Genomic DNA, 55,449 nt, shown 5'->3' on the forward strand with positions numbered 1-55,449 from the left:
CTTGCTGCGTCTGCTTTGCAGCGCTGCGTTGTGTTGCGAGGGGGCGAATATTAAGTGACCGCAGCGGGGTTGGCAAGGGGTTTTTGAAAACTTCTTCGTGCCGCCGTCAGCGCGCCCTTAAAATCGGCAGATGCCTGACATGCCTACCTACCTGCCGTCGCGCCTGCCAGCGGACGGTGCGCGCCTGCTCGACGCCCAGTCTCTCGCCGCAGCGCTGTCGCGCCCTATTGTCTTTGTCGATCTGGAGACTACCGGCGCGGACGCCCAGCGCGACCGCATCACCGAGATCGGCGTGGTCGAAGTCGGCCCGGACGGCATCATTGAATGGGACACCCTGCTCGACCCCGGCATGTCGATCCCGCCGTTCATCCAGCGCATGACCGGCATTACCGAAGAGATGGTGCACGGTCAGCCGACCTTCGAGTCACTGGCGGAATCGCTTGCCGAGCGCCTGCAAGGCCGCTTGTTCGTGGCGCACAACGCGCGCTTCGACTATGGCTTCCTGAAGAACGCCTTCCGGCGTGCCGGCGTGACCTTCCGGGCCGACGTGTTGTGCACGGTAAGGCTGTCGCGCTCGCTGTTCCCTTCCGTGGAACGCCACGGCCTGGACGCGCTGATCGCACGCTTCGGCCTGACGCCCAAGGGCCGCCACCGCGCGCTGGCCGATGCCGAGCTGCTGTGGCAGTTCTGGCAGAAGATCCATGCCACGTATTCCGTCGAACTGGTGGAATCGGCCGTGCGCACGCTCGTGCGGCGGGCCAGCCTGCCGGCCGGCCTGGACGAAACCGCGCTGGAAGACGTGCCGGCGGCGCCCGGCGTCTATATCTTCTATGGCGACCAGGACGTGCCACTCTATGTCGGCAAGAGCGTGCACCTGCGGCAACGGATCGGCGCCCATTTCTCAGGCGACTACCGGTACGGTAAGGACATGCGGCTGGCCCGGCTGGTACGCCGCGTGGAATGGCGCGAGACTGGCGGCGAGACCGGCGCTCTGCTGCTGGAGGCCCGGCTGGTCAAGGCGATGCAGCCAGTGCACAACCAGCTGTTGCGCCGCAATGCCCGGCTCTTTGCCTGGGAACTGCCGCAGCAGTTGCCGGTGCCACGGCTGCGCTCGGATCGCGATACGGATTTCTGCCGGCATCGCGACCTGTTCGGCGTGTTCGGCAACCGCGGCGCGGCCGAGGCTCGCTTGCGCGCACTGGCGCAGGAGCACGGCCTGTGCCTGGCCACGCTGTCGCTGGAGAAAACCACCCGCCGTGGCAGCCCCTGCTTTGCGCGCCAGGTCCATCGCTGCGCCGGGGCCTGCGTCGGCGCCGAGCCGTCGAGCGCGCACCGCGCCCGGCTAGCCGCCGCCCTGGCGCCGATCGCGCTGATGCCCTGGCCCTTCGATGGCCCGGCCGCCTGGCGCGAGCAGCACGACGGACGCGCCTGGTGGCATGTCGCCGACGACTGGTGCTACCTGGGCTGCGCTGCCACGCTGGAAGAAGCGCAGGCGCTGGCGGCGGCACCAGCGCATTTCGACCTCGATACGTACCAGATCCTCGCGCCGCGGCTGGCGCAATGGATGCCACAGGCGATGCCGCTGTCCGTGCACAGACCGTTCACGCTGACCGCCCCCGAGGCCCCCGCCGAGGCACCACGCCCGGCACGCATCCCGGCCGGGCAGACTGCCCGCAAGGCGCCGCCGGCTGCCGCGCAGCAACCCCTGGGCTTGTTCGCCGACTGAAGCCGGCCACGCTCTGTGCGTCATCGCGCAGAGTGCGCTTGCAGCGAGACGCGCGGCTCCGTTAGCCTGCACAGGCCGGCCCTTGCAGCCGGCCGCGCCGACGCGGAGCCTACATGCCAGCCAACCCAGTCCCTCCTGCCGAAACGGCCCACGGCGCCGCCAGCCTGCGTGCAAGCCTGGCCGTCTTGTGGGCGGCAGCCATCACCGGTGCCTGCGCCGGCCTGGAGGCCAGCGCCATGCAGGACGTCTTCGATTCCTGGAAAAACGTCCCCATCGATGAGGCGAAACGCCAGTGGGGTCCACCGCAAGCGGTGCAGGCGCTGCCCTCCGGCACGGCTTATGTCTGGAACGATTCGGTTGCGCCCGCGCGCGCGCCGGGCAGCGGCCCGCGCGATGCCGGCATGGAGCGCACGCCGGTGCCGGGCCAATGCCAGCGCAAGCTGGTGACCGGCCAGGACGGCATCGTGATCGGCGGCGAGTGGCGCGGCGATGCCTGCTGCATCACCACGCTCATCGGCCACTGCGCCAGCCTGAAATATCGGGGGCACAGCTGAGCCACGGCGCCCGCGGGTGCCAGCCCGGCTCAGTCGATACTGGCGCCCGACGCCTTCACCGCCTGCCCCCAGCGCTTCTGCTCGACAGTGATCGTGGCGGCAAAGGCCTCCGGCGACTGCCATGCGGGCTCGGCACCCTGCTGCTCGAGCTTCGCCTTGGTGTCGGGGTCGGCCAGCACCGTGCGCAAGGCACCGGACAGGCGCGCGACCACGTCCTTGGGCGTGCCCGCCGGCGCCAACATGCCGTAGAAGCCCACCACTTCGAAGCCCTTCAGCCCGGCCTCCTGCATCGTCGGCACATCCGGCAGCGCGGGCGAGCGCTGCGGCGACGTCACCGCCAGCGCACGCACCTTGCCCGCCTTGATGTACTGCGTGAACAGCGGGATCGAGTCGGCCATCATCTGCGCCTGGCCGCCCATCACGTCGGTCAGCGCCGGCGAGCTGCCCTTGTACGGGATATGGACGATGAACGTGCCCGAAGCCTGCTTGAACATTTCCGGCATCAGGTGCGAGATGCCGCCATTGCCGCCTGACGCAAAATTCAGCTTGCCCGGGTTGGCCTTGGCATAGCTGATGAACGTCTTCAGGTCGCGCGCCGGCACGTTGTTGTTGACCACCATCACCAGCGGGATCAGCGCGGTACGTGCCACCGGCGCGAAGTCCTTCGGCATGCTGTAGGGCAGCTTGGGATAGAGCGAATTGTTGATGGCCATCTGCCCGGTGTTGGCCAGCAGCAGCGTGTAACCGTCCGGCGCGGACTTGGCGACGTTGTCCGAGCCGATATTGCCGGCCGCGCCGGCCTTATAGTCGATCACGATCGTCTGGCCAAGGATCGGCTGCAGCTTTTCGGCCAGCAGGCGCGCGTGCGTGTCGACCGGACCGCCGGGCGGAAATGCCACCACCAGCCGGATCGGCTTTTCCGGCCAGGCTGCTTGCGCGGTCCCCGCCGCCAGCGCCAGCGGCGCGGCGGCCAGGGCCAGCAGTGCGTGTTTCAGGATGTCCCGGCGGGCTTGCAGCTTATTCTTCGTCTTGTCCACGGTTGATTTCTCCTTGATACAGGGCTGCCCGCCAGCGCCCTGGTCGGCGTGCTACGGACAGTCGCCAACCGCCATTGTGACTCTTTTGTGACTTTTTGATGTCATTTTCATGACAACACGAAAGACTCGAGCCGCCGGCTCAGCGCGCCGGCCACGCGCCCGTGTCCGCCAGCACGGGCGAATACTCCCGAAATCCGAAGCGCAGCGGCAGCACCGCCGGCCGCCGTATCACGCGCTCGACATGCAACCGCACCAGCCGTTCGGCGCCGGTGAACGAGGCCAGATCCTCGCCCTCCCAGATCACCTCGGCGCGCCCGCCCACATGCAGCAGCGAGCCATCGGCAAAATCCGGCACCAGAATCCCGGCACGCGGATTGGCCAGCAGGTTGCCGACCGTATTGAAGAAGTTGTTGCCGTTGAAGTCCGGGAACGTCAGCGTGCCGGCCTCGTCCACGCGGATAAAGCCAGGCTTGCCGCCGCGGTGCGAGACATCGGTGCCGCCCGTGTGCTCGCCCTCGTCCTGCGGCGACGCGGCGTGGCTGGTGGCGATGAACAGGGTATCGGCGCCGCGCAGCCAGGCCACCGCCTGCTCGTCCAGCGCTTCACCGTGCCAGGCGGGCGGCGCGGGCGCCGGCTCGGCAAGGCTCACGTCGCGCAACTGGATATAGCGCGGGCAGTTGCCAAAGCTCTGCTCGACCTCGACCGTCATCCCGCCCTCGTCGCGCGCCGCGATGATCCCGTTCATGCGGTTGCGCCGGCGCGTAGGCAGCTCGATCCCGAGCAGGCCGATACGCGCGCCCTGCGCCAGTGCCGGGGCCGCCGGATCGCCGGGCAGCGGCACGGCGTCGATGCGCAGGTGCGTGGCGTCAGGCGTATGCGCAAACCCCGGCGTCCCGGCCAGCATCGTGGCCCAGGGCTGTCCGTCGGCATCGACGGCGCCAACCAGCAGGAACGGCAGCTGCGCAAAGAACGTGCGGTGCTGCTCCGGCATCTCGCCACGGATCACCCGCGGGCCGGACGCGGCCATGCGTTCGCGCTTGCCGGCGCGCTCCTGAGCGGCCAGTTCGCCGGCGTGGAATGGCAGGCCGGCGTGCGGCCATGTGGGCAGATCCATGACGGGCTCCTTATCCTTGTCCGATAGATTGTCGATACGCGGGACCGGCAGGCGCTACGCGGCCAGGCCGACTTTCGACACCAGCATCGGCACGAAGCCGGGCAAGGCTTCGATGCGGCGCAGCCAGGCGTTCAGCGCGGGGTACGGCGCCAGCGGCACGTTGCCTTCCTCGGCGCGGGCGATATAGCTGTAGGCCGCCACGTCGGCGATGGTGGCATGGTCGGCCGCCAGGAACGGCTGCCCGGCCAGCAGGGTTTCCATCAGCGTGAACAGCCGCTGCGCGCGGGCGATGGCATCGTCCATCGCCACCGGCCTGCCGAACAGCACGCCCAGACGCGCCGCCGCCGGCCCGAAGGCAATGTCGCCGGCGGCCACCGACAGCCAGCGCTGCACGCGCGCCGCGCCTACCGGGTCGCGCGGCAGCCAGCGGCCGTCGTCATAGCGCGTGGCCAGGTAGACCAGGATGGCGTTGGAATCGCCGACGACCACGCCGTCGTCGTCCAGCACCGGCACCTGGCCGAACGGGTTCAGGCGCAGGAAGGCCTCGCTGCGCTGCTCGCCGCCGCGCAGGTCAACGTCCACCAGACGGTAAGGCAAGCCCAGCAGCCCCAGGAACAGTTCTGCGCGATGGGCGTGGCCGGACACCGGCGAGCGGTACAGCACCAGCGGCTTGGCGGGGCGGTTGGACTCTTGCATGGCACTCTCCTCAACGGTTGGGATAGCCGGATTCTGGACGCCGAACCCGTTGCAATAAATAGGGCAATTGATATTTGACTACTCCAAAAAATGGAGTAATGTGTGGCGCCATGGACAAGCTACGCGCGATGCAGACCTTTGTGCGGATCGTCGACGAAGGCAGCCTGACGGCAGCCGCCACGACGCTGCATACCTCGTTGCCGGCGGTGGTGCGCACGCTGGCGGCACTGGAATCCGAATTGCAGGTCCGGCTGCTCAACCGCACCACGCGGCGGCTGTCGCTGACCGGCGAGGGGCGCAGCTACCTGGACAGCTGCCGGCGCATCCTGGCCACCATCGACGAGGTCGAGGCCGGCCTGACCGCCAGCCATGTCGAACCCAGCGGCCAGCTCACGCTGACCGCCTCGGTGCTGTTCGGGCAGATGTATGTGGCGCCGGCGGTCACACGTTTCGTGCAGCGCTATCCGCGCGTGCGCTGCCGCATGGAATTCACCGACCGCGTGGTGAACCTGCTTGAAGAAGACCTGGACGTGGGCGTGCGCATCGGCCCGCTGGCCGATTCCACGCTGGTGGCACAGACCGTCGGCCGCATCCGCCGCGTGGTGGTGGCCACGCCCGCCTACCTGCGCAAGCACGGCGTGCCGCGCCATCCCGAGGAACTGGCCAGCGCCAACTGCGTGCGCTTCACCGGCAACCACGCGCACTGGTGGACCTTCCAGGCAGACGGCCGGGAGTTCCACGTGCAGGTGTCCGGCAACCTGGAATTCAACCAGACCGCGCCCGCCGTGGCTGCCTGTGCCGAAGGCGCGGGCTTCGGCCACTTCCTGTCTTACCAGGTCGCGCAACTGGTCGAGGCGCGCAAACTGCGCATCGTGCTGGAGGATTTCGAGCAACCGGCATGGCCGCTGTCGCTGATCTATCCCCATGCACGGCTGTTGCCGGCACGCACGCGCGCCTTTATCGAATGGATGCGGGATGACCTGAGCCCGCGCTTCAACTGACAACGTTCCATCGCAAAAAGACCATGCCCCTGTCGAGCGCCCCCACTCCAACCGGCTTCGGCACCCGCGTGCGGCGCCTGCTCCATCGACCGAGCGGCAACGCCTTGCGCGCAGCCGTGCTGGGCGTCAACGACGGGCTGGTGTCAAGCTTCTGCCTGGTGATGGGCCTGGAGGGCGCGGCGGCCTCGCGCGAGGCCGTCATCCTGGCCGGGCTGGCGGGCCTGACCGCGGGCGCTTGCTCGATGGCGCTGGGCGAATGGCTGTCGGTGACCAACAGCCGCGAGATGAACAACAAGCGCCTGCGCGACATGGCGCACGAGCTCGCGCATGATGCCGCCCGGGCCCGGCAGCGGCTGGTCGCGGTGATCGAGGGCAAGGGCGTGCTCCCGGCCGACGCCGGGCGCGCCGCCGACGAGATCATGCGCAACCCGCGCGCGGCCCTGGACACCTTTGCGCGCGAAGTGCTGGGCATCAACCCGCAGGAGCGCGGCGGCAACCCGGTGCAGGCGGCGGTAATTTCCTTCGTGCTGTACAGCAGCGGTGCGCTGGTGCCCGTTGCTGCCGTTCTTCGTGACCGCAGGGCCATCGGCGCAGCTCGGCAGCATCGTCGCGTGCCTGGCCGGCCTTGGCCTGGTGGGCTGGGGCACCTCGTCGTTCAATGGCCGCCCGGGATGGTTCTCGGCGCTGTGGCAGGTGCTGATCGGGGGCATGGCGGCAGCCTTCACCTACGGACTGGGCACCGTGTTCGGCTCGCTCTGACCCACGCTGAGGCAAGCGGCGCAGCGTGCGCGCCGCACCGCCACCTCCGGCGCAGCCCACCCACCCGCCACGCCGGGCCACCACCCGACAAAACCCTTGACGCGTCGCGGCGCGCACCGGTATTTTCAAATTCGAATCAGAATTCGAATACGGAGTGCCTATGTCAGCGACCCAATCCGGCTTCACCGCCAACGCCTCCTTTCCCCGTATCGATACCCCCTCGATCCTGCAGCCGCCGCGCCAGCGCCGTGCGCGCGAGACCGAACAGGCCTTGCTGGGCGCGGGCCGCGAACTGCTTGCCTCGCGTGACTTTGCTGCCGTTTCCGTGGCGCAGATCGCCGCGGCGTGCCAGGTATCGGTGGGCGCCTTCTATGGGCGCTTCCGCGACAAGATGGCCTATTTCGAGGCCTTGCGCGCGCTGGTCATGGAAGAAACCGCCGCGTCGACCGAGCGCTACCTGGCGCAGGAGCGCTGGGAGGACGTGCCGACACCGGTGCTGCTGGAAAAGGCCGCGCGCTTCATGGTGCTCGGCACCCTGGCCAACCGCGGCGTGATCCGGGCATCGCTGCGGCATGCGTCCACGCGGCCCGAGGAATGGGTGCCCCACCGCCAGAGCGGTGAAGCCATCGTGGAGCGCATGGTGCAGTTGCTAGTGCCACGGCTGGCGATGCCTGCCGAGACCGCCGAGCTGCGCGTGCGCTTTGCCATGCAGGCGGTGTTCAGCGTGCTGGTCAATGCCGTGCTCAATGATTCCGGCCCACTGCACCTCGACGACGAACAGATGATCCCGGAACTCAACCGCCTGATGGCCGGCTATCTCGGCATCACCTGCGCAGAGCCGGCCTGAGCACACCACCGGCCCACGCCACCCGCGGTAATGCAGCCAGGCCATGGCTGCCATGAATTGCGCAGCGCTTGCTTGGCTGGCGCGCCGGACCTCCCTAGAATGTGCCCACGCCGGGCCCCGTGCCCGGCGCCCCCGGCCTGCCGCAAAACGGCGCGCCGGGCGCAGCCCTATCCGCATCAACGTTCACCGGGACCGCTCATGGCCACGCTTTTCCTCGTCCGGCACGGACAAGCCTCGTTTGGCGCCGCCAACTACGATTGCCTGTCGCCGACCGGCCGCCAGCAGGCGCGCTGGCTGGGCGAGTATTTCCAGGAGCGCGGCGTCAGCTTCAGCCGCGTGGTAGCCGGCACGCTAGTGCGGCAGCAGGACACCGCCAGCGAGATCCTGGCCGGCATGGGTCAGCCGCAGGCAGCGATCGTCTCGCACCCGGGCCTGAACGAATACGACGGCGAGGCGCTGTACCGTTGCCACACCGGCGGCGCCGACCACCGCGCGCACCAGAACGGCGACTACAACGATTACTGGCGCACCTTCCGCGCGGCCTACGCCGCATGGACCCAGGACGGGCTGGCCGACATGCCCGAGAGCTGGGCCGATTTCGGCGCCCGCATTGCCGGCGCCCTGGCGCACGCGAGCGAAGGCACGACGCGCGAGGATGCCATCCTGGTGGTGAGCTCCGGTGGCGCCATCGGTCGCGCCACGGCCGACCTGCTTGGCGCACCGGCCCAGGCCGCCATCGAGATGAACCTGCAATTCCGCAACACGGCGTTCTGCGAGATCATCGTCGGCCGCGGCGTGCAGCGGCTGCTGAGCTTCAACAACGTGCCGCACCTGGAACGCGCCGACCGGCGCAGCGCAGTGACGTTCGCCTGACGCGCGACACACCGCAAACAAGAAAGGCCGCAATATCGCGGTGCAATATCGCGGCCCTTTTTGTTCCAGCTGCTGGCGCGGGCACTCTGACATGCCCGCGCCGCCGGTCCTTCTCCCTTTACTACCTCTTGCTGCAGCAATCCTCGCGCGGCATCCCTGCGCGGCACGCCCCGGCTGCTACAGCTTTACAGACGCTCGACGATGGTCACGTTGGCGAGCCCGCCGCCTTCGCACATCGTCTGCAGGCCGTAGCGCTTGCCGTGCGTATGCAGCGCATGCACCAGCGTGGTCATCAGCTTGGCGCCCGAGCCGCCCAGCGGATGGCCCAGCGCGATCGCGCCGCCATGCACGTTCAGGCGCTCCGGATCGGCTCCGGTGGCCTTCAGCCAGGCCAGCGGCACCGGGGCGAAGGCTTCGTTGACTTCGAACAGGTCGATATCGCCGATGCGCAGGCCCGCCTTCTTCAGCGCGACTTCCGTGGCCGGCAGCGGCGCTTCCAGCATCACGACCGGATCATGGCCGATCACCGTCATGGTGTGCACGCGCGCCAGCGGCTTGACGCCGAGCTTCTTCAGTCCGGCCTCGTTGACCACCATCAGGCCGGCGGCGCCGTCGCAGATCTGGCTGGCGGAGGCAGCCGTCACGCGGCCGCCTTCGGCGATCAGCTTGACGCTGCCGATGCTTTCTAGCGTGGCGTCATAGCGGATGCCTTCGTCAGTGGTGTGCATTTCGCCGTTGGCACCGTCAGCCGTGCGCACTTCCACCGGCAGGATTTCGGCAGTGAAGCGGCCCGCCTTGGTGGCGGCGATGGCGCGCTGGTGGCTCTGCAGTGCGTAGGCATCCAGCTGCTCGCGCGACAGGTCATACTTGCGCGCGATCATTTCGGCGCCGGTGAACTGGCTGAACTGCACGCCGGGGTAGCGCGCCTCGACACCGGGGCTCTTGGGCACGCCGAAACCGTTCTTGGCCGGCAGCTGAGACGACAGGCCCATCGGCACGCGCGTCATGCTTTCCACGCCGGCGGCGATGACGATGTCCATCGCGCCCGACATCACTGCCTGCGCGGCAAAGTGCAGTGCCTGCTGCGACGAACCGCACTGGCGGTCCACCGAGGTGCCGGGCACGCTTTCAGGCAGGCGCGAGGCCAGGATGGCATTGCGCGCCACGTTGCCGGCCTGCTCGCCGACCTGGCTCACGCAGCCCATGATGACGTCTTCGACCAGCGCCGGGTCGGCGCCGGTGCGTTCCACCAGTGCGTCCAGCACCTGCGCGGCCAGGTCGGCCGGATGCCAGCCCGACAGCTTGCCGCCCTTGCGGCCGCCGGCAGTACGGACCGCCGCAACGATATATGCCTCTGCCATGTGATCTCCTTGGTTCGGTGCAGGCTGCCGGGGCAGCCATGGTGTTGTCCGGAGTGCCGGCATCTGGCGCCGGCAGTGTCGCTTTGCATTGTTGCGCCGCGGGTGGCGGCAAGCGTCGTCGGAAGCGACGAAGTTTGCCGCAGGCCTCAGGTGCGCGGCGCCAGCACTGCAAAGATGGCGGTCGCGCGCAGCAGGCAGCGCTCGCCGCTGACCAGCCGGCAGGTGCCGTAGCGCAGGCGCGAGCCGAGCTTGTCGAACTCCACGCGGGCCTCGACCCAGTCGCCCTGGCGCGCGGAATCCAGGTAGTCCAGGCTCAGGTTGACGGTCACCGCGCTTTTGGAGCGCCCGGTTTCCAGCGACATCATCATGCCGATGGCGGTATCGGCCAGCGTCGCCAGCATGCCGCCGTGCGGGATGCCCAGGTTGTTCAGGTGACTCTCGTCGATCCGCACCGCCAGCGTGCGGCGCCCGGCATGCAGGTAGAGCTGGCCGAAGCCCGCCATGTAGCCGCTCAGGCGGCGCAGCGGGGCGAAGCCCTCCGGCACGTCCCCGCCGGCAGCTTCGCCCGGCTCGGCGATGGCCTGGGTCATCGCCGCCTCGATCTCGGCCTCGGCCATGGCGTCAGGCAAAGAAGCGCGAGGCCACGCTGAGGTGCTCGCGGCAATCGGCCACCATGCGCGTGATCAGCTCTTCGCAGCTGGGTACGTCGTCGATCAGGCCCACGCACTGGCCGGCGCTGATGATGCCGCCGTCGGTCTCGCCCGCCTTGAGCGCCGCCTTGCCGCGCACGCCGGCAACCAGGTGCTTGACGTCCTCGAACTGCGCGCCACCCGGGCGGCGTTCAATGCTCACCACCTCGTCCGACACGGCGTTCTTGAGCACGCGCGCGGTGTTGTGCAGCGTGCGGAAGATCAGGTTGGTATCGCGCTCGCTGGCCTGCACCAGCGCCTTCTTGACGTTGTCGTGGATCGGCGCCTCGCGCGTGGCGCAGAAGCGCGTGCCCATGTTGACGCCCTCGGCGCCCAGCACCAGTGCCGCTGCCATGCCCCGTCCGTCGGCGATGCCGCCGGAGGCGATCACCGGGATCGACAGCTTGCGCACCGCCTGCGGGATCAGCACCATGCCGGGCACGTCGTCCTCGCCGGGGTGGCCGGCGCACTCGAAGCCGTCGATCGACACCGCGTCCACGCCCAGGCGCTCGGCCGACAGCGCATGGCGCACCGCCACGCACTTGTGGATCACCTTGATGCCGGCGGCCTTGGCGCGCGCGATATGTTCCTTGGGATTGTTGCCGGCGGTTTCCAGCACCTTGACGCCGCTCTCGATGATGACGTCGAGGTAGCGCGCGTACGGCGGCGGATTGATCGACGGCAGCAGGGTCAGGTTCACGCCGAACGGCTTGTCGGTCATCTCGCGGCAGCGGCGGATCTCGTTGGCCAGGTCCTCGGGCGTGGGTTGCGTCAGCGCCGTGAGGATGCCCAGCCCGCCGGCGTTGGAAACGGCGGAGGCCATCTCGGCGTAGCCAACCCATTGCATGCCACCCTGGATGATCGGGTAGCGGATGCCAAGCAGTTCGGTGATTCGTGTCTTCATGGATGTCCCTTTGCTGTCTGCGCCGGCAGGGCGCGCACGGTGTTACGGTATGGTCGTGGGTGTGCCGGTCCTGCCGCTTGATCCCCGTCAGTCTACGACCGAGCACCGATTTCCGGCCTCGTCGGAAGCGACGATTGCGGGCGGCGCATTCTGCACTAGTGTTGGGCGATCTCCCGTGCCGTCTTCCCCACCCCGGCACCCCTCCCCCTTTTCCCGGCAGGAGCCCTCATGACGCAAGCCACGCCTTCGTTCGAAACCCTGCGCTACGCCGTTGAAGACGGTGTCGCCACCATCACCCTGCACCGCCCGGACCAGCTCAATGCGTTCACCGCGCAGATGATGCATGAGCTGATCGCCGCGTTCGACGCCACCGATGCCGACGACAACGTGCGCGCCGTCATCGTCACCGGCTCGGGCCGCGCCTTCTGCGCCGGCGCCGACCTGTCCGGCGGCAGCGCCACCTTCGACTTCGAGAAGCGCTATGGCGCCAGCCCCGATACCGCGCACCGCGACGGCGGCGGGCGCGTGTCGCTGCGCATCTTCCGCAGCCTCAAGCCGGTGATCGCCGCGGTCAACGGCGCCGCGGTAGGCGTGGGCGTGACCATGCAGCTGCCGATGGATATCCGGCTGGCATCGACCGACGCCAAGTTCGGCTTTGTCTTTGCGCGCCGGGGTATCACGCCGGAAGCGGCGTCGTCGTGGTTCCTGTCGCGCGTGGTCGGCATCTCGACCGCGCTGGAATGGTGCTATACCGGCCGCGTGTTCTCCGCCCAGGAAGCGCATGAACGTGGCCTGGTGCGCTCACTGCACGCGCCCGAGGACCTGCTGCCTGCCGCCCAGGCCATTGCCCGCGAGATCGCCGCCAATGCCGCGCCAGTCTCGGTGGCGATCTCGCGCCAGCTGATCTGGCGCATGGCCGGCGCCAGCCACCCGATGGAAGCGCACAAGCTCGACAGCCGCGCGATCCAATCGCGCGGGCGCTCCGCCGACGTGAAGGAAGGCGTCAGCGCCTTCCTGGAGAAGCGTCCCGCCGCCTTCCCGGAAACCGTGTCGCACGACATGCCGGACTTCTTCGACTGGACCAGCGAGCCGCCCTTCATCTGAAGCGCGCCCGTCGATCAACCTTTCCGGAATTCGCATGAACGTCAGCCAAGCCGTCGCCAGCCGCAAGTCCGTCCGCGGCTTCCTGCCCCGGGCCGTTGCGCCCGACACCATCCGCCGCGTGCTCGACGCCGCCGCGCGCGCCCCCTCCGGGGGCAACCTGCAGCCCTGGCATATCCATGTCGTCGGCGGCGAGGCCCTGGAGGGGCTGCGCGCCATCATGCGCGAGCGCATCGCCCAGGCGCCCGCGGGTGACGAGCGCGAATACGACATCTACCCGCGCGAGCTGGTCTCGCCCTATCGCGACCGCCGCTTCCAGGTGGGCGAGGCGCTCTACCACTACCTCGGCATCCCGCGCGAGGACAAGGCGCGGCGGCTGGCGCAGTTTGCCAACAACTTCACCTTCTTCGGCGCGCCGCTGGCGCTGTTCTGCACCGTGGACCGCCGCATGGGTCCGCCGCAATGGTCGGACCTGGGCATGTACCTGCAGACGGTGATGCTGCTGCTGCGTGAAGAAGGGCTGGACAGCTGCGCGCAGGAATGCTGGGCGATGTACCCGCAGACCATCGGCAAGTTCCTGTCGCTGCCGGCCGAACGGATGCTGTTCACCGGCATGGCGATCGGCTACGAAGACCCCGAGGCGCCCGCCAACCAGCTGCGCGCCGTGCGCGCGCCGCTGGACGAATTCACGGAGTTCATGGGCATCTGAGCCGCAACCGCGCGCGCAGCCTTCGGCTGCGGCGCGGCCTCAGAGCAGCCCGAGCTGGCGCGCGATGGCCACTGCCTGGGTGCGGTTGCTGGCGTGCAGCTTGGCGCTGATATTGCGCAGGTGCGTGCGCACCGTGGTTTCGGACACGAACAGCCGCTCGGCCATGGCCACATTGGAATAGCCCTCGGCCAGCAGCTGCAGCACCTTCTGCTCCTTGGGCGTCAGCGGCTCAACCAGTGCGGCCGGTGCCGGCCGGCCCGCACCGGCGGCCTGCTCGCCCCCGGCCTGGCCGCAAGCCTGCAGCAGCTTTTCCACGTAGGGAGCAGGCAGGCTGGCCGACTGGCGCGAGCAGGCATCGGCCACCAGCCTGCGCACATCGTCGCCCTCGTCGGCAAAGATGCGGACAAAGCCTTCGGCAGCGCCGAAACGCAGCGCCTCGCCCATCACCACCAGCGCGTGCGCGCCGTCACCAGTGCGCTGGCACGCCTGCGCCAGCAGGATGCGCAGCTTGAGCGCGCGGCGCATCAGCTGGTTGCCCGCGGCAGCCGCCAGCTCGCGCTCGATGGCCTCGCGCACCGGCGTGCCCGGGCGCGCATACAGGTCCAGCCGCAGCCGGCCAAGGGTGATGTCCTCGACATCACTGGCAAAGGAGCTGACCCCGGGCCGCGTGCGCCACAGCGCCGGATCGGCGGCACGTTCGATCGCCTCCTGCGCCGCGTGGACATTGCCCTGGCGCAGTGCCAGCCGTGCGCGCTCCAGCATTGCCGCCATCACCAGCCGCGTCAGCCCGCGGTGGTGCCCCAGCGCCTCCAGTTGCGCCAGCCATTCATGCGCCTGGTCGGCTTCGCCGCGCTCGAAGGCAATGCGGGCCAGCACCGTGTGCCCGGTGATGATCTGGTCAGGCAGCCCGAGGTCGCGCGACAGCGGCAGGTAGACGTTGAGCAGGCGGCTGGCGCGCTCGGAATCACCGCTTTCGTACAGGCCTTCCGCCAGCAGGATGCCGGCCATGGCGTTGCCGTTGGTGGGCCCGAAGCGGTTCGGCAGCATCGTGCTGGCGGCGATGCGAAACCGTGCCAGCGCCTGCTGCAGCCGCCCCTGGCGCAGGTCGATCAGCCCTTCGACCGACTCCGAGAAGATCTTGTTGAAATTGCTGTCCGAGCCGCGCACCGCGTGCCGCGCCACCTGCAGCAGCCGGCGCGCCTCCGGGTAGTCGCCGGCGACTGCAGCCAGGCGCGCCATCGACGTGCCCAGGATCGCATCGGGGAAGGCATAGCCCATCGGCAACGGCGGCAGCTCATTGCGGGCGAAGGCGCGCGCATCGTCGAAGCGGTCCATCATGTTCAGCAGCATGTGGCGCAGCGCGCGGATATGCGCCAGCAGGTCGCCGGCCGCGCCCTCGGTGGGGATCTGCTGCAGCAGGGCAATGGCTTCGGCCGGGCCGCGCGTGAACGACACCGCCCAGACGCGTGCGATCTGCAGCTTGGGCCAGCGCGCCAGTTCTTCCGCCGGCACCGCCTCCAGCCAGCGCGTCAGCAGGCGCATGCGGCCCTGCGCCAGCAGGTCGTCCGCGGCGCCGTCCAGCAACGGCAGCGCGCGCGCCAGCGCACCGGCCGCGAAGGCATGCTCGATGGCGGGCACCGGGCGCCCCTGCGACTCATACCAGCGCGATGCCGACAGGTGCAGCTGCGGCACGGCGTCAGGCATGGCCTGCGCCAGCTGGCCGCGCAGGAAGCCGGAAAAGAGGCTGTGATAGCGGTACCACTGTTCCGATGCCGAACCGGAGCCACGTTCGCCATAGCGCTCGCTCTCCAGCGGCAGCAGGAACAGGTTGGCGCGCTCCAGCCACGCCAGGATCTCGTCGCTGCTGCCAGCGGTCGCGGGCTCGCACACGGCGTCGCACAGCGGCCCGCACAACTGGTCCAGGATCGACGTGCGCAGCAGGAAGTCACGCACCGGCTCGGGCAGGTGCAGGAATACGTCTTCGACCAGGTAGTCGGCGATCGCCGCGTTGGAGCCGGAGAAGCCGGCGATAAAGCCCTCTGGCTGGCTGCGCCGCTCCAGCGCCACCGACGCCAGCCACAATGCCGTGGCCCAGCCCTCGGTACGCCGGTGCAGCACGCTGATGGCCGCCTGCTCCAGCTTCAATCCGCGCGCATGGCGCAGGAAGGACGCGGTTTCGCCAGCGGAAAAGCGCAGTTGCGCGGGCTCGATCTCAAGCAGCTCGCCGCGTGCGCGCAAGCGGCCCAGGCCGGATTCCGGCACCCAGCGCGTGCCGATCACCACGCGGCAGCCGGGCGGCAGGCTTTCCACCAGTTGCCAGACCAGTCCGGTCACGGCGGCATTCTGGATCGCTTCGAAATCATCGAGGAACAGCGTGAAGGCGCCATTGTGGCTGGCCAGGCGGTCGATCAGCGCGAGCGCCTGCTCGCCGGGATCCTGGGCCAGCGCCCCGTGCGCGGACCGGCCGGGCCCGCCGCCGCCAAGGCCCTGCGCGATGGCAGCCTCGACCGAACCCAGGAAGCGCGAGGCATCATTGTCCGAACGGTCCAGCGTCAGCCAGGCGGTGCGCCCGCCCGCGGCCTCCAGCCGCGCGCGGCACTGGAGCATGGCCGTGGTCTTGCCGAAGCCCGCTGGTGCGCGCACCAGCACAAGCTTGACAAAGCCCGCCGCGCACACGGCCTCGCAGATCGCCGCGCGCTCGACCTGGAACGGGGTCAGCAGCGGCGGACGCAGTTTGGCCGCCAGCGATGCGGCGCCGGCGGGCGGCGGCGGGCGCCGGCCGGTCTCCTCGATACTTGCCATTGGCTGTTGTCGTCTCCCGCACATCGCTGCCGTTGCAGGCCGCGCGATGCGCCGCCCGCGCTGCGGATGCAGCCGGGCGGCCGTGGCTGTGATGTAACGGAGGATTATGACGTAAACCGCCGCACTGGCGAAAATGCGGGCGGCGGCAAGCGGCCTACACCAGTTTGTTGGCGTGGCCGGCCCAGTAGCGGTCGCGCAGTAGCCGCTTGAGCAGCTTGCCGGTCGGCAGGCGCGGCAGCTCGGACTCGAAGTCGACCGAGCGCGGGCACTTGATGGCCGACAGGCTGGCGCGGCAGAACGCGATCAGTTCCGCGGCCAGCTCGGGCCCGGCCTGGCCCATGTCGGCCGGCTGCACCACGGCCTTGACCTCTTCGCCGAAGTCCTCGTTGGGCACGCCGATCACGGCCACGTCCATCACCTTGGGATGCGTCATCAGCAGATTCTCGGCCTCCTGCGGGTAGATGTTGACGCCGCCGGAGATGATCATGTTGGCCTTGCGGTCGGTCAGGTACAGGTAGCCGTCCGCATCCGCGTAGCCGACATCGCCGATGGTGCTCCAGTCCGGCTGCTGCGGGTGGCGCGACTCCGCGGTCTTGGCCTCGTCATTGTGGTACGCAAAGGCGCGGCCTTCGGCAAAGTAGATCGTGCCCGATTCGCCCGGCGGCAGCAGCGCGCCGTCCGGTCCGCAGATGCGCAGCTTGCCGACCATGGCCCGGCCCACCGTGCCCTTGCGCTCCAGCCACTCCGGCGTGCTGACCACGGTCACGCCATTGCCTTCCGTCCCTGCGTAGTACTCCCAGATCACCGGTCCCCACCACGCGATCATGGCTTCCTTGACCTGCACCGGGCACGGCGCGGCCGCGTGGATCGCCACGCGCAGCGACGACACGTCATAGGCCTGCCGCTGCGCCTCGGGCAGCTTGAGCATGCGCGAGAACATCGTCGGCACCAGCTGCGTATGCGTGATGCGGTGCTGCTGCACCAGCTGCAGGTAGTGCTCGGCATCGAAATGCTCCATCACCACCGCGGTCCCGCCCAGCGCCTGCACGGTCATGTTGTAGCGCAGCGGCGCCGCGTGGTACAGCGGCGCGGGCGACAGGTAGCGCGTCTCGGCATCGAAGCCATAGAGCCGCTGGCACAGGCTGGTCAGGGTCGTGGGATCTTCGATATTCGCGCTCGACGGCGGCGCATACACCCCCTTCGGCCGGCCCGTGGTGCCGGACGAATACAGCATGTCGCCGCCGGTCACTTCGTCATCGATGCGCGTTGCCGGGCAGCGCGCCAGCGCGGTCTCGTACGCGTCATAGCCCGGCACGGTGCCATCCAGCATCAACCTGCCACGCAATGCCGGCGTCTGCCCGGCCAGGGCTGCCGCGACCTCGGCCTGCGCGTGCGTGGTGACCAGCAGCTTCGCGCCGCTGTCATTGATGATGTAGGCGGCATCGGCCACGTTCAGCCGCGTGCTCAGGCAGATATAGACAATGCCGCTGCGCTGCGCGCCCCAGCACAGTTCGAACAGGCGCGGATGATTCTCGATCATGAACGCCACGCGGTCACCGGGCTGCAGTCCCTGGCTGCGGAACAGATGGGCGACCTGGTTCGAGCGTTCGTCCAGTTCGCGGTAGGTGACGACTGCGCCGCTGCTGCCCATGATGACGGCTGGTTTGTCGGGCGTGCGCTGCGCGTGGATGTGCGGATGCATGGCGTTGAACTCCTCGACGGGTGTCGGTGTGTTGGCGGATGCCGATCCCGCATTCTCGGAACGTCGGCCGGTTCAACAATCGTCGGAAGCGACGAAGCGACACCGCCGCCGCTTTGCCGCAGTGCCGCAAAACAGGGCCGCGGGCGCGTCGGGACAGCTTCGTCCGATGCGACGATGCGCCACCGGGCGGCCTGGCACGATGATGCCCGCCAGACTACCGCAATCACGCCTCACCCCCATTCCAAAGGAGCCAAGGTGGATTTCCAGTTCAGCGAAGAACAGTCGATGCTGCGCGACACGCTCGCGCGTTACCTGGCCGACCACTATGATTTCGAAGCCCGCCGCGCTGCCGTGCAGTCCGCCGCGGGCTGGCGCCCGGATTGCTGGCGCGCATTCGCGCGCGAGCTCGGCATTCTCGGCGCGGCCTACCCCGAGACGCTGGGTGGCCTGGGCGGCGGCGCGGCCGAGCACATGATCGTGATGGAGCAGCTGGGCCGCCATCTGGTGCTGGAGCCCTACCTGGGCACCGTGGTGCTGGGCGGCGGCGCGCTGATGCACAGCAGCCCCGAGCTGGCCGCGCAGTGGGTGCCGGCCATCATCGGCGGCGAAGCCACCGCCGCCTGGGCCCACGCCGAACCCACCAGCCGCTATTGCCGCCACGACGTGCAGGCCAGCGCCGCGCGCCAGGGCAACGGCTACAAGCTGAGCGGGCACAAGCGGGCCGTGGTCGGCGCGCCGTTCGCCACCCACCTGGTGGTCAGCGCCCGCACCTCCGGCGCGCGCCGCGACCGGGACGGCATCAGCCTGTTCTGGATTGCACGCGACACGCCGGGCGTGACGCTGCGCGAGTACCCGACCTTCGACGGCCTGCGCGCCGCCGAGGTGCTGCTCGACAACGTGCAGGTGCCAGCCAGCCAGCGCATCGGCGCGGAAGGCGAAGCCTTTGCGCTGATCGAACAACTGTGCGACGAAGCCATGGTCGCGCTCTCTGCCGAAGCCAATGGCGCCATGGCCCGCATGCTGGCCGACACCATCGACTATGCGCGCCAGCGCAAGCAGTTCGGCGTGCCGATCGGCACCTTCCAGGTACTGCAGCACCGCATGGCCGACATGTACATGCAGCTGGAGCAATCCGTGGCGCTGACCCAGGTGGCGGCGATGCAGGCCGCCAGCGCACCGCAGGCACGCGCCCAGGCGGCGTGCGCGGCCAAGATCCAGGCCGGCCAGGCCGGTGCCTTTGTCGGCCAGGCGGCGGTGCAGATCCACGGCGGCATGGGCGTCACCGAAGAGCTGGCCGTGGGCCACTACTTCAAGCGCGTCACCGCGATCGACCTGCAGCTGGGCTCGGCCGAGCACCACCTGCGCCGCTACGCCGACCTGCTCTACCCCGCCCAGGCCGCGGCCTGAAGCCGGCATTCCCGAACACAGACGATTACCCAGCGAGGCCCGTCGATGAATCTCGATTTCTCCCCGCAAGACCAGCAGTTCCGTGAAGACGTGCGCGCCTGGATCGCCCAGGCCTATGACGCCGACCTGCGCGCGATGATGGCGCAGTCCAAGAACGGCTACCTCGACAAGGCCGCGCAACTGCGCTGGCAGAAGGCGCTGCACGCGCGCGGCTGGGCCGCGCCGAACTGGCCGAAAGAATATGGCGGCCCGGGCTGGAGCTCGACCGAGCGCTTTATCTTCCAGTCGGAACTGGCCGCCGCGGGCTGCCCGCCAGTGTCGCCGATGGGCCTGAAGATGGTGGCGCCGGTGATCATGAAGTACGGCACGCCCGAACAGAAGCAGCGCTTCCTGCCGCCGATCCTGAGCTCGGATGTGTGGTGGTGCCAGGGATATTCCGAACCGAACTCCGGCTCCGACCTGGCCTCGCTGCAGATGCGCGCCGATCATGGCACCGACAGCGACGGCGAGCACTACATCCTGAACGGCTCCAAGATCTGGACCACGCATGCGCAGTGGGCCGACTGGATGTTCTGCCTGGTGCGGACCAGCCGCGAATCGAAGCGCCAGGAAGGGATTTCGTTCCTGCTGCTCGACCTGCATACCCCCGGCATCACGGTGTCAGCACTGCCGACGCTGGACGGTCCCATGACCGGCCAGCAGGAAGTGAACCAGGTGTTCTTCGAGAACGTGCGCGTGCCGGTGGCGAACCGCATCGGGGAGGAAGGCAAGGGCTGGACCTATGCCAAGTACCTGCTGGAATTCGAGCGCGGCGGTACGTATAGCCCGATGCTGCGCAAGCAGCTGTCGAAGATCGCGGATATTGCCGCGGAGCAGCCTGCCGACGACGGTGGCCGCTTGCTGGACGATGCCGCCTTCCGCCGCAAGCTGGCGGCGCTGCACCTGCGTGCTGCCGCGCTTGAAGCGGTTGAGTTGCGGGTGTTCTCAGGCGTGGAATCCGGGACCTCGATCGGGGCCGCGTCGAGCATGCTGAAGCTCACGGGCACTGAAACCCTGCAGGCGGCCAGCGAACTTGCGGTGGAAGCCGCGGGGCCGGCGGCGTTGCCGTTCGTGCAGGACACCTGGGCTCAATTGCAGGGACGCGAGGCCGCGCCGCGTGTCGGGCCTGAATATGCTGCCGTGCTGGCGCCGCGTTATTTCAACTATCGCAAGGCGTCGATTTACGGAGGGTCTAACGAGATCCAGCGCAATATCATTGCCAAGCTTGTGTTGGGGCTTTGAGCGTTCGTGTACCAGTGATGGTTTCAAGAGCAGCCGCCGTGTGCGGCTGTTTTTTTTTGGAGTTTGGCGATATCGCATCAACGCCTTCGGTTGCGCTCCGCGCAAACGCAGAAAAACCGACAGGGCACTTTGGGCCTGCGCAGCGGCCGTAGGCGTCCCCGCAATGCCGTTTGCAGCAGGCGGCCTACGCCCTGCATGGGGATCGTTCAATAGTGGGTTAACGCAGGCACTGCCCCACACTCACATGGCGTAGCAGGGTCGAAAGGGCACCCACGCCCAAACGGCAAGCACCACCGTGCGAACCACCAACACCGTGGAATTGATTGCCAGCCGCATAGGCGACGCGTTTTTTGGTTACTTTTTGTCGCTCGGACAAAAAGTGACTCGCCGGCTACGCCGGCGAAACAGCCCACGCCTGCCAAGAGCCACAGACCGACCGCTCCAATCCGCCAAAAGCGCTGAAAGCCCCTCCTAGGGTTCTCTCCTAGGGTTCACCCTTAATTGACGGCTCATCCCTCACGCCCATATATTTTTATGAACATATAGTACATTTTTGAACATAAACACAGCCAACAGGCAGACAAAATGCCCCTAAAGATCGGAATCAACGGCGCCGGCATCGGAGGCCTCGCCGCAGCCATCGCACTACGCAAGCTCGGCATGGACGCCATCGTCTACGAACAAGCCCCCCGCTTCGCCCGCGTAGGCGCCGACATCAACCTGACCCCCAACGCCGTACGCGCCCTCGACGGGCTAGGCATCGGCGCCGCCCTGCGTGAAACCGCCGCACGCCCCAGCCACCGCATCAGCCGCATGTGGGACACCGGCGAAGAAACTTCCCGCCTGCCGATGCAGGAAGACGCCGAGCGCCGCTACGGCGCCCCGCAGCTGACCATGCACCGCGCCGACCTGATGACCGCACTGGAAGCCGCCGTGCCGTCCGAATGCGTGCGCCTTGGCCACAAGGCCGTGGCCATCGAGCCGCATGCCGATGGCGCCACGCTGCGCTTCGCCAATGGCGCAAAGGAGCGCGTCGATGTGCTGGTCGGCGCCGACGGCATCCACTCGACCGTGCGCACCGCCCTGTTCGGCCAGGAAAGCCCGATCTTCACCGGCGTGGTGGCCTACCGCGCGGTCGTTCCGGCCGAGCGCCTCGCCGGCGTGCCCAACCTGGGCGCCTTCACCAAATGGTGGGGCCCGGAGTCCGCCACGCAGATCGTCACCTTCCCGCTCAACCGCGGCCGCGACATCTTTATGTTCGCCACCGTCGCGCAGGAAGCCTGGCGCCATGAGTCCTGGACCACGCCGGGCCGCGTGGAAGACCTGCGCAGCGCCTATGCCGGCTTCCACCCCGAGGCCCGCGCACTGCTGGATGCCTGCGACGAGGTGCTGATCTCCGCGCTGTACGTGCGCGACCCGCTGCCGGCATGGTCCGCCGGCCCGGTCACGATAATGGGCGACGCCTGCCATCCGATGATGCCGTTCATGGCGCAAGGTGCAGGCATGGCGATTGAAGACGGTGTAGTGCTCGCACGCTGCCTCGCTGATAGCGCGCGCGGCGGTGCCGCAGGCGTGCCCGCCGCGCTGGCGCGCTACCAGGCCGCGCGCCACGAACGCACCAGCCGCATCCAGATCGGCTCGCGCAGCAATGCCTGGCTGAAGGAAGGCGGCAATGCCGACTGGGTGTACGATTACGACGCTTGGAACGTCGCCCTCGGCTGAAGCCGAGGCGATCGTTTCCGCCGGCACGGCCGCCTGCGCGGCCGTTTTCCGTTGACAGCAGACACCACCATGCCCAAGTCCCGCCCACAGCCTGACCTTGCCGACGATGCCGATACGGAAGACGCCCGCGAAGCCCAGCTGGTCTCGCCGGTGATCCGCGGCCTGCGCCTGCTGCGCTTCATCGCCGAGGGCGGCGCCACCGCCAACCTGAGCGAAGTGGGCCGGCGCATCGACGTGAACCGCGTCACCGTGATGCGGCTGCTGGACACACTGGAGCATGAGGGCATGGTGGAACGCCTGCCGCAAGGCGGACACCAGGTAGGCTTCAACTTCCTGAAGCTGGCCTCGCGCGTGCTGGCCACCAATGACCTGACCAGCTTTGCCGCACGCGTGCTGGCCCGGCTGAGCGCGTCGCTGCAGCTGTCGGCCTACCTGGCTGTGCGCGATGGCGGCGATGCACTCTACCTGCTGCGGCAGATGCCCGCGGCCTCGCTGGTCAGCAATATCCAGGTGGGCAGCCGCGTTGCCGCGCACCTGACCACGCCCGGGCGGATGCTGATTGCCGAGCTGCCGCCGGAGACGCTGCGCGAGCTGCTGGGGCCCGATCCGCTGCCGACGGTCACCGGCCAGAGCCCGGCCACCCACGCGCGGCTGGCCGATATCCTTGCCGCCGACCGCGAACGCGGCTGCGCCTGGAGCTTCTCCGCCTATGAACCGGGCATCGATTCCTGCGCGGCACCGGTGCGCGGCGCCGACGGCGACGTGATCGCCGCCATCAGCGTGGCGGGACCGCAGCAGCGCTTTGAAGCCGATGGCGCGCTGCGCGAGCGCGTGGCGAAGGAAGTCAGGCAGGCCGCGCGCGACCTGTCGGGCCTGATGGGGTACCGCTGTGCCACTACTCCGCGGTAATCCCGTACGCCTTGATCAGCTTCGCCCACGCCGCGGTTTCCTCGCGGATGCGGGCCTCGAGCGCCTGCGGCGTGCTGCCCACCGGCTCCATACCCTGGCGCTGCAGCTCGGCACGCACCGCGGGCGTTGCCAGCAGCGCGCGCACGTCGGCGCTGAGCGCATCGGCCGCCGGCTGCGGCGTGGCCTTGGGCACCAGCAGCGCATACCAGGAACTGACGTCGATGCCGGGCACGCCCTGCTCGGCCAGCGACGGCACGTTCGGCGCGGCCGGCGAGCGCCTGGGCTGCGTCACCGCCAGCGCGCGCAGCGCGCCGGACTGGATGAACGGCGCCAGCGTCGGCCATGTGCCGAACAGTACCGGCACCTGCCCGCCCACCACGTCGTTGAGCGCCTGCGTGGTGCCTTTGTAGGGCACGTGCAGCAGCGTGATGCCGGCCTTGTTGCGGAACAGTTCGCCGGCCAGGTGCAGGCCGCTGCCGACGCCCGGGCTGGCGTAGCCCAGCGGCTTGCCGGACTTCTCTGCCTGCTGGGCCAGCCTGACCAGCTCCTGCACGGAATTCGCTTTCACTGACGGATGCACCGCCAGCACGTTGGGCGAGCCCGCCAGCAGCGACACCGGCCGGAAATCACGCTCGACGTTGTAGGTCAGCGCCGGCATCAGCGTCGGGTTGATGGTCAGGTTGCCCGCCGGGGCCACCAGCAGCGTGCAGCCGTCGCCCGGTGCGCGCCGCACCGTGTCAATGCCGATATTGCCGTTGGCGCCAGGCTTGTTGTCGACCACGAACGGCGTGCCGCGCCGCTGCTGCAGCCCGTGCGCCAGCGTGCGCGCGAGCTGGTCTGCCGGGCCGCCGGCGGGGAACGGCACCACGATGCGCACGTTCGCACAACCGGCGGCCTGTACCGCCTGCCACGGCACGCACGCCGCCACCGCAGCGGCCAGCGCCGTGCCAACCAGCCATTGCCGCCGGCGCGGCGACCTGTTGTATCTCTTGCATTGCTGCATATTGCTTCCCATCGGATGGCAGGCGGCGCGCGTTGCCGTCACGCGAACGGCTTCGGCACCTCCGGCCGGTAGTCGAGCAGTCGCGACAGCTCGGCCGCCGCCCGCCTGACCTGTTCCACCACGTTGTCGAGCTGGTCCGGATCGATGCGCGAGGCCGGGATGGTCGCGCCCAGCGCCGCCACCACCTTGCCGCTGCGGTCGCGCACCGGCGCCGCGATGGTGGAGATGCTGGCCTCGAAGAACCCTTCATGCAGCACATAGCCGCGCTGGCGGTCGCGCTGGACCATGTCGTACAGCTCTTCGACGGTGCGCGGGGTGCTTTCGGAATACACCTCCAGGCGCTCCTCCGGATACAGCGCGCGCAACTCCGCCAGCGACAGATCCTCCAGCAGCACGCGGCCCAGCACGGTGGCATGCGCCGGCAGCCGCGTGCCGACATTGACCGTGCTGGCAAACGGGCGCGAGGCCACCGACTTGGCCACATAGACGATGGAGCGCCCGTCGCGCACCACCAGGTTGCACGGATAGTGGATCTCGTCGCGCAGCCGGTCCAGCAGCGGGCGGCCCAGCTCGGTCAGCTCCAGCGAAGCCAGGTAGTCAAAGCCCAGCCGCAGCACCGCCATGCCCAGGCGGAACTCGCGCCCGCCGTCGGTGCGCTCGACGAAGCCCATCATTTCCAGCGTGGCCAGCAGCCGGAACACGGTCGAACGCGGCACCTTGAGCCGGCGCGCCAGCTCGGCCGCCGACAAGGTGCGCTCACGGCTGCTGAATTCGGCCAGCAGCCGCAGGCCGCGCTCCAGCCCCGGCACGATGTACTTGTCCTGGGCGCTCTCTTGGGCGCCCTCCTGGCCGCTTTCCTGCGTGTCTTCCTGCGGCGAATCGGTCGTCATGGTCTGTCTCTGCAATATTCGGTCTTGGCGTAACGCTCTCATATATCACGCCTGCACCCCGTAGGGTACCCGTATTGCCGGCAGACCCCGCCCCGGGCCCGCCTATGCCCCTGGGCGCAGGTAGTCGCGCAGCCAGGCCGCGCATTGCTCGCCCTGGGCGGCGGGCCAGCGCACCACGATGGTCTCGTCGCGGCGGCGCAGCTCGACGCAGATGTCCGACAGCGGCCCGCGCGCGGCCTCGCCGCGCCCGAACAGCCGCGAGAACAGCCCGGCGGCGGCGGGTGCCGGCGGCGTGGACTGCGCCGGCAGCACCGCATGGCCGTTGACCGCCGCGGCCGATGCCACCGGTGCCGCAGGTGCGGACTTCGCCGCCGGCTCGGGCGCTGCTTGCGCCTCCTGCGGCGACAGCCGTGCCAGCAGGTTGGCGCCGAACTCGTCCCACATGCGGTCGGCCTTGGTCTTCATCACGCTCAGGCCGAACGTGCCCAGCCGGCCCAGCACGTCCACCTGCACCTTGATACGCACCTGCGTGCCGCCATCGTCCAGCGCGGTCAGGAAGAGCTCGCTCGACTGGCGCAGCGAGCTGGCCACCGAAGCATCCTCGCCGGTGCCCTCGGTGCGCAGGTAATGCGGCGCGCGTGTCTCGACAATCTTGGTATGCAGACGGAAGCGCGCGTTGATGAAGGCGATCTTGACCGCCATATGGGCGATGTACTCGACATCGCTCAGCACCTCGATCGATTCCATGCCGGGCACGCACGCGCCCATCACGTTGGGGTCGAGCAGCAGCTCCCACACGCGCGCCGGCGGCGCCGCGGTGACCAGGGTCTTTTCAATTTCCACGCATTTTCTCCGCGGCGGACAGGACCGATTCAACGATGCCGACATAGCCCGTGCAACGGCACAGGTTGCCGTTCAGGCCGTGGCGGACCTCGTCTTCGGTAGGGTTGGGGTTGTTGGCAAGCAGCGCGCACGAGGCCATCAGGAAGCCCGGGGTGCAATAGCCGCACTGCAGCCCGCCGTTGTCCATGAAGCACTGCTGCAGCGGATGCAGCTGGCCGTCGGCGGCCAGCCCCTCCACGGTCATCACATGGCGCCCGCGTGCCTGCACGGCGAGCATCAGGCAGGACTTGACCACCTCGCCGTCGACCAGCACGGAGCAGGCACCACAGATGCCGGTCTCGCAGCCGCGCTTGGTGCCGGTCAGGTTCAGGTCGTCGCGCAGCAGGTCGGACAGCAGGCGCCGCGCCGGCACCTCCACCTGGTGTTCTTCGCCGTTGACGGTGAGTTCGATGCTGACTTGGTTCATGAGGACTCCTTACTCCGATGCCACGCCGAACAGCTCGGCAATGGTGCGGCGCGCGACTACCCGCACCATCTCGCGCCGGTAGCTTTCGGACCCGCGCATGTCCGAGACCGCGTTGATGTCCGCGGCGACAATGGCGGCCGCTTCCTCGGCCAGTTCCGCGGTGACGGCCTTGCCGGCCAGTAGCGCTTCGGCGCGGCGCAGCCGGGCCGGAATCGGCGTGGACGCGCCTACCGCCAGGTGGGCCTCGACGCAGAACGCGCCCTCGCGCCGCACCGCCAGCGCCACGCTGGCGAGCGGCCGGTGCTCGGCGGCGGTGCGCAGGAAGCGCGCATAGCGGCCATCGGCGCCGGCACCCGGCGCCGGCACGCGGATCTGCGTGAGGATCTCGTCGGGCGCCAGCGCCGTGACGTAGTAGTCGACCAGGAAGTCCTCGATATCGATCTCGCGCTCGCCGCCTCGGCCGCTGACCACAATCCGCGCGCCCAGCGCCATCATGCAGCCCGGCGGATCGGTGGCGGGGTCGGCATAGCAGAGGTTGCCGCCGATGGTGCCCTGGTTGCGCACCTGCGGATTGGCCACGCGCGAGGCCATGCTGGCCAGCATGGGGTAGTGCGCCTGCACCAGCGGCGAGCGCGCCACCTCGGCATGCAAGGTCAGCGCGCCGATGCGCAGGCCCTCGCGCGCATCGAAGGTGATGCCGCGCAGCGCATCAAGCCGGCCCAGCGAGACCAGGTGGCCGGGCGTCAGCATGCGCTGGCGCATGCCGAGCATCAGCGCGGTGCCGCCGGCAAGGATGCGGCAACTGTCGCCCAGGTCGGCCAGCATCTGGCTGGCCTCGGCCACGGTGGCCGGCTCAAGGAATGCAAAGTCACGCATGGGCGGCCTCCTTCTGCTTCAGTTCGCGCAGGCCAGCCAGCACCTTCTCCGGCGTGATCGGCAGCGACTGGATGCGCACGCCCACGGCGTCGAACACGGCATTGGCGATCGCCGCCGCGCCCGGCAGGATCGCGGTTTCGCTGGCGCCCTTGGCACCATAGGGGCCGTTGGGATCGTTCGATTCCACCACGTCAGTGCGCAGCATCGGCACTGCGTCGGCGGTAGGCATGGTGTAGTCGGCAAAGTTGCCGTTCATCAGGCGGCCATCCTCATATTGCAGGTTCTCGTACAGGGTCCAGCCGATCGCCTGCACGGTCGCGCCGTGGGTCTGGCCGTGCACGGCGAGCGGGTTGATGGCCTTGCCGCAGTCGTCGGCGACAAAGCTGTCGATCACGGTAACCTGGCCGGTGCTGGTGTCGACTTCCACTTCCACCGCCTGTGCCGCGAAGGAGTGCGCGGGCGCGACGTTGCCGTAGTAGTCGGCATCGTGCATCACCGTGGGCGCGTCATAGGTGGCGCGAACATGGATGCCCTCGCCGCCGTGGCGGAAGATATGCAGCCGCGCGATCTCCGCCAGCGTGGCGGACTTGTCGGGCTGGTCCGGCGCGGCGATGCGGCCATCGGCAATCTCCAGTTGTTCCGCGTCCACGCCGAGCTTCTCCGCCGCGAGTGCCAGCAGCTTCTGCCGCGCCTCGCGCGCGGCACGCAGCACTGCATTGCCGGCGATGATGGTCACGCGCGACGCCAGCGAGCCCAGGCAGAACGGCGCGGTATCGGTATCCGGCGCCATCACGGTGATGTGCGACAGCGGGATGCCCAGCTCCTGCGCGCAGATCTGGCTGAGCATGGTGTTGGCGCCCTGCCCCATGTCGCATTCGCTGGTCTGCAGCATTACGCGGCCGTCCTCGTTGACCTTGAGCAGGATGGTCGAGCCGTCCCAGTTGCCCAGCGTGCGGTTGCCGCTGACGTGCATGGCCGCGGCAATGCCCACGCCGCGCCGGCGCGTGCCGGTGCTGCGCGGGGCGGCGCGCTTCTCGTCCCAGCCGATGGCCTTGCGGGTCATGTCCAGGCACTCGGCCATGCCGGTGCTGCTGATCTTCCAGCCATGCACGCTGGTCTCGCCGGCGCCGATCGCATTGCGCTTGTGCACCTCCACCGGGTCCATGCCGACCATGCCGGCCAGCACCGTCAGGTGGCAGTTCAGCGGAAACTGCATCTGCTGCCCGCCAAAGCCGCGGAAGGCGCCGCGCGGCGGGTTGTTGGTATAGGCCATGACCGCGTGCGAGCGCACGTTCTGCACGCGGTGCATATTGTCGCTGCGCATGACGGTGACGTGCATCACGTCACCGGCAAGCCCGGAGTAAACGCCGCATTCGGCCGTGATGCGCACATCCTTGGCCAGGATCACCCCGTCCGCCGACAGCCCCATGCGCAGCCACACTTTCATCGGCACGCTGGCGCGCGCGCCCTGGAAGTCTTCCAGCCGGTTGTTGACCAGCCGCACCGGGCGCTCCAGCCGGCTGGCCAGGAAGGCGCAGATCAGGCTGTTGTTCTCCTCGACGATCTTGGCGCCGAAGCCGCCGCCGGTGGTGGCCTGCACCACGCGGATGGTCGAGACCGGCCGGTCCAGCGCCTCGGCCAGCCGCGCGCGCGCCAGGAACACGGACTGGGTCGAGGCCCACAGCGTGAGCCGCCCGTTGCCGTCCTGCGCCGCCACCGAGGCCATCGGCTCCAGGTAGCCCGGATACTGCGAGTGCATGTCGTAGGTGGCCTCATACACCGCGGCGCAGGCTTCGAACGCGGCATCCACGTCGCCCCGCACGATGTGCATCTCATGGCCGATATTGCGCGTGCCGGCATGGATCTCGGGTGCGCCCTCGGCCAGCGCCGCTGCGGGCGTCAGCAGCGCGGGCTGCGCCTCATACTCGATGCGGACCAGGTCCAGCGCGTCGCGCGCGATTTCCTCGCTGACCGCCACCACCGCGGCCACTTCCTCGCCGACGTGGCGCACCACGCCGCAGGCCAGGATGCGCTGCTCCTTGCGGTGCGGGCCCCAGTTGCGGGTGGGCACATCCTGCCCGGTCACCACCAGCTTGACGCCGGGCAGCGCCTTCGCCGCGGCGGTGTCGATGCGCACGATACGCGCGTGCGGGTGCGGGCTGCGCAGCACCTTGGCGTGCAGCATGCCGGGCAACTTGATGTCGCCGGCATACCGCGCGCGCCCCATGACCTTTTCCCGCGCGGTCACCTGCGGCGTGGAGCTTCCCACGATGGCCTTGCTCATGCCGGCCTCCTGCTTGTCTGGTTGCATGAATGCGATGCGGTGCGTCATTCCGCCGCGATCGCGAGGTCGCGGATCACCTTGCCCAGCCGCTCGTAGTCGGCCGCGTTGACCTTTTCCAGCGCGGCCGGGACGCCGCCCACCGGGCTGGCGCCGAAGGTGGCCATCTTCTCGGTCACGTCGGGCAAGCGCAGCACGTCGTTGAGCTGCTGGTTCAGCACCTTGACCACCTCGGGCGGCGTGCCCTTGGGCGCCATCACGCCATGCCAGGCGCCGACCACCACGTCCTTGTAGCCAAGCTCGGCCAGCGTCGGCACGTTGGGCAGCAGCGGCGAGCGCTTTGCGTCCGTGATCGCCAGCGGGATCAGCCGGCCGGTGTTGATGTACTGCGCCACCGGGCCCAGCGTGACGTAGGCAAAGTTCACGTGCCCCGCCACCACGTCGTTGACCGCCGGCGCCACGCCCTTGTACGGCACGTGCTGGATCTTCACGCCCGCGGCGCGGTTCAGCATCTCGCCGGCGATATGCATCGGCGAACCCGCGCCCGGGCTGCCATAGGTCAGCGTCTTGCCGCCCTTGGCCGCGGCAATCATCTCGCCCACGGTCTTGATGCCCGCCTGCGGGTTGGCCACCAGCAGCACCGCCTGCACCGCGGTCTGGATCACGGGGGTGAAGCCGTACAGCGGGTCATAGCTGGCCGACGGCGCCAGCCTGAGCACCATCGGCGCCAGCGTGAAAGGGTTGGGCGTGTACAGCAGCGTGTAGCCGTCCGCCGGCGCGCGGCTGACAAAGCTGGCGCCGACCACGCCGCCGGCGCCGGGGCGGTTCTCGACAATGACCGGCTGCTTCAGGCGCGCCGACAGCTTATCGGCATAGAGCCGGGCCATGGCGTCGGTGTCGCCGCCGGGCGGATAGGCCACGACCATGGTCACGGTCTTGGCCGGATACGCGGCGGTGGCCAGCGCGCTGCCCGCGGCAAGCGCGAGCGCGGCCATGGCAGTGGCGGCAAGGAAAAGGCGGCGGGGGCGTTCGTGTCTCATCAACAGCTCCTGTGGGGGCGCATTCGCGGTTGGAGTGGGCTGTTTTGCGCACCGCGAAAACCGGGTTGGCTCGGGTTACAACACTTTTGGTTGTTTTATTAGTAAAACGTACGTTCACATCAGGAACGTTATTAATCCTAGGTCGTCAATATTGACAACTCAACTTACGTTAAATACCAATTGACATGGTAATTTTTTATACGTCTTGCCCGTTGCCGTGAAAGCGACACACGGTGGCGGAATTGGCTAGCGGCTGTGAGACAATCTGGCCCGCAAACCGGCCCCGCATGACGGCCGGCAGACCCGATCAAGAGGAACGCATGCCCCGTGACGCCGCGCCCGCCAAGGGCCAGCCCGCGCCAGACACCGACATCACCAGCCCGTGGACCGACCTCGACGAGGCCGGCAGCGGCCTGACCGTCGACAATTTCCTGACCACGATGCTGAGCCAGCTGGTCACCGCGCTGCGCAGCACGGTGACCAAGCCCTATGCGGAACAGTTCGGCCTGACCGTGCCGGAGTGGCGCATCCTGGCGCTGCTGGCGCACGCGCGCGAGCTGCCGTTTGCCGAGCTGGTGACGCAATCGACCTCGGACAAGGCGCTGGTGAGCCGCACGCTGCGGCTGCTGGAGGAACGGGGGCTAGTGCAGCTGACTTCGGCCGGCAACACGCCGCGCAAGAAGCTGATCTGTGCGATCAGCGAAGCTGGTGTGGCACTGCACGACCAGGTGATGCCGCTGGCGCGGCGGGGGCAGGCGCAGGTGATACGGCAGTTGTCGCCAGAGGAGCGCGAAGCGGTCTACCAGGGGCTGCGCAAGCTGTTGCGCGCGCAGGCCTGACAAGGAAAGCGGCTTCCGGACGACTTGCTCGCCCGGAGCCGCCACAGCCAGCGTTTGCCGGGCACCCCAACCCGGCCTTCACTCCCGCCGCCTCAGTGGCGCGCTGCCACGCTCTGGCGCTGGTACGAGGCCAGCGTCAGCCGCATGGCGTCACGCACAGCCGCCACCGAGCGGTTGTCGTCATCCCCCTTGCGCGTCACCAGCGACAGGGTCAGCACCGGCGCCGAGCGGCCCAGCCGCACCAGCCGCACCGGGTAGTTTTGCACCAGCGTCGGGTCGGGCCCCTGCAGGATCGACACCCCCAGCCCGGCACTGACCATTGCCACGATCGCCGGCGCACTGTCGAACTCCAGCGTGCCGCGGATTTCGGACACGTGCGCATGCACGTACTGCGCCGCCATCGCCCCGGACACGGTATTGCGGTCGTAGCGGATCCAGTCGTACAGGCGGAACAGCGAGGCCACGTTGGTCTCGGTGGACGCGGGTGGTGCGATCAGCATCAGTTCGCGCCGCATCATCGGGGTCCAGCGCAGCCGCGCCGAACCGCCGGCTGCCGGCTGCGCCACGAGCGCCGCATCGATGTCGCCTGCCTTGACCGATGCCGTCAGCGTGCTGCTGCGCCCGCGCACCAGCCGCAGTTCCAGCCTGGGATGGCGCTCGCGCACATAGCGCACGATGCCGGGCAGCACGACCGGTTGCAGCGACTCGATCACCCCCAGCCGCACTACCCCCTCCACCGCCAGTCCACTTCCGGAGCGCAGCGCTTCCAGGTTCTGCAGTGCCTGGCGCATGGTGTCGGCCACCTCGCGCGCGAGCTGGTTGGGCCGCGCCTGCAGCCCGGAGCGGTCGAACAGCGGCTTGCCCAGGTACTGCTCAAGCTGCTTCATCTGCATGCTGACAGCGCTGGGGGTGACGTTGGCCTGACGCGCGGCGCCGGCGAAGGTGCCGGTCTGCAGCACGCCCTCAAGCGTATGGAAGGTCTCAATTTTCATCAAAAAATCTTATGAAGTAACTCAAATAAGTTCGCTTTTCTAATGATAGGGCACGCCGCTAGACTGGGCTCACGGGATCGAACACAGATCGAACCCAACCACTGCACGCTACGCAAAACACGGAGGAGCCCCCGACATGTCAGTCATCGCCGCATCGCAACGCCCCGTCGCCTGGACCGCCCAGCAAGCCCGCGAGGACCGCTCCTGGGTACTGCGCATGAACGAGGCCGAAGTCCAGGGCATGCGTGACGCGCTCGACCACGCCAGGACACTGAACAAGCCGCTGCTGGCAATGCAGCAGGCCGACTTTCCGCTCAATGACGCCGCCCGCGCCGTGCTCAGGCGCGCCATCGACATCACCCAGGGCGGCTGGGGCATGTGCCTGCTCAAGGGCTTTCCGGTCGACGAATGGACCGAGGAGGAATCGCGCCTGGCCTACTGGGGCATGAGCCTGTACATGGGCGTGGGCCGCACGCAGAACCGCGCCAGCCAGTTCATGAACGACGTGCGCAATGAAGGCGGCGAATACAAGGTCAAGGGCGGCCGCGGCTACAACACCAATGCCGGGCTGGATTTTCACCAGGACTCGTGCGACGTGGTCGGCCTGCTGTGCCGGCGCACCGCGCGCGCGGGCGGCACCAGCAAGGTGACCAGTTCGATAGCGCTGTATGAGGAAGTGCAGCGCCGCCGCCCCGACCTGATCCCGGTGCTCAAGGACACCTTCTTCCACAGCTACCAAGGCACGCAGGACCCCAGCCAGCCGCCGTACTACCGCTGCCCGGTCTTCGGCAGCCATCCCGAGTATTTCTCCGCGCGCACCAACCGCAAGAACACCGACGCCGCGCAGCGCGACTTTGCCGAGCTGCCGCGCCTGACGCCGGCGCAGGTCGAGGCGCTGGACCTGCTCGACGAGCTGATGCCGAGCGAGCTGCTGTGCTTCACCATGGAACTGGAGCAAGGCGACATGCAGCTGCTGAACAACTACGTCACGCTGCATTCGCGCACGCCGTTCGAGGACCATGAGGAGCCGGACCGCAAGCGCCACCTGTTCCGCCTGTGGCTGGCCGTGCCGGGTTCGCAGCCGCTGCCCGAAGACTGGAAGGAATATTACGGCGACGTGCGTGCCGGATCGGTGCGCGGCGGCGTGCGCGGCAGTGAGATCACGCAGGAATTCCTTGACTATGAGAAGCGCCAGGCGGCGGCGCTCGGCATGCTGTTCGAGACCTGGCGCCCACAGCTGCGCCAGGAAGACATGGTGCGCATCCTGGCCGGGCATGCGGCCAAGGCGGCCGCGGGAGCCACGGCATGAGCGGCGACAGCACGCACTCCCCTTCGCTGAAGGAACGCCTGCGCCGGCCCGAGCCGGTGCTGGCGCCCGGCGTCTACGATGCCCTCAGCGCGCTGCTGGCCGAGCAGGCCGGCTTCGAGGCGCTGTACCTGTCGGGCGGCGCGGTCGCCTACACGCTGCTGGGCCACTCCGACGTGGGCCTGACCACGGCCACCGAGACCGCCGACGTGCTGGCGCGCATCACCGACCGCGTGTCGCTGCCGGTGATCGTCGACGGCGACACCGGCTACGGCAACGCGCTCAACACGCAGCGCACGGTGCGCGCTTTCGAGCGCGCCGGCGCGGCGATGATCCAGCTCGAGGACCAGGGCTTTCCCAAGCGTTGCGGCCACCTCGCCGGCAAGTCGCTGGTCACGGTGCGCGAGATGTGCGGCAAGCTGCGTGCCGCTCTCGACGCGCGCCATAGCGCCGACACACTGATCCTGGCGCGCACCGACGCCGTCGCCGTGGAAGGCCTGGACGCCGCCATCGAGCGCGCCGAAGCCTATCTGGCCTGCGGCGTCGACGCGCTGTTTATCGAGGCAGTAGTGTCAGCCGCCGACATGGACCGCGTCTGCGGCCGCTTCGCCGCACGCGTGCCGCTGCTGGCCAATATGGTCGAGGGCGGCAAGACCCCGATCCAGAGCGCGGCCGAACTGGGCGGGCGCGGCTACCGCATCGTGATCTACCCGGGCGGCACCGTGCGCTTCGCCTCGCGCCAGCTGCAGCGCTACTTCGCCGGCCTCAGGGCCGACGGCTGCACACGCGCATTCATGGAGGAAATGAACGATTTCGACGCACTGAACCGGCTGATCGGCACGCCCCAGCTGCTCGACGCCGGCCGCCGCTATGCGGACGACGACTAACGGCACGCGCCGCCACGTTGCCCCGCACATGCTGTAAGGCATTCCGCCCACCAGAGGCAGGCCAGAAGCCCCCGCAACGATGCCCCCATCGTCCAGGTACATAAAGAGAGAAACGGAGACAACCCATGCAACGACGCGAATTCCTGGCGCTGCTGGCGGCCAGCACAATGCTGCCCGGCACCCTGCAGGCCGCCCCGGCCGTGACCAAGTTGCTGGTCGGCGCCACGCCCGGCGGCGGCACTGACCTGGTGGCGCGCGCGCTGGCCGCTGAACTGGAGCAACGCCTGAAGCACCCCTATATCGTCGAGAACCGCGGCGGCGCAGCCGGCAACATCGCGGCGAGCGCGGTGGCCAAGGCCGATCCGGACGGCGGCACGCTGCTGCTCAGCTACACCAGCCACGCCATCAATCCCGCGCTGTTCGACAAGAAGCCGTTCGACCCGATCAAGGACTTCACGCCGATTTCGCTGATCGCCACCTCGCCGCTGCTGCTGGTGTCACGCCCCGACCTGGGCGCGAACAACGTGCGCGAGCTGATCGCGCTGGCCAAGTCCAGGCCCGGCAAGCTCAGCATCGCCGTGGCCGGCCTCGGCAGCGCCAACCACCTGGCCGGCGAGATGTTCAAGCAAGAGGCGGGCATTGACCTGGTCAGCGTGCCTTACAAAGGCGCGTCCCCCGCGATCGCCGACGTGGTCGCCGGCCAGGCCGACTTGCTGCTGGGCAACGTCGCCACGGTGCAGCCGCTGTTGCGGGCCGGCAAGGTCAAGGGGCTGGGCGTCAGCAGCCTGAAGCGCCTGCCCGCGTTCCCGCAGATCGCGCCGATCGCCGACGTGGTGCCCAATTTCGACTACAGCTCGTGGTACGGCCTGCTCGGGCCGGCCGGCATGTCGGCGGACGTGGTTGCACAGCTGGAGAAAGCCGTGCGCGCCGCGGTCGCGTCGCCGGCAATGCGCAAGCGCCTGGCCGGCGAAGGGCTGATGCCGGTGGGCAATGATGCCGCGCAGTTCACGCAGTTCCTGCAGGGGGAAATCGCGCGTTGGGCGAAGGTGGTGGCGGTTACCGGGGCGCGGATGAGCTGAGCTTCCGGCGCAAAGAAAAAGGGCTGCACCGGATCACGGTGCAGCCCCCAAGGGAACGGGACGAGCAACGCCCGTTCAGACCTCCAGCTCCTCCAGCACGCGGCCCTTGGTCTCAATCCCAAGGAAATGTACCGTGACAGCCGCCAGCGCGGGCACCACGGACAGCGCGAAGAAGGCAATGCTGAGATCACCACTGCCGATGGTGCTGGCAATCAGCCCCGGCGCGAAGATCGCCGCCAGCTTGAGCCACGCCCCACCCAGCCCACACCCCATCGCCCGCACGCTGGTCGGATACAGTTCCGGCGTATAGACATAGGCGGTGATGAAGCCGCTGGCCAGGAACCCCATCGCCAGCGCGCACAGGGTCGCGACCACATACACGTTCGACGCGTGGAACACCCCCGCCAGCACCAGCGACAGCGCGCACAGCAGGAACGACACATTGATCACCGGCTTGCGCCCGACCTTGTCCACAATCATCGCGCACACCAGCGAACCGACCACGCCCAGCACCGAGGCGCCGGCGGCGAGGTTCAGCGCCAGCTGCAGCGGCGCGTGGTAGACGGTCTTGTAGACCGTGGGCAGCCACGTCGACAGCCCGTACTGGATAAAGCCGCAGGTTGCCCACAGCATCCACACCGCCAGCGTGCGGCCGATATAGGGCTTGCTGACCAGGTCGCGCACGCGGCGGCGCGGGTGCTGTGCCATGCGTTCGTAGGCGCTGGTGTCGCCCAGCGGCGGCAGCGGCGTCCTGGCGCGCGCCTCGAAGGCCCACAGCGCGGCATCGGCCTCGTCCAGCCGGCCCTTCTCGGCCAGCCAGCGCGGCGATTCCGGGATCACGCGGCGCAGGATGAAGAACAGCACCAGCGGCACGCCGCCGATGAAATACATCAGCTCCCAGCCGTAGTGCGGCACCAGCCAGGCGCCGATGCCGTTGGACACCATCAGCCCGATCGGGAACACCACCTCGTACAGCAGCACGAAGCGCCCGCGCCCATGGGCGCGCGTGACCTCGTTGATATAGGTGGCCGCCACCGGCAGTTCGCCGCCCAGGCCCAGGCCCTGCACGATGCGCAGCAGCGCGAAGATCTCGAACGACGGGGCAAAGCCGCAGGCCAGGCTCATCAGCCCGATGATGCCCGCGCTCCAGCCGATCGAGCGCAGCCGGCCGAAGCGCTCGGCCAGCCCCGGGAACAGCAGCGCCCCGACCAACTGGCCGACCGACGGCGCCGCGATCAGAAAGCCGATCTGGCCCGGCGTGAGCGACCACTGCGCGATCAGCAGCGGCAGCGTGGCGGCGATGGCGATCACGTCGAAGCCATCGAAGAAGGTGGCCAGGCCGATCAGCAACCGGGCGCGGATATGCATGGCGTTTCCCGGCATGCGCTCGATGCGGGCAACGATATTGCCGCGCGTGAGCGGGCCGCTGCGGGCCGCCGCTGCGCTCTGGCCGGCGCTGTCAGCCGTGGTCACGATACCTGCGGTGGCGGCCACCGGTGCGCCGGGGGACGCTGCGTCTTGTCTCTGGGTCAGCACGGGATGTCTCGGTTTGATTCTTGGGGCGGCCCGGCATGCGGGAGGTTTGCTCCCCTCTCCCGCATGCGGGAGAGGGGCCAGGGGTGAGGGGCGGCGGTTCTGGTGGCGTGGTGCCTTGCCAAACCACCCCTCACCCTGCCCTCTCCCCATGAGGGGAGAGGGGAACACCATCGGTGTCCAAAGGCTGTGCGGCAGGATTACAGGTCGAGCACCAGCTTGCTGCCCTTGCACCCCGACACGCACACCATCATGGTCTTGTTGCTGGCGCGCTCGCTGCTGCTGAGCACGCTGTCGCGATGGTCGGGGCAGCCTTCCAGCACCGCGGTCTCGCACGAGCCGCACACGCCTTCGCGGCAGCTGTAGTCCATCTGTACGCCGGCATCGAGCAGCGCGTCCAGCAGCGACTTGCCGGACGGCACCTTGACGGTGGTGCCGGTGCGCGACAGCGACACGGTGTACTCGCCTTCCTGCACCGCCTCGGTCGAGGGATCGGCGGCAAAGCGCTCGATGTGCACGTTCGGGTAGCTATGCGCTTCGCAGGCAGCCTCGAACGCCTTCAGCATCGGGCCGGGGCCGCAGCAGTAGAAGTGCGTCTGCGGGTCCTGGCCGGCCAGCATCGCGTTCAAGTCCGGCGGCACGCCGGCCTCGTCGTCGAAGTGAAAGCGCACTGCATCGCCATGGGCCGACAGCTGTTCGACGAATGCGGCCTCGGCACGCGAACGGGCGCAGTAGATCAGCGTGAACGACTTGCCCAGTTCGGCCAGCCGGCACGCCATGCAGACGATCGGCGTCACGCCGATGCCGCCGGCGACCAGCACGGTGTGCGCGGCGCTTTCGTCCAGGGCGAAGTTGTTGCGCGGCGCCCCCACGGTCAGCGTGGTGCCAACGCGCAGCTGCTCATGCACGTAGCGCGAACCGCCGCGGCTGCCGCGGTCCAGCAGCACGCCCACGGTATAGCGCTGGCGCGCTTCGGGCGCGCCGCACAGCGAGTAGCTGCGCACCAGGCCGTTGCCCAGGTGCAGGTCGATATGGGCGCCCGGGCTGTACTCGGGCAGGGTCTTCCCTTCGGGATCTTGCAGTTCGATGCTGACCACGCCGCGCGCTTCATAGCGCATGGCGTGGACGCGCAGGGTCAGGGACTGGTGGGCACTCATTGCTGCTTCCTTCGATTGCTGCTGACTTACCGCTTCTCGGTCAGGAACTTGCCTGCCGGTCCGCCCGCGTTCTTCTGGCGGCGGGTGTTGCCGTCGATGCCGCCTTCGATCGCCCATTCGGCGAACATGGTCGGCCCCGGCTCGAAAGCGCGCGGCTCCCAGTGTTCGTCCAGCTGGTCTTCGTCGGCGTAGTACTCGATCAGGCCGCCGGCCGGGTTCTTGAAGTACCAGAAGTAGGCCGACGAGATCGGGTGCCGGCCCGGGCCGAGCTGCGTGTCCCACCCCTTGCGCGAGACATGCATGCCGCCGCCGAAGACTTCATGGATGTCGCGCACGGTGAAGGCGACGTGGTTCAGGCCGCTTTTGGGTTCCGGCAGCTGCAGCAGGAACAGGTCGTGGTGGCCGCCTTCGGGCGTGCAGCGCAGGAAGGCGCCGCGGTCCGGATAGCGGTCCGACGGCACGAAGCCGAACTTCTCGACATAGAAGCGCTCCGTGGCCTTGACGTCCTTGACGAAGAACACCACGTGGCCCACTTCGATCGGGGTGGCGTGGTCGTAGATCGGGCTGCGCTGGTTCAGGCGCGGCTTGTCGTTCCACGTGTTCATCAGTGCGCATTCGACCTGCACGTCATGCTTGCGCGTGGCCTGGAAACGCACGGCCAGGCCGTTCGGGTCGGTGCAGCCGATGCGCATCGTATCGCCCTCGCCTTGCTTCACGAAGCCCGGTGCGTCGGCAATCGTCTTGGCGAGCTGGTCCAGCGAGGCCTGCGAGTCCACGCCCCACACCACTTCGCGCAGCGTCGGGCCGGCTTCGATCGCGGGCGGCAGCGTGGCGTCGTCGATGCGGCGCACCAGCACGCGGCAGCCGTTGAGCGTTTCGAAATCCAGGCCCTGCGCGTCGTCGCGCTTGATGGCCAGGCCCCAGTCGGTGAAAAAGCCACGGCAGGCGTCAAAGTCATCCGCGCCGTAGACGATCTCGTCGATCCCCAATACCTTGATCATTGCTTCTCTCCAGCCTGCCGGGTTCAGTGGTTGGCCCACGGCAGCGGTTGTTCGTTCAGGCCCCAGTACACGCTCTTCTGCTCCATGTACTGTAGGATGCCAAGCCGTCCCTTCTCGCGGCCCAGGCCACTGTCGCGCCAGCCGCCGAACGGCGTCGCGATCGAGAACTGCTTGTAGGTGTTGATCCACACGTTGCCCGCCTGCACGGCCCGTGCCACGCGCCAGGCGCGTTTGTAGTCACGCGTCCAGATGCCGGCGGCGAGCGCATAGACGCTGTCGTTGGCCTGCGCGATCAGGTCGTCCTCGTCGTCGAACGGGATCGCCACCAGCACCGGCCCGAAGATCTCTTCCTGGCAGATACGGGCGTTGTTATCCAGCCCTTCGATGATGGTCGGCGTGTAGAAATAGCCGTTGGGCAGGCCGGCCACGTCGGGGCGCAGGCCGCCGGTGCGCAGCTGGCCGCCCTCTTCCACGCCGGCGGCGACGTACGACTCGATGCTGTCGCGATGGCGGTCGGTGATCAGCGGGCCCATCTGGGTGCGCTCATCGGCGGGGTCGCCCACGCGCAGGTGCGCGGCGCCCGCGGCCAGGCGGTCGATAAAGGCTTCGTACTGCGAGCGTGCCACGAACAGGCGCGAGCCGGCGATGCACGACTCGCCCGACGAGCTGAAGATTCCGTACAGCACGCCGTTGACCGCATGGTCCAGGTCGGCATCGTCGAACACCATGGTCGGCGACTTGCCGCCCAGTTCCAGCGACACCGGCATCATCTTGTCGGCGGCGATATGGGCGATGTGCTTGCCGGTGGTGGTGCCGCCGGTGAACGACACGCGCCGCACCAGCGGATGCTTGGTGATGGCGTCGCCGATCACCGAGCCCTTGCCCGGCAGCACGCTGACCAGGCCCTTGGGCACGCCGGCCTCTTCGCAGATGCGCGCCAGTTCCAGCGCCATCAGCGGGGTGACTTCAGCGGGCTTGACCACCACGGCGTTGCCCGCGGCCAGCGCCGGCGCCATCTTCTGCGCCTCGCTGGCGATCGGCGAGTTCCACGGCGTGATCGCCGCGACCACGCCCATGGGCTCGTACACGCTCATGGTCAGGCAGTCGCCGCGCTGCGGCGTGATGGTTTCTTCCAGCGTCTCGCAGGCGGCGGCAAAGAACTGGAAGGTGCCGGCGGCACTGGCCACCAGGGCGCGCGTCTCGCTGATCGGCTTGCCGTTGTCCAGGCGCTGGCGCTGGGCCAGTTGCTCGCCCTGGGCGCGGATCAGTTCGGCCACGCGGTACAGGACCGCGGCGCGCTCATGCAGCTTGCGCTGGGCCCAGCCGCTGGTGAGGAAGGCCTGGTGGGCGCCCTGCACCGCTTCTTCCACGTCCGACAGGCTGGCGGCGTTGAGTTCGGCCACCACTTCGCCGGTAGCCGGGTAGCGCGTGCCATAGCGGTCGCCGGTCCCCAGGCGCCATTCGCCCGCGATGCAGATGGGGAGTACTTCTTGCGTCTTCATTGTCGTTGCCTGCTAAGTCTGTAGGGCGTGGCTGCCGGGACTAGATCGATACCGCGTGCGCGCGGTTGCCCAGTGCGCGCACCACGCTGAACACCGTCAGCGCGGAAGTCTTGGGGTTGGCCGCGAGCGGCTTGCCGCGCATGGTCAGCTCGAAGCCGCCGAAAGCGCCTCGCGCCTCCACGTGATGCACGTTCTCCACCGCATGCGGGTCGGCCAGCAGCTTCACCGACGTGCGGTCCAGCCCCAGGCCTGCCAGCGACACAGTGGCGGCCACGTTGGCGTTCTTGGGATACAGGCGCGCCGCGTCGCGTGCCGTGCCTTCGAAGATCACGGTCGCCTCGGTCAGCGCATTCAGGTCGAAGAGCTGCTCGGCCGGCGTGCCGGCCCAGGCGCGAGCCGGCTTGCGGCCGGTGTAGATCACTTCATCCAGCCCGCCGACACGCGCCGCGGCCAGCGCATCGATCGCGCCGATCGCACCCGACAACAGCTGCACCTGCGTGCCGCCGCGGCGCGCCGCCGCTTCCAGCCGCTCGGCCATGCCGGGCTCGGACAGCGCGCCCACCGACACCACCATGCACGGGATGCCGCGCTCCAGCGCCGGCACGATGTGCTCTTCCAGCGCATGGTGGCCGGCACACTCGACCAGCAGGTCGGGACGCTGGTCGTCCAGGTGCGTCGCCACGCGGGCGCCCGGCGCCAGCGCGCAGACCGCGTCGCGTGCCTCGTCCATCGTGTGCTCCGGCACGATCACCATGTCGAACACCACGTCAGGATCGCTCTTGAGCAATTCCATCACGCCGCGGCCGATCGCGCCGCAGCCAACCATGGACACATGCAGCATCTCTGGTCTCCCTCAGGCGGTGACAGTGGTTTGTTCGCGCGCCGGCTCTTCGTTGTCCTTGTTCACCGGGGGGCCGGCAAAGATGGTCTTGAAGGAACCGATCGACAGCATGTCGATTTCAAGCAGGAACGGGCCGGACTCGGCCGTGGCCGCTTCCAGCGCGGCGTCGACCTCGGCCAGGTTGCTCACGCGGGCATGGCGCAGCGACAGCGACTTTGCCAGCGTGGCGTAGTCCGGCGTATGCAGGTCCACGTAGTGGCGGCGGCCGCCGTACTGCGCGTCCTGGATGTTCTTGATCACGCCGTAGCCCTTGTCGTTCATCAGCACGATCACCATGTCGGCGCGTTCCTGCACCGCGGTGGCCAGTTCGCCCAGGTTCAGGATGAAGCCGCCGTCGCCGGCCAGCGTGAACGTCTTCTTGCCCGAAGCGGTCGCCGCAGCACCGATCGCGGCGCCGATGCCCATCGCCAGGCCCTGGCCGATGCCGCCGCCCAGCGCATGCACGCCGGCACGCGAATCGAAGATGCGCAGATGGCGGTTGCCCCAGGTGCTGTTCGACACGGTCACGTCGCGCACCCAGTTGAAGCTGCGGCCGACCGCGCCCTGCAGCGCCTGCACCAGCGCCGAGTACGGGCCCAGGCCGTCGACCAGGCTGTTGACGGCGGTGTCGTGCGCGCGGCGCAGGTCGGCGGCGAAGGCCGGATCGATCTGCATGCGCTTTTCGAGCCGATCCGCCAGGGCGTCCAGCGCCAGCGCGGCGTCGCCGCTGACAAAGTAGTCGCTCAGGTAGCAGCGGCCTTCGGCGGCTGGGTCGGCGTCGATGCGCAGCAGCGGGCGCGGCAGCTTCAGTTCGTACTTCAGGGTTTCATTGCCGCGCAGGCGCGAACCCACCACCAGCATCGCATCGCAGGTCTGGTAGAAGTTTTCGACCGGCTTGTGCAGGTTGAAGGCACCCAGCGAGTGGGGATCGTCTTCCGGCACAATGCCGCGGCCCTGCGTGCTGGTGACCACGCCGAAGCCCAGGTCCAGCAGGCGCTGCACCTGCTTGCTGGCGTGGCGCGCACCGCCGCCCAGCCACAGCAGCGGGCGCTTGGCCTTGACCAGGCGCTCGGCCAGCGCGTCCAGCGCGTGCGCCGACGGCACGTGCTGCGGCACCGGCAGCGGCTGCAGGTCGGCCGGCATGTCGATCAGCGCGGCCTGGATGTCGATGGGGATCTCCACGCTGACCGGGCCGGTCGGCGCCGTCAGCGCGGTCTGCACGGCCAGCTTGATGGTGCTGATGGCGGTGTCGGCACTGCGGATGCGGAAGGCGGCCTTGGACACAGCCTTGAGCATGGTGAGCTGGTCCGGGGCTTCGTGGATGTAGGCGAGGCTCTGGTCCAGGTACGGCGTTTCGATCTGGCCGGTGATGTGCAGCATCGGCGTGCCGGCGGTCAGCGCTTCGACCATGGCGCCGGCGGCGTTGCCCGCGGCGGTGCCGGTGCTGGTCAGGCATACGCCCAGGCCGCCGGTGGTGCGGGCATAGGCGTCGGCCATATTGGTGCCGCCCGCTTCGCCGCGCGCCGGCACGAAGCGGATCTTGCCGCGCTCGCCCATGGCATCGAGGATCGGCATATTGTGGATCGAGATCACGCCGAAGGCGGCCTTGACGCCGCACTGCTCGAGAAACGCCGTGATGGCGCAGCCGACGGTGACCTGCTGTTGTTCGTACTGGTGTTGATTAGGCATGACGGGAGTGTCCTCCGGAGATATCGAAATGGCTGCCCGTGGTGTACGAAGACAACGGCGAGGCAAGGAACAGGATGGCGCGGGCTGCCTCGACCGGCAGGCCCAGGCGGCCAAGGGGAATATGTTTCTGCTGGGCCAGGCGCGCGGTCCATGCGGCCCAGTCCAGGTGGCGGTCTGCTTCGGGGCGCGCCTCGAAGCGGCGGCGCCACTGGCCCGATTCGACCAGCCCGATCAGGATGCCGTTGACCCGGACGCCCTTGGGCGCAAACTCGGTGGCCATCGAGCGCACCAGGTTGAGCACGCCGGCACGCGCGGCGGAGGTCGCCACCATGTGCGGCTCCGGCTGCTGCGCCAGCAGCGAGTTGACGCAGACGATGGCGCCCTGGCCTGACTTCTCCAGTTGCGGCAGGAAGGCGCGCGTCGGGTGGATCACGGAGAAGAACTTGAGCTGCAGCTCTTCCATCCAGGCAGCGTCTTCGGTGTTGGCGAAGGTCGACACCCGACCCTGGCCGGCATTGTTGACCAGCATGTCGACGTTGCCCAGCGTGGCCTGCACGGCAGCGGCAAAGGCGGCGACCTGTTCAGGCTTGAGCACGTCGCAGGTGGCGGCATAGAGCCGGCATCCGGGGAATTTCTCGCGCAACTGCGCCTCGGCGCTGCGCAGGCGGCTCTCGTCGCGGCCGCACATGGCCACGGCGGCACCCGCTTCGAGCAGCAGCTCGACGGTCGCCAGCCCGATGCCGGAGGACCCGCCGGTAACGACGGCAACCTTGCCGCCGAGTTCAATCATGGACATTGTCCTCACTCCCGATACAGATTCACCACCTTGGCGCCGCTGCTGTGCAGCGACGGGCGGTAGTCGAGCAGGCGCGACAGCTCGCCCGCGGTATCCCTGACCTTCTCCACCATCGCATCCAGCTGCGCCGGATCGATATGCGCGGCGGGGATGGTTGCGCCCAGCGCCGCCACCACCTTGCCGGTGCGGTCGCGCACCGGCGCGGCAATGGTCGAAATGCTGGCTTCGAAGAAGCCTTCCTGCAACACGTAGCCTCGCTCGCGGTCGCGCTGGACGATCTCGTGCAGCTCGTCGACCGTGCGCGGCGTGCTCTCGGAGAACACCGCAAGGTGCGTTTCCGGGTACAGCGTGCGCAGCTCCGCCAGCGACAGGTCTTCCAGCAGCACGCGCCCCAGCACCGTGGCATGCGCGGGCAGGCGCGTGCCGACGTTGACCGAGCTGGCAAACGGCCGCGGCGACACCGCCTTGGCCACGTAGACGATCGAACGCCCGTCGCGCACCACCAGGTTGCTGGGGTAGCCGATCTCGTCGCGCAGCCGCTCCAGCAGCGGGCGGCCCAGCTCGGTCAGCTCCAGCGACGCCAGGTATTCAAACCCCAGGCGCAGCACGGCCATGCCCAGCCGGAAATCCCGGCCGCCATCGGCGCGTTCCACAAAGCCCAGCATTTCCAGCGTGGCCAGCAGGCGGAACACGGTCGAGCGCGGCACCTTCAGACGGCGCGCCAGTTCCGCTGCCGACATGGTGCGGTCCTTGCTGCTGAACTCGCTCAGCAGGCGCAGGCCGCGCTCCAGGCCCGGAACGATGTACTTGTCCGGGGTCTCGTTGGCGGCGGGCGTGGCCGGAATGGGGTTGCTGCTCATGGCTTCGGTGGATGCGTGCTGACGGACGTTCGCCGGCATCAGCGCTTGATCTTCGTCAGCGGATGCTCGGGCGGGTAGGTCGGCGTGATCGGCTTCTTGGCACCCAGCATCACGCACATCAGCGCGTCTTCCTCGCCGATGTTGATTTCCTCCCGGTAGACGCCAGGGGGCACCGAGACTAGGTCACGGTCGGTCAGGATGGTCTCGAAGCGCTCGCCGTCCTTTTCCAGGATCAGCTTGACCTTGCCGCGCAGGATAAAGAACACCTCTTCCACATCGGTGTGGATATGCGACGGGCCTTCATGGCCGGCCGGGATGATCATCGTGGAGAAGGTGAAATGCTCGCTCGGCACGGTGTTGGTGTCGGCGGCCACGCCGGTGCCGCCGGTGCCCAGGTAGCGCATCTGCGCGCGGCGGTACTTGGGGTCGTAGTCGGCCTGGAACTTCAGCGCGTCCCAGTCGTACTTGCGCGTGGAGAAGCGCGCCACGCGGCTTTCCATCCACTGGTCGAACGAGGCGTCCTCCGGCTGGTCCCAGGAACGCTTGATGTTTTGTGGTTGAGAAAGATCGCTCATTTGGATTCCTTCTGTTTTCAGTGGATCGGTTGGTTCAATGCATGACAAAGCCGCCGTTGACCGCCAGCGTCTGGCCGGTCACGAAACGGGCGAGGTCGGACAGTGCAAACAGCACCGCGCCGCAAACATCGTCGGGCAGTTGCTCGCGCGTGATCGCGCGCTGCTCGCGGTACAGGTCGTGCCGGTGCTGCGGCACGTATTCGGTGGCTTCCACCAGCGTCAGGCCCGGGGCCACGGCGTTCACCGTGATCTGGTCCTTGCCCAGTTCACGCGCCAGCGACCGGGTCATGCCGATGATGGCGCTCTTGCTCGCCACGTAGGCCAGCAGGTTGGGCGCGCCCCACAGCGGCGTGTCCGAAGCCAGGTTGACGATGGCGCCGCGGCCGCTGGCGCGCAGCGCCGGCAGGCAGGCGGTGGTCATCAGCCAGGTGCCGCGCACGTTGACGTTCATCACGCGGTCCCAGGTGGCGATGTCGATGGTGGCGGCGTCACGGCCGCCGGAATCCGTTACCGCGGCGTTGTTGACCAGGCCGTCGAGCCCGCCCAGCGCCTTGACCGCGGCCTCGGCGCAAGCCTGCACCGAGGCCGGATCGGACAGGTCCAGCGTGACCGGCACCACCTTCAGGCCGCGGGCGCGCAGGGCGTCGGCTTCCTGCTGCAGGCGCTCGGCCAGGATGTCGGCCATGGCCACGGTGGCGCCGGCTTCGGCCAGCGCCTTGACGAAGGCCAGGCCCAGTCCGCGCGCGGCGCCTGTGACCAGCACCTTGCGCCCGGCCAGCAAGGTGTTGTTGGTGTTTGCCTCAGGCATGGCTGGCGGCTCCGGCGGGTTGCAGCATGGCGACGGGCTCGTCGGCCACTTCCTGCTCGGCGCGGCGCTTGAGCAGGCGGCGCACGCGGGTGATGCCGGCGTCGTGCTGGTACAGCATCTCGTGGTCGCGCGCGTTCGGGGCCATCATTTCCAGCACCACGCGGTCCTGCTCCAGCACGTCCCAGTGCAGCTGCTCCAGGCGGTTGCGATACAGGAAGCGCCACACGTCGCGCTCCCAGGCCTGCACGTGGCGGGTACGCCAGAAGAACACCATGCAGTGGTCTTCATCCACCGGCGTGGCCATGCCGACGATGCCGAACGGGCCGCCCGGGCCGACACTGGCGCGGTACGGAATCGCCAGGCGCAGCCACAGCGTGCCGGTCTCGCCAAATTCCACCCAGTCGAAATTGACGCCGCGCTGGCCGGTCTTCTCGAACACCAGGCCATGCTCGGTCTCGCGCACCTGCATCACGGCGGACTTCTCGCCGCTGGCCATCGAGTGCGACACCGCATGCAGGTAGGCACCGTGCATCGGGTCCATCACGTTGTCGATGGCGTAGCGGTAGTTGCAGTCCCAGTGCGCCACGCACAGGAAGTTGCTGTGTTCTTCGCTGACCAGTTCTTCCGGCAGGCGCAGTTCGTCGGGGCTGCCCTCGCCTTGCGGGGCCTGGTCGCCGAACCACAGGAAGATGGCGCCGGCCTTTTCCTGCACCGGGTAGCTGCGCACGCAGGTGCGGCCTTCCAGCGGGCAGCTTTCCACCGCCGGCACGCTCTTGACCTGACCGTCGCCGCCGACCTCGACGCCGTGGTACCAGCAGGCAACGCGGTCGCCCAGGTTCCAGCCCATCGACAGGCGCGCGCCTCGGTGCGGGCAGCGGTCTTCCAGGGCGTGGACCTGGCCTTCGCCGTCGCGCCACAGCACGATGTTCTGGCTCAGGCGGGTGATGCCGATCGGGGCATGGGACACCGCCCACGAGGCGGCGACCGGGTACCAGTAGTTGCGCAGGCCGGTGTTCAGGCGGGCTTCGGTGCGGGCTTGCTTGTTCGATTCCATGGTTTTCTCGCTTCGAGGCTGGACTTGGACTGGGGCGGGCTCAGGCACCCAGCCGGCGCATTTCGGACAGGAAGCGCTCTTCGGTCCAGGGCTGGCCGTCCACGCCCAGGAAACCGGCGTCGTTGAAGGCGCGCACGATGTCCTGCGGGTTCTGCGCGCCGCCTTCGAACGCGGCTTCGAGGGCATCGCCCAGCGCGTTCTCATAGGCGGTCGGTGCGGCGGCGCGGGTCTGCCAGACGATGTTGGCGACCTTGCCGGGTTGCTCGATATGGCCCTTGCCTGCCACGTTGTTCGGCGCCGGACGCTCCCAGGGCACCAGGTTCGGGTTGTACGTGAGGCTTTCCATTGCGCTTTGCTCCATGTCTTGCAGCGGGGGGACCGTGTTCCGCGTGCCGCGTCGACCGGTCTTGCGATCGCCTGGCTACGTTTTACTAATGAAACACTGGTTTAGATATTGAACACAGGTACGACTATAGACAACGCGGCCACAAAAATTGACTGGGGTTAACCCGCGATCGGCACTACGAAATCTGGAAGGGGTGGCGCAAGGTGCGCGCCACCACGTGGGATGCGGCGGCAGGCGCCGCCGCGGTGGCTTCAGGTGATGTCGTCCAGCACCGAGCGGATCAGCCGCGCGGTGGCGGCGGCCTGGTCGATATAGCAGGCGTGGCCGGCATCGGGGATCAGCGAGAACGGCAGACCGAAGCGTTCGGCCAGCGTGCCGCAGGCGGGCGGCGTGGTGACCACGTCATGGCTGCCGCAGGCAATCTGCGTGGGCAAGGCATCGGGGCGCTGCGCCAGGTAGGCGTGGATGTCGTCGCCGCACAGCATCGCCACCGCCTGCCGGTAGCCGTCCGGGTTCAGCCGTTGCATGTTCCAGCGCACCCATGCCTGTGCGCCGGGGTCGGCCTCTTCGCTCAGCAGCCGGGCCGGCCCGCGTTGCGCCAGGCCATCGACGCCCAGGGATTCCAGCGCCTCCAGCCGCTGGCGCGCAACCTCCCTTGCCTGGGCTTCCCTTCCCGCGCCGCCGTAGCCTTGCGCCACGCTGAGCAACAGCAGGCGCGCGGGCAGCTGGCGCGCGTTGGCGACATAGGCCGCCGCCATCAGCGCGCCCAGCGAATGCCCGACGATCAGCGCCGGCTGCACGCCCAGGGCCTGCAGCAGTCCGTCCAGCCGCTGCGCGTAGTCAGATGCCAATGGCCGCGCCTGCGCCAGCGGCGACGAATCGCCATAGCCCGGCGCATCCCAGGCGATCACCCGCGCGTGCGCGGCCAGCAGGCTCGCGCACGGCAGCCACGACGCCGCGCCGGAACTGATGCCGTGCAGCAGCACGACCGCCGGGCCAGTGCCCCCGCCGCAGCGGTAGGCCACGCGCTCGCCGCCCGCGCCCACCTGCACCACGCGCTGGGCAAACCCGCTGTCGAGGGCTTCCAGCAACTGCCGGTCTGGCTCAGTTGGCTTGCGAGGCTGATTTTGTTCCATATATAAAACTTAGGTTTGAGAATAAACTTTTGAAGCATAGGCGTGTCGGGGTCCAACCGGGATGAGGGTTAACGATAGGGAGAGCGAAAACCTGTGCGCAGAGCCGGCGTTAGCCGTCGTGGCGCCGCCTCACTAGGGATAACCCTCCTCACATCTTGTGGAAACTCACGGCTATATTTTGCCTAACGTTTCTTATGTTGTTTGATGTTTCATATATAAAACACAAAAGAGACCGAAACAGCATTCGCGGCCGCCATCCGTAGTGGCAGCGGACAACAAGACGACAAAACGGAAAACGGAAGGAAACTGGTAGATGAAACTTGCACGAATTGCCGCAGGCCTGGCCGCGGCTTTCCCCCTGCTGGCCTCGGCACAATCTTCGGTCACCCTGTACGGGGTCATCGACACGGGCGTCGAGTATGTGAGCAATGTCGGCGCCAACGGCAACGGCCTGGTGCGCATGCCCAACCTGACCGCGACCGTGCCCTCGCGCTGGGGCATCCGCGGCACCGAAGACCTGGGCGGCGGCCTGAAGAGCATCTTCGTGCTGGAGTCGGGCTTCTCGCCGGATTCGGGCACCTCCAATCAGGGCGGCCGCCTGTTCGGGCGCCAGGCTCTGGTCGGGCTGACCAACCAGTACGGGACGCTGTCGTTCGGCCGGCAGTACACCATGCTGTTCTGGGCCACGCTCGACAGCGACGTCCTGGGGCCCAACGTGTACGGCTCGGGCTCGCTCGACAGCTACCTGCCCAATACGCGCGCCGACAACGCGGTGTCGTACAAGGCCAACTTCAACGGCTTCGTGGTGGGCGCCACCTACAGCTTCGGGCGCGACGCGGTCAACGCCGGCCCCAGCCCCTCGGGCACCAACTGCGCCGGCGAGAACGCCGCCGACAAGAAGGCGTGCCGCGAGTGGTCGGCCATGCTCGGCTACGACAACAAGACCTGGGGCGTCACCGCCGCGTATGACTCGCAGCGCGGCGGCCCGGGCGCCTTCGGTGGCCTGACCAACAGCAACCTGACCGACGACCGCCTGTCGCTGGGCGGCTACATGCTGTTCCAGCGCGCCAAGATCGGCGCCGGCTGGATCCGCCGCGACAACGAGGGCAGCCGCACGCCGATCAGCGACCTGTACTACGCCGGCGCGTCCTACGACATCACCCCCGCGGTCAACCTGGCGGGCCAGGTCTACTTCCTGAACTACCACGGCAGCGACAACCAGGCCATGCTCTATACGCTGCGCGCGATGTACAGCTTCAGCAAGCGCACCTCGGTGTACGCCACCGCCGGCTTTATCAACAACGGCGGCCAGCTGGCCATGTCAGTCAGCGGCGGCTCGCCTGGCTCGAACCCGCGCCCGGGCGAGAACCAGTGGGGCTCGATGATCGGCATCAAGCACGTTTTCTGATTTCCTCCGCGCCCCCCGGCGGTACCGTCCGGCGCATGCAACGCGCCGGACGCCAACACAGCCATCGGCCCCGGCCCGTCCGGGCGCCGCGTCTTACAGAGGTCTGAACATCATGAAGTCCGTACGCCGCAAAGTACTCGCCACGCTGGCCGCCGCGACCGCCCTGGTCGCTGCCACCGGCGGCACCGCCCTGGCCCAGGGTGCGTACCCGAACAAGCCCATCACCATCGTTGTGGCCTACCCGGCCGGCGGCGACGTCGACGTGCTGGCGCGCATGTTCGCCGAAAAGCTCGCCCCGCGCCTGAAGCAGTCGGTGGTGGTGGAAAACCGCACCGGCGCCGCCGGCACCATCGGCAGCGCCTACGTGGCGCGCGCCAACCCGGACGGCTACACTCTGCTGCTGGCCCCCAACACCGTCGCCATCGCGCCGCTGGTGCTCAAGGCCGGCGCCGGCGCCAGCTATGACGTGCAGCACGATTTCACGCCCATCAGCCAGATCGGCACGCAGTCGCTGTTCGTGGTCGTCAACAAGGGCACCGGCATCACCAAGGTCAGCGACCTGGTGGCACGCGCCAAGGCCGGCAAGGTGGAAACCTATGCCACGCCCGGCAATGGCTCGCCGATGCACATCATGGGCGAACTGTTCAACAAGTCCGCCGGCATCAAGATCAGCCAGGTGCCCTACCGCGGCCTGGCGCCCGCCATCGTCGACGTGATCGGCGGGCAGGTGCCGGTGACCTACATCACCTACGGCGCGATCTCGCAGTACGTCGGCAACGGCAGCCTGGTGCCGCTGGCGGTGGCGGACCAGAAGCGCTCGCCGTTCGCGCCCAACGTGCCGACGCTGGCCGAGCTGGGCTACAAGGACGTGGAAATCGGCGCCTGGCAGGCCCTGCTCGGGCCCAAGGGCATGCCGGCCGACCTGGTGCGCACGCTCAACACGCACGTCAACGAGATCCTGAAGATGCCCGACGTGGTGGCGCGCATGGCCACCATCGCGGTCACGCCTTCGGGCGGCGAGCCCGCGGTGCTGTCAAAGCTGATCGCAGCCGACACGGCCCGCTATACCAAGGTGGTCAAGGAGTTCGGCATCCAGGCCGACTGAGGCCGGAGCAATGCCGGCAGGCAAAACAAAACCCGCCAGTCACGGCGGGTTTTGCTTTGGTGCTTTGGCTTGCTGCTTGCCAGCGTCAGTTCACCCGCCGGTTCATCCCTTCCCAGAACGGCTCGCGCAGCTTGCGCCGCAGCAGTTTGCCCGATGGGTTGCGCGGCAGCGCTTCGACAAACTCGATGCTCTTGGGCACCTTGAAGCCCGCCAGCCGCTGGCGCGTCCACGCGATGATGCCGGCCTGGTCCGGCGCCTGCCCGGGCTTGAGCACGACGATGGCCTTGACCGCCTCGCCCCACTTCTCGTCGGGCACGCCGATCACCGCCACGTCCGCCACTTGCGGGTGGCCGTAGATCGCGCTTTCAACCTCGGCCGGATAGACGTTCTCGCCGCCGCTGATGATCATGTCCTTGACGCGGTCATGGATGTACAGGTAGCCGTCGGCATCCATGTAGCCCGCGTCGCCGGTGCGCAGCCAGCCTTCGGCGTCGATGGTGCGCGCGGTCTCTTCGGGCTGCTTCCAGTAGCCGGCCATGTTGTGCTGCGAGCGCACCACGAGTTCGCCGACCTCGCCGGGCGCGAGCTGGCGGCCTTCATAGTCGACCACCTTGATCTCCACGCCAGGCAGCGGCTTGCCCGCGGCACGCATGCGCGGCACTTCCTCGGTGGTGTGGTCCTCGGGCGGCAGCGCCACGATGGTGCCGGTGGTCTCGGTCATGCCGTACTGCTGCACGAAGCCGCAGCCGAACACCTCGATGCCCTCGCGCAGCAGCGCCGCCGGAATCGGCGCGGCGCCGTACAGCAGGTACTTCAGGCGCGAGTAGTCCACCTGGCGCGCGCGCGGGTCGCGCAGCACGATCTGCATCGCGGCCGGCACCAGGAACAGCTTGCTGATGCGTTCCTTCTCGATAAAGTCGAGCACCGCGCGCGGATCGAACTCGCGCGCGACCACGCCCTTGGCACCGGACAGCAGGTTGCGCAGGCCCCAGCCGGAGCCGCCGATATGCGCCACCGGCATCGCCACCAGCGAAACATCGTCGGCGACCCAGTGCGACCAGCGCACGTTCTCGCGCTCGCTGACTTCGGTGCCGATGGTCAGGTTGCGGTGCGTGAGCATCGCGCCCTTGGGCCGGCCGGTGGTGCCGGATGTGTACAGCTGCAGCAGCACGTCATGCGCGGCGGGCTGGTGCGCGGGCGGCGTATCCGGCTGCGCGTCGCGCCAGCCGGTGTAGCACTGCCAGTCGCCTTGCTCGGCGCACGGCTCCATCACCACCACCTTGCGCACCATCGGCAGCGCGGGCAGCAGGTTCCGGACCATTGCCGCCGATTCCGCCCCGACGAAGAGCACCACGGCATCGCAATGGCCGAGGATGAACTCCACCTCGGGCGGCGCCAGGCGCCAGCTGGCCGGCGTCATCACCGCGCCGATCTTGGACGCGCCAAGCAGCAGCTCGAAATAGTGGTCGCTGTTCTTGCCGATATAGCCGATGCGCTCGCCGACCCCGGCGCCTTCAGCCAGCAGGGCCTGTGCCACGCGATTGGTGTTCCGCTCGAACCCGGCATAGGTGGTCTGCCGGCCTTCGAACGCATACGCCACCGCCTCGGGCCGCAGGCGCGCGAAGTGGCGTACCGCGTGGGGCAGTGTCGTCAGATAGCTGAAGTCCATCCGCGCCTCCTGATTCTGATAGTGTCCGGACCAGCGGTGCGCGGGCCCGGACACGACGATGTGCTGGCGCTACGCTCAGCGCGGCGCCATGCGGATGGCGCCGTCCAGGCGCACCGACTCGCCGTTGAAATAGCCGTTGCGGCACATCTCGACGGCCAGCGAGGCAAACTCTTCCGGCTGCCCCAAGCGCTTGGGGAACGGCACCGAAGCGGCCAGCGCGGCCTTGACGTTCTCTGCCGCACCCTGCAGCAGCGGCGTATTGAAGATGCCCGGCAAGATGGTGTTGACGCGGATGCCTTCACCCGCCAGGTCTCGCGCGATCGGCAGCGTCATGCCGACCACGCCGGCCTTCGATGCCGAGTATGCGGCCTGGCCCATCTGGCCGTCCTGCGCCGCCACCGACGCGGTATTGACGATCACGCCACGCTCGCCGCCGGCGCTGTCCAGCGTCAGCATGCCCGCGGCCGAGCGTGCGATGCAGCGGAAGGTGCCGATCAGGTTGATCTGGATGATGCGCTCGAAGGCATCGGTCGGGAAATGCTTGATCTGGTCCGGCGCTTCCTTGGAACGCGAGGCGGTCTTGATGGCGTTGCCGGTGCCGGCGCAGTTGACCAGGATGCGTTCCTGGCCGATGGCGGCGCGCGCCTTGGCAAAGCCGGCCTCGACCTCGGCCTCCGAGGTGACGTTGACCTGGCAGAACACGCCGCCCAGTTCACGCGCCAGCGCTTCGCCCTTCTCCACGTTGAGGTCGAACAATGCCACGCGCACGCCCTGCGCTGCCAGCGCACGTGCCGTCGCCGCGCCCAGGCCCGAAGCGCCACCCGTCACCACTGCCGATACCGATGCATTGAGTTCCATATCGTCTTCCCTTGTCTCTTGTTCCTGGCCCGGCCGGATCCAGCGCGGCCCCGCGGTTTGATGAAGCCGGCAGGCGCAAAAATCGCCTGTACCGGAGTGGGGTCGAGATTCGTGGATCGGCCGTTGCAACGCATCGTCCGAAGCGACGAATGAGGATGGCGCGTGCCTGCGGCGCGCTCCGGCACCCGGCGCGACCAATGCGCTACAGTGACGCGATCGACGGCCATTCCGGCGCCGCCCGGCACCGGCAACCGACTACGAACCATGCACAAACCCGAACACCACGCCCCCACCCCTGCGCCCCGCTGGCATGCCGCACTGCGGCCGGTGCTGCGTGCGTTCGCCGTGCTGGCCGCGCTGTTGACGCTGCTGTGCGCCATTCCGGCGCACGCCGCCCCGGCCGGCTCCCTCGCCGCACTGCTGGGCAAGGCGGATAAGCCCGCGGCGCCGGCCAGCGCACCCGCCGCCAGCGTGCCGCTGGCGCAGTCGCTGGACCAGGTGATCGCCACGCTGCAGAACGACGGCGAGCGGCGCGCCCTGGTGGGCCAGCTGCAAACCATGCGCCAGGGGCTGGGTGACTCCGGGGCCGCGCCCGCCTCCGCCGCGGCAGCCCCGGCCGGTGCCTCCGCGCCCGGCCTGATCGGTGCCGTCGCTGAAGTGCTGGACGAAGTCGATACCCATCTGCGCAAGGATCGCGGCCCGTGGCAGTTCTGGCGCTGGCGCACGCGCTTCGCGGGCGAGGAATGGCACGCCGCGCTCACCCACAACGGCGCCCGCACGACGCTGGCCTCGCTGCGTGAATTCGCGCTGGTGCTGGCAGCCTGGGCAGTGAGCGGCGGGGTCTTGTGGGAGATCGGCCACCGCATCCGGCGCCGGCGCGCGCGCAAACCCACGCGCGCCGAGCGCGGCAAGCTGCCCGAACTGCCATCGTGGGTCGACGTCGGCGTCTTCATGCTGCGCCATATCGGGCCCTGGGTGGTGGCATTCGGGCTGACCTCGCTGCTGGCCCAACGCGTATTTGCCCAATCGCCGGCCAGCGTCGCCGCCGTGCTGGTAGCGTATGCAATCGTGGCGGGAGCGATCGCGGCAGCGGTGTGCCAGGTCATCTTCACGCTGTTCCGCAGCGCGCACCGGCAGCTGGCGGTGCGGCAGCTGCTGGCGCGCTCACCGTGGCTGCTGATCTGCACGGGGGCGCTGGCGGCGCTGGGCGACGGCGCCACCGACAGCCGCGTGATCGCCGTGCTCGGCACCAACCTGTGCGCGCTGGTGGCCACCGTGGCCAATATCGCCGCAGCCCTGGGCATCGGCGCGTTCGCGCTGTGTTTCCGCCGGCAGATCGGCCAGCTGATCAGCCAGCGGCCGCTGGCCTTCCGCCA

At 68.5% G+C, this 55,449-nt stretch carries 50 protein-coding genes and 1 pseudogene (1 of these 51 only partly in view); 20 read left to right on the top strand and 31 right to left on the bottom strand.

What is annotated here, in order from left to right; all coding sequences use genetic code 11:
- The first annotated feature begins 130 nt into the window (after positions 1-130).
- Both AC1Q7H_RS31550 and AC1Q7H_RS31555 read left to right on the top strand, forming a co-directional pair.
- On the top strand, positions 131-1,726 hold the full coding sequence (locus AC1Q7H_RS31550; RefSeq protein ID WP_153955500.1) for an exonuclease domain-containing protein: 1,596 nt from the start codon (positions 131-133) through the stop codon (positions 1,724-1,726).
- Positions 1,727-1,839: 113 nt separating this feature from the next.
- Positions 1,840-2,280, top strand: coding sequence for a hypothetical protein (locus AC1Q7H_RS31555; protein ID WP_211979730.1), 441 nt, complete (start codon positions 1,840-1,842; stop codon positions 2,278-2,280).
- Positions 2,281-2,309: 29 nt separating this feature from the next.
- On the opposite strand, the gene AC1Q7H_RS31560 is transcribed toward AC1Q7H_RS31555, so the two are convergent.
- From AC1Q7H_RS31560 to AC1Q7H_RS31570, 3 genes are all read right to left on the bottom strand, one after another.
- Positions 2,310-3,317, bottom strand: coding sequence for a Bug family tripartite tricarboxylate transporter substrate binding protein (locus AC1Q7H_RS31560; RefSeq protein WP_013952401.1), 1,008 nt, complete (start codon positions 3,315-3,317; stop codon positions 2,310-2,312).
- A gap of 139 nt (positions 3,318-3,456) precedes the next feature.
- Entirely contained in the window at positions 3,457-4,431 is a 975-nt protein-coding gene (locus AC1Q7H_RS31565; RefSeq protein WP_211979729.1) for a pyridoxamine 5'-phosphate oxidase family protein, read from the bottom strand.
- Between the two features lie 54 nt (positions 4,432-4,485).
- Complete coding sequence (locus tag AC1Q7H_RS31570) at positions 4,486-5,127, bottom strand: glutathione S-transferase family protein (protein WP_013952399.1); 642 nt, start codon at positions 5,125-5,127, stop codon at positions 4,486-4,488.
- 98 nt (positions 5,128-5,225) lie between these two features.
- Here AC1Q7H_RS31570 and AC1Q7H_RS31575 point away from each other — a divergent pair, with 98 nt between their 5' ends.
- The 5 genes and pseudogenes from AC1Q7H_RS31575 to AC1Q7H_RS31595 all read left to right on the top strand — a co-directional run bounded on the left by AC1Q7H_RS31575 (position 5,226) and on the right by AC1Q7H_RS31595 (position 8,607).
- Positions 5,226-6,128, top strand: a complete 903-nt coding sequence (locus AC1Q7H_RS31575; protein WP_013952398.1) for a LysR family transcriptional regulator — start codon at positions 5,226-5,228, stop codon at positions 6,126-6,128.
- Positions 6,129-6,289: 161 nt separating this feature from the next.
- Positions 6,290-6,613 (top strand): annotated as a pseudogene (locus tag AC1Q7H_RS31580) (VIT1/CCC1 transporter family protein); the annotation flags it as partial.
- Positions 6,614-6,698: 85 nt separating this feature from the next.
- On the top strand, positions 6,699-6,887 hold the full coding sequence (locus AC1Q7H_RS31585; RefSeq protein WP_492380196.1) for a VIT1/CCC1 transporter family protein: 189 nt from the start codon (positions 6,699-6,701) through the stop codon (positions 6,885-6,887).
- Positions 6,888-7,047: 160 nt separating this feature from the next.
- On the top strand, positions 7,048-7,734 hold the full coding sequence (locus AC1Q7H_RS31590; RefSeq protein WP_013952396.1) for a TetR/AcrR family transcriptional regulator: 687 nt from the start codon (positions 7,048-7,050) through the stop codon (positions 7,732-7,734).
- Between the two features lie 198 nt (positions 7,735-7,932).
- On the top strand, positions 7,933-8,607 hold the full coding sequence (locus tag AC1Q7H_RS31595) for a histidine phosphatase family protein (RefSeq protein ID WP_013952395.1): 675 nt from the start codon (positions 7,933-7,935) through the stop codon (positions 8,605-8,607).
- Positions 8,608-8,792: 185 nt separating this feature from the next.
- Here AC1Q7H_RS31595 and AC1Q7H_RS31600 read toward each other — a convergent pair whose 3' ends face one another.
- From AC1Q7H_RS31600 to AC1Q7H_RS31610, 3 genes are all read right to left on the bottom strand, one after another.
- Entirely contained in the window at positions 8,793-9,968 is a 1,176-nt protein-coding gene (locus AC1Q7H_RS31600) for an acetyl-CoA C-acetyltransferase (protein ID WP_013952394.1), read from the bottom strand.
- Between the two features lie 146 nt (positions 9,969-10,114).
- Positions 10,115-10,585, bottom strand: coding sequence for a PaaI family thioesterase (locus AC1Q7H_RS31605; RefSeq protein ID WP_013952393.1), 471 nt, complete (start codon positions 10,583-10,585; stop codon positions 10,115-10,117).
- A 4-nt stretch (positions 10,586-10,589) separates the two neighbouring features.
- Positions 10,590-11,561 carry an NAD(P)H-dependent flavin oxidoreductase gene (locus tag AC1Q7H_RS31610; protein WP_013952392.1) on the bottom strand — a complete coding sequence of 324 codons (972 nt, stop codon included), beginning with the start codon at positions 11,559-11,561 and terminating at the stop codon, positions 10,590-10,592.
- 228 nt (positions 11,562-11,789) lie between these two features.
- Between AC1Q7H_RS31610 and AC1Q7H_RS31615 the strand changes: the two genes are divergently transcribed.
- Entirely contained in the window at positions 11,790-12,665 is an 876-nt protein-coding gene (locus tag AC1Q7H_RS31615; protein WP_013952391.1) for a crotonase/enoyl-CoA hydratase family protein, read from the top strand.
- Positions 12,666-12,699: 34 nt separating this feature from the next.
- Positions 12,700-13,371, top strand: a complete 672-nt coding sequence (locus AC1Q7H_RS31620) for a nitroreductase (RefSeq protein ID WP_013952390.1) — start codon at positions 12,700-12,702, stop codon at positions 13,369-13,371.
- A gap of 39 nt (positions 13,372-13,410) precedes the next feature.
- Here the strand turns inward: AC1Q7H_RS31620 and AC1Q7H_RS31625 are convergent, their stop codons facing one another.
- The gene (locus tag AC1Q7H_RS31625) at positions 13,411-16,173 is read right to left on the bottom strand and encodes a winged helix-turn-helix domain-containing protein (RefSeq protein WP_041228564.1); all 2,763 of its coding nucleotides are present in this window, start codon (positions 16,171-16,173) and stop codon (positions 13,411-13,413) included.
- 154 nt (positions 16,174-16,327) lie between these two features.
- Positions 16,328-17,875, bottom strand: a complete 1,548-nt coding sequence (locus tag AC1Q7H_RS31630; RefSeq protein ID WP_013952388.1) for an AMP-binding protein — start codon at positions 17,873-17,875, stop codon at positions 16,328-16,330.
- Positions 17,876-18,130: 255 nt separating this feature from the next.
- Here AC1Q7H_RS31630 and AC1Q7H_RS31635 point away from each other — a divergent pair, with 255 nt between their 5' ends.
- The 4 genes from AC1Q7H_RS31635 (at position 18,131) to AC1Q7H_RS31650 (ending at position 23,194) form a co-directional block, all read left to right on the top strand.
- Positions 18,131-19,282, top strand: a complete 1,152-nt coding sequence (locus AC1Q7H_RS31635) for an acyl-CoA dehydrogenase family protein (protein ID WP_211979726.1) — start codon at positions 18,131-18,133, stop codon at positions 19,280-19,282.
- A 45-nt stretch (positions 19,283-19,327) separates the two neighbouring features.
- Positions 19,328-20,563, top strand: coding sequence for an acyl-CoA dehydrogenase family protein (locus AC1Q7H_RS31640; protein ID WP_492379559.1), 1,236 nt, complete (start codon positions 19,328-19,330; stop codon positions 20,561-20,563).
- 585 nt (positions 20,564-21,148) lie between these two features.
- Positions 21,149-22,285, top strand: coding sequence for an FAD-dependent monooxygenase (locus AC1Q7H_RS31645; protein ID WP_153955493.1), 1,137 nt, complete (start codon positions 21,149-21,151; stop codon positions 22,283-22,285).
- A gap of 69 nt (positions 22,286-22,354) precedes the next feature.
- Entirely contained in the window at positions 22,355-23,194 is an 840-nt protein-coding gene (locus AC1Q7H_RS31650; RefSeq protein ID WP_013952384.1) for an IclR family transcriptional regulator, read from the top strand.
- Here the strand turns inward: AC1Q7H_RS31650 and AC1Q7H_RS31655 are convergent.
- The 7 genes from AC1Q7H_RS31655 to AC1Q7H_RS31685 form a co-directional block, all read right to left on the bottom strand.
- Positions 23,181-24,197: a Bug family tripartite tricarboxylate transporter substrate binding protein gene (locus AC1Q7H_RS31655; protein ID WP_013952383.1), complete on the bottom strand. Its 1,017-nt coding sequence runs from the start codon at positions 24,195-24,197 to the stop codon at positions 23,181-23,183. The genes AC1Q7H_RS31650 and AC1Q7H_RS31655 overlap by 14 nt on opposite strands.
- Positions 24,198-24,235: 38 nt before the next feature.
- Positions 24,236-25,087: an IclR family transcriptional regulator gene (locus tag AC1Q7H_RS31660; protein WP_018311864.1), complete on the bottom strand. Its 852-nt coding sequence runs from the start codon at positions 25,085-25,087 to the stop codon at positions 24,236-24,238.
- Between the two features lie 102 nt (positions 25,088-25,189).
- The gene (locus AC1Q7H_RS31665; RefSeq protein ID WP_013952381.1) at positions 25,190-25,930 is read right to left on the bottom strand and encodes an SRPBCC family protein; all 741 of its coding nucleotides are present in this window, start codon (positions 25,928-25,930) and stop codon (positions 25,190-25,192) included.
- Positions 25,920-26,396: a (2Fe-2S)-binding protein gene (locus AC1Q7H_RS31670; protein WP_010811673.1), complete on the bottom strand. Its 477-nt coding sequence runs from the start codon at positions 26,394-26,396 to the stop codon at positions 25,920-25,922. The genes AC1Q7H_RS31665 and AC1Q7H_RS31670 overlap by 11 nt, the downstream gene beginning before the upstream one ends.
- A gap of 9 nt (positions 26,397-26,405) precedes the next feature.
- Complete coding sequence (locus AC1Q7H_RS31675; protein WP_013952380.1) at positions 26,406-27,272, bottom strand: FAD binding domain-containing protein; 867 nt, start codon at positions 27,270-27,272, stop codon at positions 26,406-26,408.
- Positions 27,265-29,556, bottom strand: coding sequence for a xanthine dehydrogenase family protein molybdopterin-binding subunit (locus tag AC1Q7H_RS31680; protein ID WP_492379558.1), 2,292 nt, complete (start codon positions 29,554-29,556; stop codon positions 27,265-27,267). Before AC1Q7H_RS31680 ends, AC1Q7H_RS31675 begins: the two co-directional genes overlap by 8 nt.
- Before the next feature lie 44 nt (positions 29,557-29,600).
- A complete protein-coding gene (locus tag AC1Q7H_RS31685; protein ID WP_013952378.1) occupies positions 29,601-30,593 on the bottom strand; it encodes a tripartite tricarboxylate transporter substrate binding protein in 993 nt (330 codons plus the stop codon).
- A gap of 320 nt (positions 30,594-30,913) precedes the next feature.
- Here AC1Q7H_RS31685 and AC1Q7H_RS31690 point away from each other — a divergent pair, with 320 nt between their 5' ends.
- Entirely contained in the window at positions 30,914-31,432 is a 519-nt protein-coding gene (locus AC1Q7H_RS31690; protein WP_492379557.1) for a MarR family winged helix-turn-helix transcriptional regulator, read from the top strand.
- 92 nt (positions 31,433-31,524) lie between these two features.
- Here AC1Q7H_RS31690 and AC1Q7H_RS31695 read toward each other — a convergent pair whose 3' ends face one another.
- Positions 31,525-32,424, bottom strand: coding sequence for a LysR family transcriptional regulator (locus AC1Q7H_RS31695; protein WP_013952376.1), 900 nt, complete (start codon positions 32,422-32,424; stop codon positions 31,525-31,527).
- A gap of 136 nt (positions 32,425-32,560) precedes the next feature.
- On the opposite strand from AC1Q7H_RS31695, the gene AC1Q7H_RS31700 reads away from it, so the two are divergent.
- The 3 genes from AC1Q7H_RS31700 (at position 32,561) to AC1Q7H_RS31710 (ending at position 35,696) form a co-directional block, all read left to right on the top strand.
- Positions 32,561-33,733 carry a TauD/TfdA family dioxygenase gene (locus AC1Q7H_RS31700; protein WP_013952375.1) on the top strand — a complete coding sequence of 391 codons (1,173 nt, stop codon included), beginning with the start codon at positions 32,561-32,563 and terminating at the stop codon, positions 33,731-33,733.
- Entirely contained in the window at positions 33,730-34,617 is an 888-nt protein-coding gene (locus AC1Q7H_RS31705; protein WP_492379554.1) for an isocitrate lyase/PEP mutase family protein, read from the top strand. The genes AC1Q7H_RS31700 and AC1Q7H_RS31705 overlap by 4 nt, the downstream gene beginning before the upstream one ends.
- A gap of 125 nt (positions 34,618-34,742) precedes the next feature.
- The gene (locus AC1Q7H_RS31710; RefSeq protein ID WP_153955489.1) at positions 34,743-35,696 is read left to right on the top strand and encodes a tripartite tricarboxylate transporter substrate binding protein; all 954 of its coding nucleotides are present in this window, start codon (positions 34,743-34,745) and stop codon (positions 35,694-35,696) included.
- A 75-nt stretch (positions 35,697-35,771) separates the two neighbouring features.
- Here the strand turns inward: AC1Q7H_RS31710 and AC1Q7H_RS31715 are convergent, their stop codons facing one another.
- The 13 genes from AC1Q7H_RS31715 to AC1Q7H_RS31775 form a co-directional block, all read right to left on the bottom strand.
- Positions 35,772-37,190 carry an MFS transporter gene (locus AC1Q7H_RS31715; RefSeq protein WP_080569583.1) on the bottom strand — a complete coding sequence of 473 codons (1,419 nt, stop codon included), beginning with the start codon at positions 37,188-37,190 and terminating at the stop codon, positions 35,772-35,774.
- 239 nt (positions 37,191-37,429) lie between these two features.
- Complete coding sequence (locus AC1Q7H_RS31720) at positions 37,430-38,386, bottom strand: PDR/VanB family oxidoreductase (RefSeq protein WP_492379553.1); 957 nt, start codon at positions 38,384-38,386, stop codon at positions 37,430-37,432.
- Positions 38,387-38,412: 26 nt separating this feature from the next.
- Positions 38,413-39,387 carry a VOC family protein gene (locus tag AC1Q7H_RS31725; RefSeq protein ID WP_211979722.1) on the bottom strand — a complete coding sequence of 325 codons (975 nt, stop codon included), beginning with the start codon at positions 39,385-39,387 and terminating at the stop codon, positions 38,413-38,415.
- A gap of 23 nt (positions 39,388-39,410) precedes the next feature.
- Complete coding sequence (locus AC1Q7H_RS31730; protein ID WP_211979721.1) at positions 39,411-40,889, bottom strand: aldehyde dehydrogenase; 1,479 nt, start codon at positions 40,887-40,889, stop codon at positions 39,411-39,413.
- A gap of 40 nt (positions 40,890-40,929) precedes the next feature.
- Positions 40,930-41,730 carry an aspartate dehydrogenase gene (locus AC1Q7H_RS31735; protein ID WP_211979720.1) on the bottom strand — a complete coding sequence of 267 codons (801 nt, stop codon included), beginning with the start codon at positions 41,728-41,730 and terminating at the stop codon, positions 40,930-40,932.
- A 12-nt stretch (positions 41,731-41,742) separates the two neighbouring features.
- Positions 41,743-43,458, bottom strand: coding sequence for a thiamine pyrophosphate-binding protein (locus AC1Q7H_RS31740; RefSeq protein ID WP_211979719.1), 1,716 nt, complete (start codon positions 43,456-43,458; stop codon positions 41,743-41,745).
- On the bottom strand, positions 43,451-44,254 hold the full coding sequence (locus AC1Q7H_RS31745; RefSeq protein ID WP_013952366.1) for an SDR family oxidoreductase: 804 nt from the start codon (positions 44,252-44,254) through the stop codon (positions 43,451-43,453). The genes AC1Q7H_RS31740 and AC1Q7H_RS31745 overlap by 8 nt, the downstream gene beginning before the upstream one ends.
- A gap of 5 nt (positions 44,255-44,259) precedes the next feature.
- Positions 44,260-45,114, bottom strand: coding sequence for an IclR family transcriptional regulator (locus AC1Q7H_RS31750; RefSeq protein ID WP_041228809.1), 855 nt, complete (start codon positions 45,112-45,114; stop codon positions 44,260-44,262).
- A 38-nt stretch (positions 45,115-45,152) separates the two neighbouring features.
- The gene (locus AC1Q7H_RS31755; RefSeq protein WP_013952364.1) at positions 45,153-45,689 is read right to left on the bottom strand and encodes a cupin domain-containing protein; all 537 of its coding nucleotides are present in this window, start codon (positions 45,687-45,689) and stop codon (positions 45,153-45,155) included.
- A gap of 34 nt (positions 45,690-45,723) precedes the next feature.
- Positions 45,724-46,497, bottom strand: coding sequence for an SDR family oxidoreductase (locus tag AC1Q7H_RS31760; protein WP_013952363.1), 774 nt, complete (start codon positions 46,495-46,497; stop codon positions 45,724-45,726).
- Positions 46,490-47,551, bottom strand: coding sequence for an aromatic ring-hydroxylating dioxygenase subunit alpha (locus AC1Q7H_RS31765; RefSeq protein ID WP_013952362.1), 1,062 nt, complete (start codon positions 47,549-47,551; stop codon positions 46,490-46,492). Before AC1Q7H_RS31765 ends, AC1Q7H_RS31760 begins: the two co-directional genes overlap by 8 nt.
- A gap of 40 nt (positions 47,552-47,591) precedes the next feature.
- Entirely contained in the window at positions 47,592-47,897 is a 306-nt protein-coding gene (locus AC1Q7H_RS31770) for a recombinase-like helix-turn-helix domain-containing protein (RefSeq protein WP_371827369.1), read from the bottom strand.
- Positions 47,898-48,148: 251 nt separating this feature from the next.
- Positions 48,149-49,033, bottom strand: coding sequence for an alpha/beta fold hydrolase (locus tag AC1Q7H_RS31775; RefSeq protein WP_013952360.1), 885 nt, complete (start codon positions 49,031-49,033; stop codon positions 48,149-48,151).
- Between the two features lie 313 nt (positions 49,034-49,346).
- On the opposite strand from AC1Q7H_RS31775, the gene AC1Q7H_RS31780 reads away from it, so the two are divergent.
- Together AC1Q7H_RS31780 and AC1Q7H_RS31785 are read left to right on the top strand one after the other, a co-directional pair.
- Complete coding sequence (locus AC1Q7H_RS31780) at positions 49,347-50,441, top strand: porin (RefSeq protein WP_153955484.1); 1,095 nt, start codon at positions 49,347-49,349, stop codon at positions 50,439-50,441.
- Positions 50,442-50,553: 112 nt separating this feature from the next.
- Positions 50,554-51,546, top strand: coding sequence for a Bug family tripartite tricarboxylate transporter substrate binding protein (locus AC1Q7H_RS31785; protein ID WP_013952358.1), 993 nt, complete (start codon positions 50,554-50,556; stop codon positions 51,544-51,546).
- A gap of 85 nt (positions 51,547-51,631) precedes the next feature.
- Here AC1Q7H_RS31785 and AC1Q7H_RS31790 read toward each other — a convergent pair whose 3' ends face one another.
- Together AC1Q7H_RS31790 and AC1Q7H_RS31795 are read right to left on the bottom strand one after the other, a co-directional pair.
- Positions 51,632-53,215, bottom strand: coding sequence for a fatty acid--CoA ligase (locus AC1Q7H_RS31790; RefSeq protein ID WP_153955483.1), 1,584 nt, complete (start codon positions 53,213-53,215; stop codon positions 51,632-51,634).
- A gap of 75 nt (positions 53,216-53,290) precedes the next feature.
- On the bottom strand, positions 53,291-54,073 hold the full coding sequence (locus AC1Q7H_RS31795; RefSeq protein WP_013952356.1) for an SDR family NAD(P)-dependent oxidoreductase: 783 nt from the start codon (positions 54,071-54,073) through the stop codon (positions 53,291-53,293).
- Between the two features lie 264 nt (positions 54,074-54,337).
- Between AC1Q7H_RS31795 and AC1Q7H_RS31800 the strand changes: the two genes are divergently transcribed.
- On the top strand, positions 54,338-55,449 hold the 5' end (the start) of the coding sequence (locus tag AC1Q7H_RS31800) for a mechanosensitive ion channel family protein (protein ID WP_211979717.1). The gene runs 1,258 nt beyond the window's last position; the window shows 1,112 of its 2,370 coding nt (coding positions 1-1,112); it begins with the start codon at positions 54,338-54,340; its stop codon lies off the right edge, out of view.

This window comes from Cupriavidus sp. GW823-FHT06D04, assembly GCF_058795055.1.

What these genes read in the sequence shown, in the direction of transcription:
- AC1Q7H_RS31550 (WP_153955500.1), top strand. Translation starts at nt 131, where the DNA reads ATGCCTGACATGCCTACCTACCTGCCGTCGCGCCTGCCAGCGGACGGT.
- AC1Q7H_RS31555 (WP_211979730.1), top strand. Translation starts at nt 1,840, where the DNA reads ATGCCAGCCAACCCAGTCCCTCCTGCCGAAACGGCCCACGGCGCCGCC.
- AC1Q7H_RS31565 (WP_211979729.1), bottom strand. Translation starts at nt 4,431, where the DNA reads ATGGATCTGCCCACATGGCCGCACGCCGGCCTGCCATTCCACGCCGGC.
- AC1Q7H_RS31570 (WP_013952399.1), bottom strand. Translation starts at nt 5,127, where the DNA reads ATGCAAGAGTCCAACCGCCCCGCCAAGCCGCTGGTGCTGTACCGCTCG.
- AC1Q7H_RS31575 (WP_013952398.1), top strand. Translation starts at nt 5,226, where the DNA reads ATGTGTGGCGCCATGGACAAGCTACGCGCGATGCAGACCTTTGTGCGG.
- AC1Q7H_RS31590 (WP_013952396.1), top strand. Translation starts at nt 7,048, where the DNA reads ATGTCAGCGACCCAATCCGGCTTCACCGCCAACGCCTCCTTTCCCCGT.
- AC1Q7H_RS31595 (WP_013952395.1), top strand. Translation starts at nt 7,933, where the DNA reads ATGGCCACGCTTTTCCTCGTCCGGCACGGACAAGCCTCGTTTGGCGCC.
- AC1Q7H_RS31600 (WP_013952394.1), bottom strand. Translation starts at nt 9,968, where the DNA reads ATGGCAGAGGCATATATCGTTGCGGCGGTCCGTACTGCCGGCGGCCGC.
- AC1Q7H_RS31605 (WP_013952393.1), bottom strand. Translation starts at nt 10,585, where the DNA reads ATGGCCGAGGCCGAGATCGAGGCGGCGATGACCCAGGCCATCGCCGAG.
- AC1Q7H_RS31610 (WP_013952392.1), bottom strand. Translation starts at nt 11,561, where the DNA reads ATGAAGACACGAATCACCGAACTGCTTGGCATCCGCTACCCGATCATC.
- AC1Q7H_RS31615 (WP_013952391.1), top strand. Translation starts at nt 11,790, where the DNA reads ATGACGCAAGCCACGCCTTCGTTCGAAACCCTGCGCTACGCCGTTGAA.
- AC1Q7H_RS31620 (WP_013952390.1), top strand. Translation starts at nt 12,700, where the DNA reads ATGAACGTCAGCCAAGCCGTCGCCAGCCGCAAGTCCGTCCGCGGCTTC.
- AC1Q7H_RS31625 (WP_041228564.1), bottom strand. Translation starts at nt 16,173, where the DNA reads ATGGCAAGTATCGAGGAGACCGGCCGGCGCCCGCCGCCGCCCGCCGGC.
- AC1Q7H_RS31630 (WP_013952388.1), bottom strand. Translation starts at nt 17,875, where the DNA reads ATGCATCCGCACATCCACGCGCAGCGCACGCCCGACAAACCAGCCGTC.
- AC1Q7H_RS31640 (WP_492379559.1), top strand. Translation starts at nt 19,328, where the DNA reads ATGAATCTCGATTTCTCCCCGCAAGACCAGCAGTTCCGTGAAGACGTG.
- AC1Q7H_RS31645 (WP_153955493.1), top strand. Translation starts at nt 21,149, where the DNA reads ATGCCCCTAAAGATCGGAATCAACGGCGCCGGCATCGGAGGCCTCGCC.
- AC1Q7H_RS31650 (WP_013952384.1), top strand. Translation starts at nt 22,355, where the DNA reads ATGCCCAAGTCCCGCCCACAGCCTGACCTTGCCGACGATGCCGATACG.
- AC1Q7H_RS31655 (WP_013952383.1), bottom strand. Translation starts at nt 24,197, where the DNA reads ATGCAGCAATGCAAGAGATACAACAGGTCGCCGCGCCGGCGGCAATGG.
- AC1Q7H_RS31660 (WP_018311864.1), bottom strand. Translation starts at nt 25,087, where the DNA reads ATGACGACCGATTCGCCGCAGGAAGACACGCAGGAAAGCGGCCAGGAG.
- AC1Q7H_RS31670 (WP_010811673.1), bottom strand. Translation starts at nt 26,396, where the DNA reads ATGAACCAAGTCAGCATCGAACTCACCGTCAACGGCGAAGAACACCAG.
- AC1Q7H_RS31675 (WP_013952380.1), bottom strand. Translation starts at nt 27,272, where the DNA reads ATGCGTGACTTTGCATTCCTTGAGCCGGCCACCGTGGCCGAGGCCAGC.
- AC1Q7H_RS31680 (WP_492379558.1), bottom strand. Translation starts at nt 29,556, where the DNA reads ATGAGCAAGGCCATCGTGGGAAGCTCCACGCCGCAGGTGACCGCGCGG.
- AC1Q7H_RS31685 (WP_013952378.1), bottom strand. Translation starts at nt 30,593, where the DNA reads ATGAGACACGAACGCCCCCGCCGCCTTTTCCTTGCCGCCACTGCCATG.
- AC1Q7H_RS31690 (WP_492379557.1), top strand. Translation starts at nt 30,914, where the DNA reads ATGCCCCGTGACGCCGCGCCCGCCAAGGGCCAGCCCGCGCCAGACACC.
- AC1Q7H_RS31695 (WP_013952376.1), bottom strand. Translation starts at nt 32,424, where the DNA reads ATGAAAATTGAGACCTTCCATACGCTTGAGGGCGTGCTGCAGACCGGC.
- AC1Q7H_RS31700 (WP_013952375.1), top strand. Translation starts at nt 32,561, where the DNA reads ATGTCAGTCATCGCCGCATCGCAACGCCCCGTCGCCTGGACCGCCCAG.
- AC1Q7H_RS31705 (WP_492379554.1), top strand. Translation starts at nt 33,730, where the DNA reads ATGAGCGGCGACAGCACGCACTCCCCTTCGCTGAAGGAACGCCTGCGC.
- AC1Q7H_RS31710 (WP_153955489.1), top strand. Translation starts at nt 34,743, where the DNA reads ATGCAACGACGCGAATTCCTGGCGCTGCTGGCGGCCAGCACAATGCTG.
- AC1Q7H_RS31720 (WP_492379553.1), bottom strand. Translation starts at nt 38,386, where the DNA reads ATGAGTGCCCACCAGTCCCTGACCCTGCGCGTCCACGCCATGCGCTAT.
- AC1Q7H_RS31725 (WP_211979722.1), bottom strand. Translation starts at nt 39,387, where the DNA reads ATGATCAAGGTATTGGGGATCGACGAGATCGTCTACGGCGCGGATGAC.
- AC1Q7H_RS31730 (WP_211979721.1), bottom strand. Translation starts at nt 40,889, where the DNA reads ATGAAGACGCAAGAAGTACTCCCCATCTGCATCGCGGGCGAATGGCGC.
- AC1Q7H_RS31735 (WP_211979720.1), bottom strand. Translation starts at nt 41,730, where the DNA reads ATGCTGCATGTGTCCATGGTTGGCTGCGGCGCGATCGGCCGCGGCGTG.
- AC1Q7H_RS31740 (WP_211979719.1), bottom strand. Translation starts at nt 43,458, where the DNA reads ATGCCTAATCAACACCAGTACGAACAACAGCAGGTCACCGTCGGCTGC.
- AC1Q7H_RS31745 (WP_013952366.1), bottom strand. Translation starts at nt 44,254, where the DNA reads ATGTCCATGATTGAACTCGGCGGCAAGGTTGCCGTCGTTACCGGCGGG.
- AC1Q7H_RS31750 (WP_041228809.1), bottom strand. Translation starts at nt 45,114, where the DNA reads ATGAGCAGCAACCCCATTCCGGCCACGCCCGCCGCCAACGAGACCCCG.
- AC1Q7H_RS31755 (WP_013952364.1), bottom strand. Translation starts at nt 45,689, where the DNA reads ATGAGCGATCTTTCTCAACCACAAAACATCAAGCGTTCCTGGGACCAG.
- AC1Q7H_RS31760 (WP_013952363.1), bottom strand. Translation starts at nt 46,497, where the DNA reads ATGCCTGAGGCAAACACCAACAACACCTTGCTGGCCGGGCGCAAGGTG.
- AC1Q7H_RS31765 (WP_013952362.1), bottom strand. Translation starts at nt 47,551, where the DNA reads ATGGAATCGAACAAGCAAGCCCGCACCGAAGCCCGCCTGAACACCGGC.
- AC1Q7H_RS31770 (WP_371827369.1), bottom strand. Translation starts at nt 47,897, where the DNA reads ATGGAAAGCCTCACGTACAACCCGAACCTGGTGCCCTGGGAGCGTCCG.
- AC1Q7H_RS31775 (WP_013952360.1), bottom strand. Translation starts at nt 49,033, where the DNA reads ATGGAACAAAATCAGCCTCGCAAGCCAACTGAGCCAGACCGGCAGTTG.
- AC1Q7H_RS31780 (WP_153955484.1), top strand. Translation starts at nt 49,347, where the DNA reads ATGAAACTTGCACGAATTGCCGCAGGCCTGGCCGCGGCTTTCCCCCTG.
- AC1Q7H_RS31785 (WP_013952358.1), top strand. Translation starts at nt 50,554, where the DNA reads ATGAAGTCCGTACGCCGCAAAGTACTCGCCACGCTGGCCGCCGCGACC.
- AC1Q7H_RS31790 (WP_153955483.1), bottom strand. Translation starts at nt 53,215, where the DNA reads ATGGACTTCAGCTATCTGACGACACTGCCCCACGCGGTACGCCACTTC.
- AC1Q7H_RS31795 (WP_013952356.1), bottom strand. Translation starts at nt 54,073, where the DNA reads ATGGAACTCAATGCATCGGTATCGGCAGTGGTGACGGGTGGCGCTTCG.